The sequence below is a fragment of the Streptosporangium sp. NPDC002524 genome (assembly GCF_040295985.1).
In the GTDB taxonomy this organism is placed as follows: Bacteria; Actinomycetota; Actinomycetes; order Streptosporangiales; family Streptosporangiaceae; genus Streptosporangium.
In genome coordinates, this window is record NZ_JBEOWK010000026.1 from 1 (window position 1) to 54,892 (window position 54,892).

Sequence of the window (54,892 nt, forward strand, 5' to 3'; positions counted from 1 at the left end):
GGCTGGTGGGGGGGGTTTTTTTGCAACCGCCGCGGCCCGGCTGGGTGGTTTATCCGGCCGCGTAGGGCCGGACATCACGAAGGGGCGACCGCCGTACGGCGGTCGCCCCTTCGTGATGTGTGCGGCAGGTCAGAGCCAGCGGAGGACGGAGCGCAGGAGAAGCAGGCCGGTGGTTGCACCGGCGATGGCGTAGGCGAGGAAGACGATCACGAGGGACTGCACGGGGGTCTCCGTTCGGTAGGTGGTCAGCCGGGGTGGTAGGTGGTCAGCCGGCCGTGGGTGACGAGCAGCTCGTAGGTGGCCTTCGCCTTGTCCAGCAGTACCGCCCCGCTGGTCTCGGTGATCTTTGAGCTGTCGTGGTGCGATCGCCGTTCAGCGCCGCCGCCGAGCCTGATGTGGGTGTCCAGCGCGTCGACGCGGGCGTCGTAGTCGTCGCGGTCGGCCGCCTGGGCGAGCCAGTCGGCCAGCACCTTGATGTCAGCGGGTAGGGCCGCTTCCTTGGAGCCGTAGTGCTGGTCCCGGTTCACGGCGGCCAGGGTGAGGTTGCGCAGGGCGAGGTTGAGCGCTTGGCGGTTGACGGTCAGCGCGTCGGGGACGGGCCGGATCGGACGCGGCCGGACGGCCGAGGCGAGGGCGGAGGCGGGCCTGCGGGAGCGGAGCATGGCGGGAATCCTTCCGTGGGGTCAGCGCGAGGCGCCGGCGAACATGTCGGCCAGCGCGTCGGTTTCGGCGCTGGGGGGAGCGGTCAGCGCGATGGTGCCAGCGCCAGGATCGGCGCTCGGCGGGGCGCCAGGGTCGGCGCTGGCGCCGACGCCAGCGCCGACCCTGGCGGCGGCGTACTGGCGCCGGTTTCGGAACTGGCGCGGCAGCGTCGGCCGCTCGTCAGCGCTGGCGCTGGCTTCCTCGGCGCCGGGGTCGGCGGTGCCGGCGCTCGGGGGAGCGTCGTGGGGCCGAACGACGGCGACCGCTGACTCCTGCAGCTCGGTGATCCACTCAGCGCGCCAGCCGCGGGCGGTGGAGTCGCCAGCGCCGGTGTGCTGCACAAGTTCAGCGGTCTCGGGCGGCGGGCCGCCTGCGGCCATCCGCGCGTCCCACAGCTCACGGCCGAGCGCCTTCTTGCCGCCCTTACCTGTGGCGTCGGCCTTGGGCGCGGGCTTCGGCCTCGGCGCCGGGACCGGCGCGGGGGCCGGGAAGGGGGACGGGGGAGCGGGCGCCGGGTCCAGCGCTGGCGTCTCCTCGGCGCCCGCGCTGGGGTCCGTACCGGCGGGCGGCGCTGGGGTCGGGTCAGCGCCACGCAACGCGGCGATCACCTTGTCCGCCTCAGCGTCAGCGGCAGCGTCATCGGCAGCGTCATCGGCAGCGCGAGCGGCCGACTCAGCGCGGGCGCGCTGGAAGTCGTCGTAGATCTCAGCGGCCCGAGCCAGCGCCAACTCCAGCGTCGCGGGGGCGGCGTCGTCGAGCATCCACACCAAGTCAGCGTCAGCGACCGAGCGCCAGGCCGGGCCGAGCGCCACCTCCAGCTGCTTGCGCGCCGCCATGATCCGCTGCTGCATACCCAGCGCCACCCGGTAGGAGGGGATCTCCCACTTGACCATGAACCGGCGCAGCTCCCGCGACTCAGCGTGGTGGTGCCAGCGGCGAGCGAACGGGATCGGGTCCCGCACCCGGTGCTTGCTCAACAACACATGCCGGACCGACTCCACGATCGCCAAGATGACCAGCGGCGCCGGGAGGAAGACCAACATGGCGCGCACGTCGGGCCAGCCAGCGGCGGCGTTGATCACCACGGACAAGATGGTCAGCGTGCGGGCGACCCACCGCAGCACCGGCGCGTGCCAGCTGCACCAGGTGAACACGATGTCCCACACCACGATGACCAGCAGCGAGATCTCGCCGGTCAGCGCTACCCGCCACGGCTCCTCCACGCCGACCCGGGTGGCGAGCTTCACCAGCGCGTCGTAGGAGGCGATGACGCTGTTGTAGAGCAGGTAGCCACCAGCAGCGAGCGCGAGGATCACGGCCAGGGCGTGGCCCTCGTGCAGCTTGCGCTTGACGGGCGTCTCTTCCATCAGGGGCTTCATCACTTTCGGTCACCTTCAAGCGGGCGGCGGATCGTCAGGGTGGTGCGGTGCGGCGCCCTCCCCCGGGGGAGGAGCCCCGGCAGGGGGGTGCCAGGGGGGCGGGACGGGGACCGGGGATGGTGTGGTGGGGTCCCCCACCTCCCCCACGGAGAGACGTTTGTGCTGGTCACGGCTGTTGTTCGCCTCCCCCGGGGGACACGTTGGGGGAGGAGGTCTCCCCCGGGGGAGGGTGGGGGAGGTCATCCGGGGGGGTCGTGGGGGAGGCAGCGCCGACCAGGACGAGCGTGTCGCCACCACTCCGGCGGTAACGGTCTGCAGCCGCCTGGAGGGTGGAGCGGGCGTAGCCGCGCAGGTCCTCGCCGTTGCGGACGAACTTGTTGGGCAGGGTCGTCACGCTGTATGGGCGCAGCGCGGCGGCGAGCTCCTGCTGGGTGGTGTGCAGGGCGGCGGCCAGGGTCTTGGAGTGGATCCGGTCGTCGCCGAGCTGGTCGAAGACGGCCAGCGCGCGGGCGATGACCTCCGGGACGGCGGCGGGTGCGAGCGGGGTCCGGGCATCGGCGGACGGGGAGGACGCGGCGGCCTGGGCGGCGATGTCGCGCGGGTCTCCCCAGTCGGCGGTGGCAGAGCCGCCGCCCGCGATGAGGGTGAAGGGGCGCCGAGGCAGAGCGCCGGCCACCGACGCGGCCGGCAGGGCGGGCACGTCGTCGACGTCGTCGTCGTCGAGGTCGGCGAAGTCGACGCGCATCCGGTCGAACCGGTCATCGAACGCAGTGCCGGTTACGGCGCGGGCAACGGCGACGGCGCGCGGGTCGAAGCCGGTACGACGCCCGGAGATGACGGCACCGACCTGACCGATCTGCAGCGGCTTGAGGAAACCGACCTTGAAGGGGCGGGGGCGGCCCTTGTCGAACTGGACGAATCCGCAGCCGACCCCGTCGAGGTCTTCCACGCTGATCCCCTTGTTCCAGCCGAACAGGTACGACAGCTCCTCCTCGTCCTGGACGAACATGCCGACGCGGAATGCGGCCTGCTTCTTGACGTTGGGGGAGACGACGTCGGAGGTGGCGCGCAGGCCGGAGAAGATGACGTTGACGGCCTCGTTGCGGCCGATGCGCTGGATCTCCTCCAGGTTCTCGCGCAGCTGGGCGACGCGCGGGTCCCTGCTGGTCGGGCTCATCGCCTCCGCGGACTCGTCCACCATGATCAGGTAGTACGGCAGGTCGGCCGAGACCGGCAGCAGGGTCGCGTTGGCCTTCTTCTTGACCCGGCGGGTGGACTTCTTACGGTCCTTGGCGATCGCGAGCATGACCTCGCTCAGCAGCAGCGCCTCGTCGAGGTTGGAGGCGGCCCAGCCGAGCGGCGGCCGGTTGATCTCCCCCTCGAGCCAGGCGTCCAGCCACGGCTGGGACATGCCGCCGCCGTTGAGGTCGATGTGCAACACCACGGTGTCGGTGCACAAACCGACCCCGGCGGTGATGCCGTGCAGCAGCGACGTCTTGCCTGATCCGCGCTGGCCGATGATGAGGCCGGCGAGCTCGCGCAGCGGCACGCTGGCCGCCTTGGAGTCGCGGTACCCGCCGAGGTAGACCGGCTCGTTGATGGAGCGGGGCGCGTAGTCGCTGGGGTAGTCGATGGTCTCGCTGAGCAGGTTGATGGTGGAGACGTGCAGCCACGCCGATCCGCGGTGCCGGCCCCGGTCGACCTCGACGCCGCACCCCTCGCGCAGCCTGGCGTCGGAGGCCAGGCCCTGCTCGAAGGCGGCGAGCCGGGCCCGGGTGGCGCCGCCCCACGGCAGTTCGGCCAGGAGGCTGTAGCCGGCGCCGTTCGCCCAGCGCTCCACCTCCTGGATCTGCACCCGCATGGAGGCGACGCGCTGGATGCGGGCCTCCCAGTTGCGGGCGAGGTCGGAGTTGCTGCGCAGCACCAGGGCGCCGCTCTCGGTGGCGGCGCGGATGCGTCGGTCGTCGCGGTGGGCGAAGGGGGCCAGGACGGCGGCGGCGAGCGCGCCGACGCCGAGGGCGGCCCAGGTGTTGAGCCGCCAGGGGGTGTCGTGCAGGGCGTAGGTGAGCCATCCGCCGGCGCCGCACCAGCAGCCGAGCCGGTACATCAGGGCGGGCGCGCTGGCGTGGCGGGCGTCGGACACGACGCCACCGACGCCACCGACGAGGGCGCCGGTGATGGCCCAGTAGGCGGGCAGGTCGACCATGTCGCCGACCGTGGCGGCGGCGGCCACGGCCAGGGTCGCCTGGGCGGTCGCGCCGAGCACGTCGCGCGGCGCGGCCGCGGTGCCGCGGTCGCGCTGCCGGGTGCCGGTGGCCACAGTGGTGCTCCTTCGTTCCTGGTGCGGGGTGCGCTGGGGTGGGGCTGGTTACGCCCCCGGGTGGTTCCACTTGCGCTCGCCGCGGCGGGGCTTCTCGCGGCGCAGAATCTCGGCCCTGTGGACGTTGCTGAATAGGGTGCTGACCCCTTCGGCCTTGGTGATCAGCTTGGACTGGTCGGTGTAGAGGTCCCGGAGCGCTTCGAGCACGAGGCGGTCGATCGGGTAGTCGTCGTACAGCCGGTCGGTGAGGATGCCCAGGGCTGTGGCGGTGTTGAACGGCACCTCGTGGAGGGCCTTCAGGTGGGCTGCGGCGATCATCATGTCCTCGGTGCCCCACCCGGCAGCGGCCGGGATGAGTTCGGCGGAGGCGACGACGAGCGGGTTAGTGCTCATGGGGGCGGTGCTCCTTGGGGTGATGCGGATGCCGGAGGTGGTGGTCGGCCGAGGAGGCTCAGGGGGTGTGCTCTCGGCAGCGGGGGCAGCCTCGGGCCCCGCGTCGCTCTCGGTCTTGGCCTCCTCCTTGGTCTGGTCCTTGGCCTCCTCCTCGTTCTCGGCGGCCGCCGGAGCCTCGGGGGCGAGGCCGAGCCAGCGGAGGACCTTGGCGACCAGGGCGCGCAGGCCGGACGTCATCTCGGCGTCCCACGCGCTGAACCGCTCGCGCACGGCCAGGCGGGGCCGGGCGGCCCATATCTGGCTGATGCGGTGAGCGGTGCGGGTGTTGGCCTGCTTGCCCTGCTTGCCCTTCTTGCGGTCGGCGCGGTCGAAGGCCTTGCGTACGGCGCGGTCGAATGCCCGGGTCTTGGCCTTCGGGGTCTTGCCGCCGCCGAAGGGTGAGCGGCCGGAACGCCCGGAACGCCCGGAGCCGCCGGAGTTACCGGAGAAGAGGCCGCGGCGCCGCCCGCCTCCTCCGCCGCCCCGCCCGCCGAGGGAACGCAAGGCAGAGCCCACGCTGCCCGCGCTCTTGCCGAGTTTGGTTCGCCGGCCGCCGGAGGTGCTCGGACTGGCCGTCGTGCTTCGGTCAGCACCACGGCGGCCGGAGTGGTCCCGGCCGCGGGGACGGCGATACCGGTAGGCGACGTAGGAGGCTCCGCCGGCGGTGACGGCCGCCCCGCCGGCGATGAGGCCGGGGATCCCGGCGACCTGGTGGAGACCGGCGATGGTGATGCCCGCGACGGACAGGCCGCCGACGAGCGTTTCGCGGGTGACGCCGCGCTGCTGGCGGGCGGCCGACGTGGGACGGTCCGAGCGGTCGGTGGTGTCGGTGTCGGCAGGGGGCTCGGCGGGCGGCTCGGCGATGACCGGCTCGTCGAGGTCTTCCCGCTCGAGGGCGTCGTCCTGTTCTGGCGGGTCGACCTTGGTGTAAGTCATCACGCTCCCCCTCTTGGCGGCTTACACCCGACAAGTTAACTTGATGGGTGTAAGCGATGCAAGGGGAGAAGTTGACGTTGGAAGCGCTGATCGATATCCCGTTGACCCGCTGTGCTGGCACTCTTGGTGTCGCGCACGACGCGCGACGAGTTCAGGGAGTGATGGGTGGGATGGTCGCAGGGGAGCACGAGTGGGAGAGAATCGCCCGCGATCTCCTGGGCAAAATCCAGAGGGGCGTCTACGAGCCTGGCGCCCAGCTCCCCACGGAGAGCGAGCTCAGGGTTGAGTACGGGGTGGCGCGCAATACGGCGCAGCGGGCGCTGACCTGGCTGGTCGGCAAGGGATACGTCGCCCCGCGGTCAACGCGGGGCGTGTTCGTCCGCAGCTATGACCGTCAGCTCGTGAGCGCGGGGTTGAGCGCGGAGAGCCGGGAGGCCGACGCTCGCGTGGAGGTAGGGGTCGTCGAACCTCCGGCCGAGGTCGCGGCGCGGATGCCTGGCCTGACCGAGGTATGGCGGCGGCGCGCGGTCCGGCCGGGGCATCTGGTCGACGCCTACATCGCCCCGGAGCTCGCCGAGCGGGTCCCGGAGTTACGCGGGCCGAAGGCGCTGGGAGATCCGCACGCGGTGTGGTTGCAGCGGGCCGGGCTCGAGGTTGAGCACCAGGCGGTGTTCGTCGCCCGGATGCCGACCATTGAGGAGGAACAGCTGCTCGAGCTGCTGCCGGCGACCCCGCTTCTGGAGCAGACGTCCACCGTCGCCGACGCGGCCGGGCGAGTCCTGGTCGTCCGGGTCGATCTGTACGCCGGTGATCGGACCGCGTTGCGCGCGAACCTCGCCCCCTGATGCCCATGACGATGGGCCCGCCCCGGCTGGGGCGGGCCCTCCTGGTGTACGGCTACCGCAGGCTGGCGGCGAACTCCTCTGCGGTCACCAGGTCCGGGAGCTCGCCCGCCTCTTCTTCCATGCCGGCCAGAGCCTGGATGCTCAGGCGCCCGGCCCAGCCGATCAGCCACCCCGTCAGGACGCGGCCGAGGGGTCCGTCCTGCCCGTCTCGGTAGGTGATGGGGCCCTCGTCCCAGCCCTTGGTGACCAGGACGACCGGGCTGGTGGGCTGGATCCGGGTACGGCCGCGCGCCCCGATCACCACTTCCAGTTCTGCCTGGACCCACCAGGGCAGGTTCCCGCTCCAGCACCAGGCGGTGACGATGATGTGTCCCGTCTGCGGGGTGGTGACGTCCATGACGACCTGCCCGTCCGCGCTGGCCGTCATCTCCTGGAGCGCCTGGAGAAGCCGCTGGGCTACGGTCCAGCCGCGCCCGGAGCTGGCGTCAACCAGCCGTTGGACCAGTTCCCAGCCCCGGTATTCGTAGTGGGCCTGAGAAAGCCGGATGGGCTCCCACACTTCCGTCAGGTCCACCGTGCCGCCGCGCGGGACATCCTCCAGGACCTGCCACTGCGCGTGCAGCGGGGTCTTCTGCGCTGGGACGTCCTGCGGGTCGATGGGGATTCCCTGGAGCGTCTTCTCCCAGTCGGCGAGCTCGGCGGGCTGTGCCTCGTGCATGTCCCCTCCTCGGGGTCGTCGATCGGCCGGCCCGGGTGGGTCGGCCGTGCCCCTCGCAGGGGGATGAGATTTTCCTGCTCTCACTTACTACTGATGGACGAAGCCGCAGACGGCCCGGTCAGCCGGTGGTGGGAGGCTTCGGCTCCGGCGGGAATCCGGTGACATGGTGGACCGGCCCGAAGGCAAGCCCCTCGCGCTGCAGCCGCTTCTTGACGTGCCGCTCAGGCGGGATGTCGGTGACGGTGACGCGCTGGTTGGGGCTGGCGATGAGGGCCCACGTGGTGATGGTGGTCTCGGTGAGCGCCTCCACCGTCGTGGTAGCCGCTGGCCCTTCCTTGGCGTCGCCTACGCGTATGCCGAAGCCGTAGGGCAGGATCCGTTCCCGCTCGTAGTTGAGGACGCCCCGCAGCCCGAGGTAGTTGCGGGCGGTCTCCTGGGTGAACTGGCCGGAGTTGACGAACGACTCGGCGGTGGCCACCGCGTCGGTCCACCAGGCCGTCCACACTCCGGTCTCCTGCCGCTCCCAGCTGCACGCGATGACGGGCACGCCGCTCGTCGAGGCGGACACGTCGCGCGACCAGAGCATGAGGCCGGTGGGGGAGGGCACCATGTCCGGAGTCAGCGCGTGGAATCCGCCGGCCAGGGGGCCGGAGCCGGTGACCACGTCGGTGACCTCGTCGCCGATGTAGTACAGCTCGGCGGAGGCGACCCGCTCGTACTCGGCGCGGGCGAGGAACGCGGCGCGCTCCCGGTTGGACTTGTCGATCACTTCGTCGGGCAGCAGGTACTCGATGCCGCGGTCGAGGTAGAGCTGCCACTCGGGGGCCGCGTTGTGGCGGAGGAACAGGGCGGTTTGCCACCGCACCTCGTGGAGGTTGGCGGGCTTGATCGCGTGCGTCATGGGGTGCTTCCTTCTAGTCGGTGAAGGCTCGGTGCAGGGCCCGCTCGGTGGCCTTGTCCTCCTCGGCCTGCAGCTCGGCCACGAGGTCGGGGTGCTCGGCGTCGAACGCCTCAAGGGCCTCCTCCGCGGCCGTCGCCGCGCCCTCGGCGGCCGTGACCGGCCCCCACGGTGCCTCGTTGTCCTGAACGTCAGCGCGGGCGCTGCTCGCCTGGTCGTAGGCCGCCTGCACCGCGGCGGCGAGCTCGGCCCGCTGGCTGCGAGGCGTGGGGGCGGCCGCCTGCCGCTCGACGTCGAGCACGGCCTGGAGCTGGGCGGCCTCGGCGTCGGTGAGCAGCAGCACCTTGCCGGTGCCGATCGCCTTGACGACCTCGCCCGGCTTCCCGTCCGGCTTGGGGCGGTGGTGGATGTTGCCGCTGGTGTACGGCGTGCCGTCGATGGAGACGTCCCAGGAGATGGCGATCGTGTCGTGCGGCTGGGGCGTGTGGCGGGTGATGGTGGCGGTCCGGCCGTCGCTGAGGGTCTTGGTGAGCGGGTTCACGGCGTTGGTCCTTCCTGGAGCGTGGGGGAGGGGGTGCGTGTGGTGGGTCGGCCGCGGGGCCGCTGGACCTTCGCCCACCAGGGGTCGCACAGGCTGGGCAGGTAGCGCGGGTGCGGCTCGCCGGGGTTGACCGGCGGGGGCGGGTCGGGAAGGGCGGGGTCGTTCTCGGCCCGCTTCCAGGCACGGGTGACCGCGCTGCGGTTGACGTCCCAGCGGCGGGCCAGTTCGGCTTTGGTCAGCGGCCAGTCTTCGGCCTCGGCCATGGTGCTCTCTTTCGATACCGGGGGGCGGCGACGCGCCGCCCCCCGGGGGGCAGGGGTGGTTCTCGCTGGTCAGGCGAACGACAACATGTAGTCCTCCTCCTCGTTGCAGCGGTCGCACACCCGGCCCTGGATGCCGGAGGAGTCGTTGCGGGTGTGGCGGGCGGCGCGCTGGTGGCATTCCTCGCACGTCCCGCCGCTGGTGTCGTCCAGCAGGCGGGGGGTGGGCGTCCACTTCAAGGCCTTGTAGGTGGCGGACGCGATCGGCTTGTCGAGGGTTTCGATGACCGTCTGGTCGGGGACGGGGTCGTAGTCCTCGCCGTTGTAGCCGGAGTCGTTGACGACGGTGACCACGGCCCACCGGGTGGTGGTCGTGCCGTCCGACAGCTCGTCGGCGTGCTCCAGCAGCCGCCCCCGCACCCCGCCGCCGAGATTTTTACTCCACAGCTCGGTCGTCGTGCGCTTGGTCACCGTCAGGCCGGCAACCCGGGCGGTCTCTTCGGCCACCGCCGCGCGCCGGTTCTGCTCGCGCTTGATACGGCGCGCCTCGTTGGTGGCCTCGCGCTGGCGCTTCTTCTCGGCCCCGCGCTGCTGGGCGGCGCGGGCCTCCTGCAGTGCCGCCAGCTGCTCCTCGTAGGAGGGCAGAACTCTCTGGGTGCAGTTCAGGTGCGGGCGGTGGCGGGTCTCCCAGCGGATCGGCCACTCCCGTACGAGGTACTCCTGGGCCTGGTCCTGGGCGACGGTGACTCCGCACAGGGTGCATGGGGCGCCGGCCTCGGCGGTGCGCGTCGGGCAGTCCTGCCAGTGCTCGACCTCGGTGTCGTCGCCGTGGCCGCGCAGGTGGCCGTTGTGGGCGGAGACGTTGCGGCCACACCACCGGCAGTTTCCGGCTTTGCGGTTCGGCCGGCGGGCCTCCTCGATGATCTCGAAGACCCCCGGCTGCTCCGGGTACTTCTCCAGGAGGGCGGTGAGCTTCTTGAGGGTGGTGGCGCCCAGGGCGCTGGCGGCCTTCTTGAAGTGGCGGGTCCACAGCTCGGTGAGGGTGTCGTCCGACGCCAGGTAGACGGTGACGGTGGCGTCCTGCACCGGGTAGGGCTTGCCGGTCCGGAAGTGGTAGTCCCAGCCGGTGGTGAACTTGTCCACCGCCAGGATCAGCGCACCGGGCGGCACCGCGACGACGTCGCCGGCCTCCAGCCGCGTGCCGTTGAGGGCCTCGAGGCCGTGCAGATCGACGACCACGCTCGTGACGAGCCTTCGCCAGCCGCTGATCTTGGGGTCGTTGGGGAGGGTGGGGACCTTGATGGGCATGGGGACCTCGGTGGGGTGGGGTGCCTTCGACGTCTCTCACCCTGCCATAAAATCGCAACGCGTGTTGCGTTTTTTGGGGAATGGAAAACCGGCCCGGACGGAGCTGTCGAAGGCACCCGCCGGACCGGTGCCTCAATCCTCGCATTCGACCGCGAAGCGCTCACTGCCGGGGTACTCTGGACCCTCGTCCCCGCACACGCGGGGGTGAACCGGAGTCATGGATCATCTCCACCCGATCCAAGGCGCCCTCCCCGCACCCGCGGGGGTGAACCAGGCTTATAGATCAGCTCCATTCGATCTTGATCACTATTCCCGCACCTGCGGGGATAGGAGACCCCGTCGTTCGGCCGAGCGGCGGGGTTTCGCCTTTCCCGGCCCGCCCCTGCTCACCCCGGTACGGCCGGCACCTGCACCTCGCCGCTGTCGAGGTGCCATCGCGCCTCCAGGTCGATCAGCGGCTCCTCGTACGACGCGGTGAACGTACGGAGCCGCCACCCGCACAGGCACTCGAAGAACGTCAGGACGCGGCCGTGCCGTCTCCAGGTGTTGGCGATGACCGCGTGGTTGCCGGCGACCCAGCTCTTGCTGATCGGGGGGAGCCCGCCGAGCGCGGGGTGGGGGAGGTTCATCCGGCCTCCTTGGCGGGCGCCGGGCTGCCGGGCAGCAGCGTGACCCTGGCCACGCGCAGGTCGGTCGGCTCCTCGCGGCTCCAGCGTTGCGAGGTCCACCACTTCAGGTCGGCCTTCGCGCGCTCCAGGTCGGTCTGCGCGGCGGGGGAGACCCACCGGGTTCCGTCGTTGACGGTGGCGATGTCGACGACGACGTACCCGGCCGGGGGGCCGAGGGGCTCGCGCTCGATGGACCAGCGCCGGTCACACCGGCCGCACGTCACGCCGACGAGGTCCCCGTCGACGCGGGAGGTGACGTAGTCGTAGTCGTGGCCGTCCTCGGCGCATTCGGCCTGGTTGATCAGGGCTCGGGCTTCGAGGAGGGTGTAGCGGGGGGCGTGTGAGCCCGCGCGGCGCACGTCGTCGACCTCGGTGTAGGGGTAGACCCATTCGCCGCCGCCCTGCACGCCCAAGACGAACGTCCAGGTGCTAAGGGCCTTGAGGATGCCCTCGGTGGGGCCTTCCGCCGGCGGGCGCAGGTCGAGGACGACGGGGGAGCCGACCAGTTGGGCGTAGCGGGCGGTGAGGGTGTCGTTCATCGCGGGGCGTCCGTTCGGGGAGCGTGGGCCGGGCCGGTGACGGGGGAGCGGCTGCCGGGCACGGGCAGCGGCACCTCGGCGAGCTCGCGGGTGGCCAGCATGGGCCCCCAGCGGTCGAGCCAGTTCTTCCAGGTCTGTCGCTGCTTGGCGTAGCGGGCGACCCACCAGCAGCAGATCAGCAGGTCCTCGCGGCCGATGCGGTACTGCAGGTAGAGCGTCGCGGGGGTGGCGCCGCCGATGTAGGCGGCGATGACGTCGGCGACGCTCGCGCCGCCGGGCAGGGTGGGGCGGCCGTCGTTGACGGCCGGGTCGACGACGATGTGCGGCCGGGACACGGTGCTCATCCGGTGGCCCCCGTCGTGGGGGCGGGGGCGGCCTGCTCGGAGGTCTCTTCCGTCTGCGCGGGGGGGTTCATGAAGTCCGCGACGCGGACGCTGTGGGTGTTGACCAGGATCAGCTCCTCGTTATCGGCCCCGCGGCACAGCGATCCCGGCTCGGCGTGGCACTGGCGGCACGTGATCCCCAGAGCGCCCTGTAGGCGTTTCTGCCGGGCTGAGGGCTTGGGGGTGCCCAGGGATGCCCGAAGATCGGCGATCGAGGCGTCAGCACCACTACCGGACGTCCTGGAGGGTTTCGGCGCGTCCTGCTCCGGCAGGTCGGGCACCAGGGTGAGGCGGGTGTGCTTCTCCTGGACCTCGGCGTACGGGGCGGCGGTCGGCGTCGGCGCCCCCGTGGGCGGGGTCTGGCGCGGCGCGGGCACTGCGTACGCCGCAGGCGCCGGGGCGGTGCCCGCGCGGCGCGGCCCGCGACCGGAGCAGACCGGGCACGTATCGCCGGACTCGAGGTCGATGCCGTCCTCGCACCGCGCGTTGGCGCAGTGACGCGCCTCGACCAGGGTGATCGCGGCGGCCACCGCGTCGTTGACCCGCTCGCCCTTGGAGGTCCACCAGGCCCACCGGCGCTCGATCCGCTCGCCGAGCTCGCCGGGGGTCCGGCTGGACAGGGCGCGCTGGATCGTGGCCAGCACGCGGCCCTTGGCGCCGTCGCTGATCCGGCGGGCCAGGTCGGCGGGCAGCAGCGCGAACACGACCTCGGCCGGGTGCGGCGCGGCCGCCGTGCGCTCCTCCTGCGGCCATGACTCGTCGTTCGCTCCGGCCGGAACGGCCGCCGACCCCGACTCCCTACGGTGCTGTAGGCCGCCTACGGCGGGAGGAGAGGCATTTTCGGAGTCTCTTTTAAAGGAGTTACTACCTAGGGAGTTGGGGGATTCAGAGTCCCCTCTGGCGTCTTTCTCAATCCCCCCTGACTGGGATTGAGAATCCCCCCTGGGCTCCTCGGGCAGGGGGGACTGCGAGTCCCCCCTGCCTTCCGAGTCCTGGTCTGGGTTCGTCTTCTCTTCGGGGCGCGGGCCGAGCGACTTGGGGCGGCGCTGCGGAGCGGGCTTGCCCTTGTCGCTGCGGGGAGCGCGGGGCGGCGGGGGGCCAAGGTCGGGCCGGTCCGCCGGGGCGAGGGGCTTCAAGCCCCTGGTGGCGCGGTCCAGGTTGACCTGGGCCATCTGGGCGGCGCTGTACCACGAGTAGGGGATTTGCAGGTCGTAGACGTGCGGCCGGTACCGCCCATCGATGTAGGCCGCGGCGGACTGGTCGCCGGAGGCGATGAGCCCGCGCTTCTTCATGTCCGACAGCGCCCGCTGGGCGGTCTTCGGGTCGCACATGGCGGCCTGGGCGAGCGTCTTCTTGGACTTGAAGCCGTTGCATCCGTCGTCAGAGGTGCGGTGAGCGAGCGCGACCAAGACCAGCTTCTCGGCCGGGGACGCCACGGGCGCGTAGTACATCGCCCAGTCTTCGGAGAGGTTGCTCACTGAACACCCCCGTCCGAAACGGGGCGGACCGGGGCCAGCATGGCGCGCAGGCCGGGCTTACTGGCGACGAGCGCGGCGAGCTCGGCGAGGGTGTAGCGCTGGCCGGGCTGCAGAGCGGCGACCAGGCCCTCGGCGTCGCTCCCCTGCTCGATCCGGAGAACGTGGCTCGCGCCGGGGATCGGCGCGGGCGTCGCGAAGGGCGTGACTAGTGGCTTCCGGGCAGCGTTGGGTACGCTCACGAAGGCCTCCTCATTCTGCTGAACGGGCAATGAGTTGAGGCAGCCGGTGCGGGTGCTGCTAACACCCCTCCGGACGCGACGGCGGTTCCCTCGGGAGCCGCCGTTGTTGTTGCGGTGATCGCAACCTAGCCCGGAGGTGCAGGTCATCGCCACTTCCGACACCGGGGCCAGGCGCCCGAGCCTCGTCCACCGGCGCCACCGGCGCCACCGGCGAACCGCCCCGACCCGCGCGGCGGGCGTCCGCTTGATCACAGGTCACCCCTGTACGGGTGCGCGCCAGCGGTACGGGGGCGCGCCGGGGCCGGGGCCGGGGCGGGCTGCGGGTCGGAGTCGGCGATCGACGTCACCCAGTCCGACAGGTCGGCGTCCGAGGGCGGTGTCAGCCCATCGGTGGCCGCGGGGGCGCTATGACGAGAGCCGCGGCGGGCGAAGCGGCGCGTAAACAGTTCCACTGCAGGGGGGTCCTTCTCTCAGGGCACGGGGGCACTCGGGCCAGGGATCGGATCACAAAGAAGAGTTAACGTCCAACCAGCTTGATCAAATACTGTTTATGCTGGTCAGGGCGCATACGAGGCGCAGGATGCTGGACAGCTCTTTTTCACCCGGCGTTGACCGGCGCACCCTCGCGCGGCTCCTCCTCGCTCACCGGCAGCGGCGCCGGGGCCAGCACCGCGCCGAGCAGCGCCGCCAGGTGCCCGCGCTCGTGCGCCTGGCGCAGGATCTCCTCGGCGTCCGGCGCGGCTGTGAACATCGGCACCAGGTCGCCGAGCGCCACCTCTACGCCGGGGACGTCGACCAGCTCCCCTGTCCGGGGGTGAACCATCTGGAGCTGTCCCCGCGCGGCACCTGAGGACTCCGCCGCCTTCTTCAACTTCTCCAGGAAGGCCGGCCGGACCCGCTGCTTGGTCTCCACCTCGCCGCCGTACCCGGAGGCGATCGCCCACGCGGCGAACTTGTCGGGGTCGACCACCTTGAAGCTCAGGCGGCGGCGCGGCATGACCATCTCGCCGAACCTCGCCCCGCCGACGTAGGCGCCCTCGTGGTCGCCCTCCCCCATGACCGGCCGCCCGTCCGCGCGCTGGCCGACCAGCGCGGCCTTGCCCGCCCGGTCGTACCGGGAGATCGGGCCCTCCTTGCTCACAAGCCAGCGCACGAACCCCAACTGGTCCACCACCGCAGAACGGTCCACGGCGGCGGGCACCTGGCCCGCCGCCGTGGACGTCTCCCCCCGAGGCGCCATCGCTACGACCCGTCGTGCTTGAGCGCCACCAGCCGCTCACCGGCCGCGTCCCACCGGATCGTGCGCAGCGTCCTCACCCGCTTGACGGGGTCGTTGTGCTCGATCACCGCTTCCGTGATGCGGTGCACCAGCCGCTCCAGTTCGGCCAGCGCCTCCTGGCGGGTCTCGCCGAGCCCTTCCAGGAGGGTCACGCGCCGATCCGGGTCACCCGCCCACAGGGTCTCGATGAACACCCCGTCGAGCTTGAGCGCCAGCACCTTGCAGGAGAGCCGGGCCCGCCAGAAGCTGCCTCGCTTCTTCCTCAGCCCGATCACCTCGGATACGACCAGTTCCGCGAACCCCTCCAGCGCCTCATCGGTCGCCGCCGTGATCGCCTCGATGCTGCTCACGCGTCCTCGCCCTCACCGTCGTTGTGGGAGCCGGAGGAGTCGCCCTCCGGCTCGGGGGTGCGCTCGGCCTCCTGCAGCGCGGCCATCCGCTCCTCATACAGCGGGTGCAGCCACTCCTTGCCCTCGCGGTCGCGGATCTCGATCGAGATCCGCTGGCCCACCGCCGCCAGCGCGGCCACCGTCGGGGCCTCCTCGATGTCGATCTGGAAGCGGGCACGCTGCAGCACCTGCCACAGGCGCCGCTGGTCGGCCAGGCCGACGTTGCCCGCCCCGATGTGCGTCCGGATCAGCCTCTCGGTCCGGTCGATGTCGTCGGTGGTCGTCGACCCCTCGATGGACGCCTCCAGCGCCTCGATCGCGTCGGGGTCGCTGACCGTGCGCTCCTTGCCGAGACGGATGATCATCTCGCCGAGCGGCTCGGGCTTGCGGAACTCGTTCGTCACGCTCTGCGCGCGTAGCGGCTTGGCCTCCTGATACAGCTCCGCCAGCCGGTCGCGGCCCGTCGCGGGGTCCAGCGTCTCCTCGCGGATCTGCTCGATGCTGCGGTCGGGCCGCAACGGCGTCCCCGAGGCCACCGCCGCCCGCTCGGGGGCGAAGCCGAGCGTGTCAAACAGCAGCGTCTCCAGAGACCAGTCCGCGTCCAGCGTGAGCGGCTGTCCGGCGTGCGCGCCGAGGACGGGCGCCCCGCCGGTCGGCCGGTAGCCGATCACGGCCGGGGCGGCGTCGCGCACCAGCCGCACCCACACGCTCGCCGCCGACCCCAGGCCCTTCTGGGTCTCGGGGATGTAGCCGTGCCCGGCCGCCTGCCCGGCGTGCTCGTCAGGCACGACGACCCGGCCCCCGCCGAGCATGATCACGATGGCGGGGATGCGCCGCAGCGCGGCCACCAGCTCGTTGTGCCGGTCGGTCGCGTCGTTCCAGTAATGGTGGGTGGTTTCGATGTCGGCGTCGGAGTCGGCGGCGACCTTCGCCCGGTTCGGGGCCGTGCGGCGGGCACGCTCACGCGCCCACTTGCTCAGCGTCTTCCACACCGCGACCATGTCCACGGTGATCAGCGCCGGGCGGCCGATGATGGCCAGCGCCTGCTCGGCGGCCTGGCGCAGCAGCTCCACCTTGGCCATCAGGTCGTGCCAGGTGCCGTCCACCTCGACGACGTTGTAGTCCGCGCCCTCGACGAGGCCGTACTGGTCGGCCGTGCCGTCGCCGGTCACGTCCACCCAGAAGGCGTAACTGATCTTCTTGCTGCCGGTGAAGGCCGCGCACGTCACCTTCTTGCCGGTCTTGGGCTCCCCGTCCAGCAGGACCAGCGGCCACGTGGCCAGCGCGGTTGGCCTGCGCGTACGCAGGCCTTCCGGCAGCCATGCCGGTCCGGCGTCCGGGGAGGTCGTGCTCGTCATAGGTCGGTGCTCCGTTTCCTGGGGCGAATCCGGCGGCGGAGAGATCGCACCCTCATCCGCTCCGGAGATGCGTGCCGAGGGGGGCGAGGCGCGGGCAGCCTAGAAAACCCCCGGGTTAACCTCTCAGCAGGCATATGGTCCTTACGAATGCAACAGTAGCCTGGTTGCCTGCCGGGGGCAAATAGTTGCGGTCCTATTCACCGCACGAAACCAGCCGAATACCGAGCTTGGGGTTATCAGCCAGACGAAAGATCTCTAGTGTTGTGCTGTCAGAAAGCACACCCATTTAGCTTCTGTCGAGCCTTTAACCCAGACGCCACCGATGCCGCCCTGCTGGCACGACACCACCCCGCCGCGCCACGAGGAGACCACTCGAATGTCGAGCCCCAACGACCCGCAGTACGACTTAGGTCCCGGACAGCTCACCGGCGCCCAGGCCGCCCGGATCGGCACCAGCCATGCCCTCGCCGTGGGAGTGGTGGACCGGCTCCTGTCGTGCATCTCCACCACCGACGACCGCCGGCGCGGCCCGGCCGATCTCACCCGCGCTGTCAGCGCCGCCCGCAGAGGCATCAACGAGGCGCTCCAGCGCGCCATCACCGCGGATCTCCTGCGCGGCGCCACCTGGGGCGAGATCGCCGCCGCCCTCGAAACCGGCCACGACGGCGAATCCGCCTACTTCGCCTTCCGGCACCTGGATTGGGCCCACCTCGCCGACGCCCCGCAGGCCGTTTGGGAGGAGCTGCACGCGAGCTGCCCCGCCGAGGTACACGACGTCTGCGCCCACGACCCCCGCGCGACCGCCCGCCAGCTCGACGCCTGGGCCGCCCGCCACGCCGACCCCCGCGAAGTCGTCCCCAACCCGCAGCCCGTCACCGCACGCCTGTAACCCCCCAGGCGCCCACAGGTGTTGAACTCCGTAAGGCTGATAGGCTATTTTAGGTGTTACCGGAGGGAGCGGTCCTTCGGTAACGCCCCCAGGAGCCAGCCATGACGACCTACACGATCACGCTCACGCAGATCGCCCTGATGCTCGACCGAGCCGACCTCATCGGCAAGGTCATCGTCCACGACGACGCCCGCACCAGCGACGGCCACCCCTACCTCAAGGTCACCTTCCCCGGCGGCAACGCCGACCTCCGCCCCTTCATGGGCGCGGCCTTCGCCTTCCTCGGCTACGACGCCGCCCACGCCATGACCTTCGCCCCTCTCCGCAACACCCCGCAGGGCGCCGTCGCCGACATCAAGGTCTTGCGCATCACGGACAGCCTCACCCCGACCGATGACGACCTCACCCGGGACTTCGGCGGCGACGGCGCCCTCCAGGTGCACCCCGACAGCGACGGAATCTTCGTCGAGCTCGGCGACTGGGGTTTGGCGCTCGACGCCCCCCAGACACACCACCTGCGCCGCGCCATCGGCAAGGCCGCGGGGTGGGGCGTCAAGGACACCGTCACCATCGACACCACCATGAGCGTCGTCATCACCCCCGCCGGAGACGGCGCGGTCTCCCTGGACCTGCACGACAACGGCGCCCCCTGCGGAGCCAGCGTGACCATCCCCTTCGACGACGCCACCGAGGTGCCCGAGGCCCTCCTCCTGGCGCTCGTCGGCAAGCACATCGTCGCGCCCAAGGCCCCGGCCACCGTCTGACCGACTGCACAACGACGAAGGGCCCTCCCGAACCTCGGGAGGGCCCTTCGTCGTTTCACCGTCTGGTGTGCGCGGATACCTCAGATTATCGAGGGGGGCTGCTCCCGAAGGAACACACCTGCGATCCCTCTACCAAGGCGATCCGCGCACTCACCCGTCGCCCCAGGAAGAAGCTCAGGAGTGTGCGGCCATCATAAGCGGCACTCAGGCCGAACCGGAACCGCCGCTCGCGCCGGCGCCCGCCGTCGACAGCGGCCGGGCCAGGTTGTACAGACCCGAGATCACCGCCGCCAGCGCCGCCTGAACAGCCAGGAACCCCATGGTCTTCAGGTCACCGCCGCCCGCGACCGCGCCGCCGGCCGCGAAGACCGCACCCGCCACCAGGTTCTGCGCCAGGGTCCGGCCCGCCCTCAGGCGCACCTCGCCCACGACACCCGAACCGGCGGGCTTGACCTGGTTGTGCACGTACGCCAGCACCGCCGCCAGCGCGGCCTGGCCGCCGACCATGGCGAACGTGCCCGGGTCCGCGGCCGGGCCCGCGGTCACGACGGCCGCGCCACCGGCGGTAACCGCGACGCTCAGGACGTTCTGCAGAAGGGAGCGCGCGGCCCGCAGCCACGCCTCCGGAATGCCAGGAATGCGGTGAACCATCAAGGTCCCCTCCAGATGTTCGGACTACCGGAGGCGCATGATGCCGACCAGGCGGGTTAACGTCGCGCCGCCCAGCTCACGCCCCGACACCTAGCAGCTTCATCACGAACCCCAGCACCAGGCCCGCCGCGCCGATCCCCAGAGAAATCCCCGTCGCCTTCCTCTTGGACCACTCGACCACCCCGGCCACCTTCGCCCGCTCCAACTCCCCACCCTGGACCCGCTTCTCCAACTCGTCCAGCCGCTCGTTGAACGTGCCCCGCATGTCGGCGACCACCTTGACGAGCTCTTCGTGGCGGCGCTCCCCATGCTCGGCACGCTGCAGCACCAACGCCAGCTGCCCACGAAGATCGGTCAACCCCACCTCAAGGATCCGCCGGACCTCGGCGATCTGCACCGCCAACCCCACCGGCTGCTCCTGCTCGGCCATCCCGCCCCCCACGTCCTACACGGCCATATCAGGGGCGCATCGTGGCCGGTCGGAGCGCTAACGTCCACGCAGCTCCCCGAATCTACGACGTAAAGGCCGCCGCACTGCACAGCCTTTCCACACCACCGAAGATCACCGGTGCCAAGCGCCGACCAGGGCAACGGTGGCCGATCCGGACGGCACCCGCGCCTGCACGTCCACGACTTTCCTCGATCCGAACTCCCACGCCGGCGGCAGGAAGCCGGTCAGTGTCACCGTGCCCGAGGTGGTGACGGTGGCCACGCCGATCTGTGTCCCGTCCGCGCGCAGCTGCACATCGCAGGAGGCGCCCGACAGGGTCACCGACACGTCCACCGTCAGCGTGCTGCCCGAGCGCGGCAGACTGGACCACGCCATCCGCGCGTACGTCGTCCCGGACGCGCTGGTGGTGTCCGTGACGAACGTGACCGCTCGCACGCCGATCTGCAGCTCCAGCGACTTCACCCGGGCCTGCAGATCCCGTACGAGCGTCGCCAGGTGCGCCCTGCTCAGATCACCCGCGTTGTTCTTCGCCACCTCGTCCTCCTAGTCCACGGCCACGGTGTGCTCGCCGGTCGTCACCGTGACCAGCTCGCCCTCGTCGCTGTCGGGCTCCACCCGCAGCGCCACGATCTTCATCGCCCGGTCCAGGCCCGCGGTGCCGTCCGGCAGCGCCGGGTACAGGTGGTCGGTGATGACCACCTGGGCGTGGCCGCCGAGTTCCCATTCCCACCAGCGCACGTCCGGGGAGATGGCGAGGGTGAAGTCGAACAGCTGCTTGGGGCCGGCGCTCGCGGCGCTGGCCCGCTGCGTTTCGGCGGTCAATGCCGCCTGCGAGGTGAGGTTGTCGAACTGCCAGGCGTCCTCACACAACGGCCACCCGTCCGCGTGCAGGTCGGTGCGGGTGACCGATGAGAGCATCACGCCGCCGTCCGGCCGGCGCAGCTGCCCCCACGTTTTCGTCGCCAGGCCGCGCCGCGTGCTGCGCTGATATTGGCGGACGTTGCCGGGAAATTCCAGCGTCAGCCCGGTGTCGGGCGGGGTGTCGCGATCCACGCGGCGCAGCTCGAAGCGGGGCCGGTCGGCGACGTTGTCCCACGCGGGTTTGATCCACCACAGGAATCCGCCCGGCGCGGCCGCGGTCTCGGCGACGGTGTCGAGGATCCGGGTGAAGTCCTCGCTGCGGTATTCGCGGTCCACGGGGATGGTGCCGGCCACGCCGGAGGAGGTCAGCCACCGCCGGTCGGCCTCTGAGGAGGAGTGCTCCAGCAGCCACGTCACCTCGGTGTGCGCGAGCGTCGCCGGCCGGGGCCCGGTGTAGGAGATGAACCTGCGGGCGTAGATGCCGATGACCTCCTCGGCGGTGACGCGCAGCACCCCGGTTTCGCTGTCGTAGTCCTGGGGGTCGATGAGCCGTCCGCCCCAGACCAGGCGCTCCCCGCGGTAGACCAGCAGCATGGTGCGCTCGGGGCGGGTGGCGGCCGCGATCCGGCCGACCGTGTAGGCCGCGTCGTACAGCGGGATGTCGGCGGTGAGCTGGCCGCCGCCCTCCAGCGTGATCTCAAAAGACACGTTCTGCAGCGGCAAGCTGTCCAGCGGCAGGTGGGAAGCCCAGTCGTACAGGACGTACTCATACGGTGGTGCGGCGCCGGAGAGGTCTTCCAGGGTGGTGGCCTGGATCATCTGGCGGGTCGAGCGGTTGCCGAGCTCGTCGGCCGAGTCGACGCCGAGGTTGTACGTCACCCCGGGCGTCAAGCCCGTGTACGTGAAAACCCTCGAGGGAATTTCGGCGACCTGCAGAGAGCCGAGGTAGAGGCCGTAGCCGGTGACGCCGACGTTGTCGTCGGTGCTCGCGGTCCAGGTGAGCGTCACCGACGTCTTGGAGGCGGTCACCAGCGACAGGGCTCCCGGCGCGGTCGGCGCCGTGGTGTCGGTCTGGGCCTTGACCGTCTTGGTCCCCTTGAGGGAGCGGTTGCCGAGCAGGTCCAGGGCATCGACGCTTACCGTGTAGACCGCGCCCGGCGTGAGGGTCGTCCACGTCTTCGTCTGAGCCGTCTGGTCGGCGCCCTGCTTCACCCCGTTGAGGTAGATGCCGTACGCGACCACGGCCGTCTGGTCGTACGGCTTGTCCCACGCCACCGTGATTCGCCCCGGGCCCAGGTCGGTCACCCGCACCACCGGCGTGGCCGGAGGTGTGGTGTCATCAATGGGCGTGACCGTCAGCTCGGTCTTCTCCGACCGGTTGCCGTTGCCGTCGACGGCGTCGACGGAGACGTTGTACGTCACCCCGGAGGTGAGGCTGCCGAACGTGCGGGTCAGGCCGCTGATCTCGCCCAGCTTGATGTCGTTGAGGTAGACGCCGTACCCGGCGATGCCCGAGGCGTCGTAGGCGGGATCCCAGGCCACCGTCACCGACGTCGGCGTCATCCCCGTCAGGCGCAAGTCAGTGGGCGCGGACGGCGGCGTCTCGTCCAGGACGCCGCCCCAGACGCCGCCGGCCCACGCGTACTCCTTGCTGTTCATGCTGATCAGGCGTTGAGAGACGCTCACCGACCCCGACACCGAGGTGTTGGACGCGGTGTTGGCGAACACCTGCTTGGCCAACCCGCCGTCAACCCAGTTCTTGAACGTGACGCTGCCGCCGGAGAACCCGCCCGGCCACGAGAAGCCGGCGTTGTCGGAGCCGTTGACGTACTGGCTGACGCCCAGCAGCGCGACGCTGCCCGGCGGCAGACCGCCCACCGACAAGAACGCCGAACCGGTCGTCGTCCCGGAGGCCGACCCGTAGTACTCGGGGGCGTCCAGCAGCTCATACATCCGGATGAAGATCCGGTCGGTGGGGTCGGCTGTTCCGACTCCGAAGGTGGTCTCACCGCCGAACGACAACCGCGAGTACAGGCGGATGCCCAGCGTGTGGGCGCTGTGCTCGTGCTGGGTGTAGCCGCTCGAGGTGCCGGAGACGCCGGCGTAGGAGTGGACAAAGATCACGATCCGGCTGCCCGGCAGGACCGCGTTGAAGCTGATCGTGTGCCCCCCCGACACCGACCCCGCGGTGTAGGTCCTCTCCTGTCGAATGCTGCCCATGATTCGGCCCCCCGGCTCCCGTCAAAGCAGCCGGATCATGGCGAATCGCCCGGTTAACGTCTCAGAGGGCCGGTCGGCGGCGGGTCACACCCAGGCGTCGTAGGCCTCGATCGCGATGCGCGGCGTGCCCGGCTGACCGGGCACCGGGTCCCCCGACAGGGTGAGGGTGTTCTGTCCGGGCAGGAGCATGAACCACGCTGGCAGATGGGCCAGCGCGGCGCGGCCGGGCCGGGGATCTGGCCAGATCTCCGGCGGCACGTACGCCCACACCATCCGGGTGGCCAGGTCCAGGCCGAGGCTGTAGCCGGGGTTGGCCTGCAAGATCGTGCCGGGCATGGCCCGCATCAGCGTCCCGGACTCCTCGTGGGCGAGGGAGAAGTCCTTGACGGGGCCGTACAGGCGGATCCTCGCCGGGATCGCCGGGTAGTTCCCGGCCATGGTGAGGGTCAGCGTCGTCTCGCCGGGCAGCGACGCGATGACGGCCGCCGCGGTGGTCGGTGTGGTGGCATACCTGCGCGGGTCGGCCGCCGACAGGGTGAGCGTCCAGGAGAACGCCCGGTCGCCCTGGTCGACGATGCCGATCTGGCCCACCAGGCGGACCCGCGCCTGGCGGGTGTAGCGGGCGTCCTCCACCCGGAAGGTGGCGAGCTGGCGCGGGTGCAGGACGGCGGCCAGGCGCTGCTTGGCCGCGAGCATCCCGGCCCGGCTCGTGGCGATCGCCACCCCCTCCAAGGTGATGACGCGTTTGCCGTAGCGGCCCGCCCCCGGATGCGCGCCGTCGACCCCGCCCAGGGGCGCCGCCACCGGCGACACCGGCGGGGTGGAGGACCAGCCTTTCTCGTCTTCGACGATCCAGTCGACGCCGTGCGCGTCGCGGGCGTTGCCGGTCCAGGCGCCCAGCCGGTAGATCGGCGAGTCCAGCGGGAAGAACGGCGTCGGGGTGGTCACCACCTCGGCGGTGTTGTCGGCCGACTCCTGGCCGATGGTGTCCACCGCGACGACCCGGACGTCGTAGGGGGTGCCGGGCGCCAGCGTGGTCACGGTGCGCCGCCGTACGACGGGCCCGTCCACCGTGTAGTCGGTGCCCGGGGTCGACCACACCGTCTCCCCGTCCACCCGCACGTCGTAGTGGGTCACGGAGAAGTCGTCGCCGGAGGGCTCCCACGCCACCGTGATCGTCTCCTCGCCCGCGGAGGTGGTGAACTGCGGCGGGGTGGGCGGCGTGTCGTTCAGGGTCGAGAGCGTCAGCTCCGCCGGAAGGGTGGAGCGCTGCCCGATCGAGTCGACCGTCCAGACCCGCACCGTGTGCGAGGTGTTCTCCACCAGCCCCGGAAACGACGAGGTCAGGGCGGCCTGGTCGGTGGCCACCGATTCGTCGTCGAACATCACGTCGTAGCCCGTCACCATGACGTCGTCGACGGCGGGGTTCCAGGCCACGCTGATGCTCGTGTACGTCACGGCGGTGGCGTGCAGGTCGGTCGGCGCCTGCGGCGGCACGTCCGGCGGCGTTTCGATGGTCAGCGAGGCCTTGGCCGAGCGGTTGGAACTGCTGTCCACCGCGTCGATCTGCACCAGGTATTCGGTCGCCGGTGTCAGTTCCTCCAGCGGGTACCACAGCAGCGGCGTATCAGCGATCTTGTCCCCGTCGACGTAGACGCCGTACAGCGCGACGGCCACGTCATCGCTGGAGGCACCCCAGGAGGCGGTGAAGCTGTAGGGGGTGACGTCGTCGGCGGTCACATCGGTCGGGGCCGTGGGGGCGACCGTGTCCGGGGTGGCCTGCACGACCAGCTGCGCCTTGGGCGAGCGGTTGCCGGCGCCGTCCTTGGCGTCGACCTCGATGGTGTACGTCTGTCCCGGCACCAGGCCCGGCAGCGTCGCCGCCAGGACCGCCACGTCGCCGCCCTGTTTGAAGGTGTCGAGGTAGATGCCGTACCCGGCCACCCCGGTCAGCGCGTCGGTGGAGGCGTCCCACGCCACCGCGATCGAGGTGTGGGCGATCGCCGTGGTGCGTAAGTTGCCCGGTACGGTCGGCGGCGTCGCGTCGGTCGAGACGACCAGCGAGGCCTTCGGCGACCGGTTCCCCGCAGCATCTCGGGCGTCGACCTCCAGCGTGTAGGAGGTGCCGACCGTCAACCCGGCGAAGGAGTAGCTCAGCCCGACCTGGTCGCCGCCCTGCTTGACGCCGTCCTTGTAGATGCCGTACCCGGTGACGCCGATCGCGTCCGTCGAGGCGGTCCACGCGACGTTGATCTGCGTGCCCGTCACCGCGGTGGTGTGCAGGCCGCCCGGGACGGTCGGCGCGGTCGTGTCGGTCGAGCCGTACCCGACCACAGCCAACACCGAGTTGTTCGACGACGCGGTCAACCCGGAGACGTTGTAGGAGCGAGATCCCGCAGCCGGAAGCGCACCCTGGGCGAACCCCGAGTTGCTGCTGGTCCCGGTCGGGGAGAAGTGCCGGGTCAAGCCCTGATTCCAGGTAGTGGAGGCGGCCGACCCGCCGGGAGAGTTGACAACGCCAACGACCCAGCCCGTCGCGGCCGGCACCGTCAGGTTGCCCGTCGCCGCCGCGCTCGTCGTCGATATGCCCGACCCGTTGAACAGCATGGTCTGGCAGTCGTCACGCTCGTACACCACCGCGTGCAGCCGCTCATCGCTGTTGTTCGTGTTGATCGTGACCGATGTCTCCGCCCCCGTGGCGAGCTTGGAGAACACGTAGACGGCGTTGTATCCGCTCGCCATGACGTCTTGGGTGTAGCCCGTGGGCGTGTTGACCAAGTGCCACGAGGACACGGCCACGATCAGCCGCGCTCCTGGGGCGGGCGCGGTGAACGTCACCACATGATTCGTCGTCGATAAGCCACCGCTGTAGGTCGCCGCGATCCGATTCATCCCCGATGCCCCCGCCCCGGGGCCCCCGCCCCGGGGCGGCATCCTGCCGATTGGGGCGGTTAACGTCCTGGCGGCCTCACACCCAGGAGTCGGTGGCCTCGACGACCATGCGCGGGCTGCCGACTTGTCCTGGCGCGACCTCGCCGGACAGGGTGAGCGTGTTGGGCCCCGGCTGCAGGGCGAAGCGGGCGGGCAGCGCGGCGAGCAGCGTGCGGCCCGGCCGCGGCTCCGGCCATACCTCCGGCGGCACGTACGCCAGCACCAGCCGGGTGGCCAGGTCGATCTCCACGCTGTAGCGGGCATCGGCCGGCAGCACCGTGCCGGCCTTCGATCGGATCACCAGGCCCGACTCCTGGTGAGTGATCGCGAAGTTCTTGATCGGCCCCCACACGCGCAGCCGGGCCGGGATGCTCGGGTAGTCGCCGGACATCTCGATCACCGTCGAGGCGCCGCCCGGCAGTGACGGCACCGACACCTCCCGGTAGATGCCCCGCACCGCTTTTCGGCGCGGGTCACCCGCCGAGACCGTCAGCACCCACTCGAAGACCATCGAGGTGCGGTCGGTGATCTCCACCTGGTCGGTCAGCCGCACCCGGGCCTGGCGGGTCAGGTGCGCCTCCACCACCCGCAGCGTCGCCGCCTCCCGCGGATGCAACACCCCCGTCAGGCGTTCCTGGGCCGCGAGCATCGCCACCCGCGACGGGGCGATCGCCGTCCCCTGCAGCACGATGATCCGCTGCCCGTACGTGCCGGGCCCGGAGAAGCCGCCGTCGCCGGCGTCCAGGTCGGCCTCCAGCGGGATCGTCTCCGGTGTGGAGGACCAGCCCTGTTCGTCGGTGACGATCCACTCGACGCCGTGCGCGTCGCGGGCGTTGCCGACCCAGGAGGCGCCCAGCCGGTAGAGCGGCGACTGGATCGGCGTCCACGGTGCCGTCTCGGTGGAGACCTGCAGTACCGAGGCCGGGCCGCGGCCGCCGCCGTCGTCGACCGCCTGGACGGCGATCTCGTAGGTGGTGCCCGGCTCCAGCTCCTCGATCACGTGCCCGAGCGTGAGCGCGCTCGTGGCGGTGATCACTTCCTCGTCCAGCAGCACCTCATAGCGGGCGATGCCCAGGTCATCGGTGGAGGCGCCCCACGCCAGGGTGATGTCGTGTTGCCCGGCCGTGGCCGTCAGGTTGGGCGGCTCGGACGGTAGCGTGTCGGCGAGCGTGCTGAACTCCAGCTCCACGACGGGCGAGCGGTGCCCGGCGGTGTCGACCGCGTCGACGCCTACGGTGTGCGTCGACCCTCGGGCCAGGCCGGTCAGGGTCCGCTCCAGCGCCGTCTGGTCGCCGCCCGCCTTGGCCCCATCCAGGTAGAAGCCGTATCCGGCCAAGGCGATGTCGTCGCTCGCGCCGTCCCATGCCAGCGTCGCCGAGGTGTGCGCCACCTCCACCAGCCGCAGGTTTCCCGGGCTGGTGGGCGGCGTTGTGTCGGTGACCGCCAGCACGTTGATGGACGTGCGCGCCGAGCGGTTGCCCACGGCGTCGCGGGCGTCGACCTCGATCAGGTACCACTGCCCGGACGTCAGCCCCGACAGGGTGCGGGTCAGGCCCGGCTGGTCGGTGCCCTGCTTGATGCCGTCCAGGTAGATGCCGTACCCGGTGACGGCCGTGTCGTCGGTCGCCGGGTCCCACGCGAGCGCCACCGCCGCCCCGGTGACCGACGTGGTCCGCAGGTTGCCCGGCGTGGACGGCGCGACCACGTCCGTGGTGCCGTACGCGGCCACCAGGAGCACGTTGCTTTGCGCCCCGGTCAGAGCCGACCCCGACACCGTGTAGGTGCGCGAGCCCGCCGCCGGTAGCGCCCCGGTCGCGAAGTAGGAGTTGGAACCGCCCTCCTGCTCGCTGTAGTGCTCGGTCTGCCCCTGGTTGTAGGTGAGTGATCCCAGGCTCCCGTTGGGGGAGTTGAGCACGACGAAGACCCGCCCGGCTCCCAGCCCCGCCGGTACGGTGACCGCAGCCGACACCGGGGAAGTCGCTGACGTCCCCACCCCGGTGAACTGGGGTGCGGCGCAGTCGTCGCGCTCGTGCAGGACCGCGTGCACCCGAGTGTCGGAGGAGACCGTCACGGTGACCGACGTCTCGGTCCCGTCAGCGATCCGGGAGAAGGCGTAGCAGTTGTTCCATCCGCCCGCGACGTGGTCTTGCACCCACCCGGCGGGCGGGGTCGCGCCGTTGTAGGAGGACACGAGCAGGATCAGCCGGCTGCCCGGGGTCGCCGGGGTGAAGGTGATCGTGTGATCGGGCTGCGAGATGGAGGAGCCGCTGTAGGTCGCCGCTATCCGGTTTGTCATGAGGGCCCCGTCACCGCACCAGGTCGGCGAGGCGGCGCCCGGCCGAGTCGCCGATCTGGTGCTCGTCCTGGCCGGGCTGCGGGTTCACGATCAGCGTCACCGTCTTGGAGTCGCGCTTGGAGTCGCGGCCGTTGTCGCTCGGTCGCGCGGTTGCCCGCGCCGAGCTCCGCGCCCCCCGGTACAGGCCTGCGGCGCCGTGGTCGTTGAGGGCCTGCACGGCGCGCGGCCCGCCGAGGGCGGCGACCGCGTCCGGGGTGAGCACCCACTCGTCGCGGCCGGTGGCGTTGCGGACGACCGTGCGGCCGGGCGGCAGCGGCCCGCCGCGGTCGCGTTTGACCTCCTTCTCCTTCTTCTCCGGCGGCAGCTGGCCGTTGCCGGCGCCAAACCATCGGATGACGCCGTCGATCAGCACTCCGGGCAGGCGGCCGACCGCTTGGCGCCACAGGCTGCCGGTGCCGGCCCCGGCCACCGCTTTCGCCTTCAGCGGGCCCAGCACCTTGGAGATGAAGGCGGTGGCGCCCTGCTTGAGCAGGTCGGTCCAAGAAGAGCTGGCGGGCTTGCCTCCGGCCTGGCCCTTGGCGGTCGTGCTGCCGCCGCCTGGAACGGTGCCCGCGACGACGCCGCCCTTGGCGAAGGCGGGCAGGCCGCCCCGGCGGGCGGCGGAGTTCACGCCGTCGATCCAGCCTCGGCCGAGCCAGCGGGCCGCCTCCGGCCGTAGCCACGCCTCGCCCGGGGAGACGGCCGCGAGCATCGAGTCGCGGCCGGGGGAGTAGCCGGGCAGCACCCCGTAGTTGCCAGGGCCGACGATGCCGCCGCGGGCGAACCCGGTGATGGGCTTGAGCTGGGGGAGGTTGACCTTTTCGGCGATCCAGTTCCAGGCTGGCAGCAGCCCCTTGTTGTACACCGTGTTAACAACGAAGCTGACCGGGTCCTTGGCGACCTTCTCCAGGCCCTTCCAGATCTTGGCCACTGCGGCGACGCCGGTGGTGAAACCGTTTGGGAGGGTTTTGGTAATAAAGTTCCAGAAGTCCGTTAATGGCGGCTTAATGATCTTGTTCCAGGCGTCGGAAAGGATCTTGCCGATGCCGTCCCACGCGGGCTTGATGATGTTGTGCCACAGCCACGTGATCTTCGGGGCCAGGTCGTTGCCCAGGAAGTTCATGAAGCCCCGCAGCGCGGGCTGGATGACCTTCGTCCAGGCCTCGGAGATGCCCTTCGAGATGAAGTCCCAGGTCGGCTTCACGACGTTCGCCCACAGCCACGCGATCTTGGGTGCGAGCTGGGTGACCAGGAAACTCACCAGCTGGGTGAGAGCCGGTTTGATCACCGAGTTCCACGCCCAGGTGAAGGCCCCGCTGATGGCCTTCCACGCGGTGTCGACGCCCTTGCGGAACCACTCGACGTTGTTGTAGGCGTAGACCACCCCCGCCACCAGCCCGGCGATCGCGAGAACGATCAGCGAGATGGGGTTGGCGTTGAGAGCGGCGTTGAGCAGCCACTGCACGGCCGTCCACGCGACCGTCGCCACCCGGATCACGCCCGTGGCCACCGCCATCACGGTCTGCTTGGTCGCCGCGAGACCGGCCTGCAGCGCGACCTTGCCGTACGACAGGGCCAAGGTGCCGGCCTGGGCCGCCCCCTTGGCCGCCAGCCCGCTCGCCGCGCCGATCGCCTTCCCGGCGTTGGACAGGCCGGTCACCACGGCCGACCCGCCGGCCTTGGCCAGCGCCACGCTGAACTTCCCGAGCTCGACCACGCCGGTCTTGGCCGCGCCGACGACCCGCGAGATGATGCCGCCCGCGCCGCCGCCACCGCCGCCTGCGCCGCCCTTCGGTGCGCTCGCCCTCGGCGCGGAGGCCTTCGGCGCGGGGGTCTTGCGGTGCCGTCCCTTGCCGCGCTCGGGCGCGTCCGCGTCCGCGTCATCGCCGCCAGAGCTCGGCGCGGCCCTACGACCGCGCTTACGCCGCTGCGGCCGGTCGTCGTCGCCGTCGCCGGTCGGGCTCGACCCGCCCTGGCCGCCGCCCTGGCTGCTTCGCGGCCGGCCCTTCCCGCCGCCCCCGCCCTCGCAGTCGCAGCCGCACCCGCCGCCGCTGGTCTTCGTGCGAGAGGTCTTCTTCTCGCTCGAGCAGTCGCAATCACCCGACCCGCCCGAGCCGCCCCCCTTGCTCCTGTTCCTGCTCTTGTCCTTGTCCTGCTCCTTGCTGTCGTCCCCGCCTCCGCCGCCCTTGCCCAACAGCTTCGACAGCCCGGTGATCTTCGCGATCCCGGCGGCGAGCGCCCCCAGCGGCTTGAGCAGCAGCGAGATCGGCTTGACCAGCGCCATGATCATCTTGCGCATGAACTTGAACCGCTTGCCCAAGACGCCGACGATCATCGCCAGGGCGCCGAGGATCAGCAGCCACCGCAGGATCGTGCCGATGACCGGGGTATCGGACCACCCGGTCAGGGTCTGCACGATCGACCGCAGCACCCCGAGCAGCCACTCCAGCTCCCCCGACTGCAGCACCGACTCGGTGAGAGTGCCCAGGAACGTCGCGACGTCCAGGAGCAGGCGCCCGGCCAGGCGCATGACCGGCACCAGGTCGTCGAAGAACTTCTGCAGCCGCTCCTGAACCGCCGGATCGTTGGCCCACCGATTGAACCGCTCGGCGGCCTGGGCCAGGTCCTCCATCAGCGTGTTACCGCTCCCGGAGGAGGCTTCGCCGAGGCCGAGCAGCCCGCCGGCGACGTTCTTGACGATCCGCCAGACCTTGGAGGCGGCCGACCACGCGCGCTCGAAAAAGTCCTCCAAGGAGCCGTCGCGCCTGGCCGCGTCGGTCCAGTCCTCGAAGGTTTGCGCGCCCTCCTCGATCTTCTTGCTGAACCGCACGACGAACTGCGTCGAGACGCGAACGACGTTGCGGACCCCCGACAGAATCGAGATCGCCCCTCGGCCGAATCGGCCGGTCGCCTCGGCGTTGCCGTCCATGATGTTGGAAATGTCGATCTTGAACTGTTCGTCCGAGACCAGCGAACCAAGATCTTTCCTGAAGACGTCGCCGATCGCCTTGCCGGTCTTGCCCATGCCGCGCTCGACGACCTTGAGCAGGCCGAGGGACTTCTCCAGCCCGGCCTGCACGCCGGGCAGCATCGCCTCCTGCACGGCGTCCTTGATCGCTTTACCGGCCGGCTTCAGCGTGTCGTGAACAAATTTCGCGAACCGCTGCCCGGCGGCGGTCAGCTTGTCGTACTCCTTCGTCGCGCTCGCCGCCCCGGCGGCCTGCTGCTTGCCCGCATCCTTCGCATCGCGCTGGGCCCGCCGCAGCTCGATCTCGGCATCGCGCAGCCGCTCAACGGCCCGCTCGGCGTCGCGCCGGGCCGCCAGCACCCCGCGCTCAGCCTCCTTGACGTCCTGAGCTGCGGCGATCTGCGATTTGGCCGCCTCAACGGCGGCCCGTGCCGCTTCCTCGCGTGCCTCACCGAGGGCGTACTCGGCATCCCGGCTGGCCTGCTGTGCCTGCTGGATCCGCTCCAAGGCCGCCTTGACCTCGTCCGACCCCTCGACCCCCTTGGCGTCCGCGTCGGCCTTCTCCTGGGCCAAGTCGCCGTTTCTCTCCTTGACCTCCTCCAGGCGCTGCAGGGCTTGGCGGTAGGCCAGGTCCGCCTCGTCCTTGTCCAGGTCGGAGGCGAACGGGTCGGTCTTGGTCTTGTCGAGGTTCTCCTTGGCCCGCCGGATGGCCAGCTGCGCGGACTCCTCGTCCAGCGCCGAACCCTTCGCGGCCAGCGCGAGATCTTCCAGTCGCTCCTTGGCAGCCTTGCGGGCGTCGTTCAGCGATTCCAGGGCCCGCTGCTCAGCGCGGTAGGAATCGGACACGCGGCGCTCGGCCACCTCGACCGACCGGGCCGCGTCCCGCATCCGCTCGGCACTCGCCGCGGCGACCTCGGCCACCCGGGCGCGCGCCGCCGCGACGCGGGCCTGTGCCGCGATCACCCCCTCATCAGCCGCGACCGAGGCCTCGGCCGCGTCCCGGATGGCCCGCCGGGCGGCCTTGATCCGGTCGGCCGCCGCCTCCTGGGCCGCCGCGTACGCCTTCGCCGAGGCGCCCCCGGCGCTCTGGGCCTGGCCGAGCTCGCCCACGGCCGCGCCGATACCGGCGAATCCCAGCACGAGCGCACCCAACCCCTGGGCGGCCAACACCGCCGCGCCGGGCACCAACCCCAGAATGTTGACCGCCTGGGCCGCGCTGGTAGCCAGGGCGATCAATCCGCCCGCCGCCGCCCCGGCGGCCGCACCCAGCAGCCCGACCCCGCCCACCGCGGCGGCGGCCTTGCCCAGGGCGGCCAGGACGGTGAAGGCCGTCCGGGACCCGGCAGGGTCGACCTTGACGCCGATGGTGACCGGCCGCCGTTCGATCTCCTCGCGCAGCGCGGCGAGCTCGGCCTGCAGCGCCGCGATCTCCGCCCGCGCCGAATCGGCGTCGGCATCGACGTGAACGTCGACGGACGCGTTGGCATCGCGGGCCGCCGCGTCGACCTCCGCCCTCAGGCGGCCCGCATCGACCTCGGGGGTGACCTCGACCCGCACGTCACCGGCCGAAGCCTGCACCCCCCGCAGAACGCCCGCCAGGTCGCGCTTGAGGGAGCCGCCGTCGATGGCCGCACGCAGCCGTACCTCGGCGACCTTCTCCGCCAGCTCGGCCGCCGCCTCGGCCTCGGCGGTGACGCGCCGGGTGTCGATCTCCGCGACGATCCGGGCCCTGACCCCTTCAACGCGCTTGTCGATTTGCCGTTGTAGTTTTCGCCGCTCGATCTTCGACAGGTCGGCGACGACGGCCATGTCGATCTGGCCGCCGTCGAGCCCCCCGCCACCTTCCGGATCCATACCTCGCCCCACCCCCGATCCGGGGGAGGATGCCGGGAATGCGGGCTAACGTCCCCGCAGGGACGTAAACCGGCCCAGCTGGCACCATTCGCCGCTGTGAACGCCGCGATACGAGACCTGGTCATCGAGCAGGGGGCCACCTACGAGGACCCGCTGTGTATCAGTGACGAGGGCGGCCCGGTCGACCTGACCGGCTACAGCGCCCACATGCAGATCCGGCCCACTCCGGACTCGGCGACCCTGCTGCACGACATGAGCACCACCAACGGCGGGATCCTCATCGACGGGCCCGCCAGCATGGTCACCCTGTTCATCGACGCCGCGGTGACCGCCACCTTCACCTGGCAGCGCGGTGTCTATGACTTGGAGCTCACCGAGCCGTCCGCGAAGATCCGCCGCCTGTTCAAAGGCACCGTCCTGGTCGATCCGCAGGTGACCCGCCCATGAACGCCCCCATCGTCCACGTGCAAACCCGGCCCACGATCGTTCAGGTCGGCGTACGAGGGTTCCAGGGCCCGGCCGGACCTGCCGGTACCCCGGGCACTCCCGGCTCGCCGGGTGCTCCTGGCTCGCCTGGACCGCCGGGCCCCGAGGGCGGCGCCTACCAGCAGGACATCACCATCGCGACCGCCTCCACCGTGTGGCAGGTCACCCACACCCTCGCCCGTGACCCGCGTGTCACGTGCTTCGACTCAGTCGGCGACGTCGTCCAGGGCGACGTCACCTATCCGACCGCCACCACCGTCCGCGTGACGTGGTGGTTTCCCATCTCCGGCGTCCTGCGCCTCAACTGATCTCGGGGGATCACTGTGAAGTTCAACTCTCAGGTGGATTTTCTGCGGATTCCCGCCAAGGGGCTCGTTCCCGAGCACGTCGCCGGGGACCCGGTCAGCCCGGCGGACTTCCAGCTCTGGGCCAACACCATCAGCGGCAAGCTCCGGTGGAAGGTGCCGGGCGGCAGCGCGCTCAACGTCGACGACGTCGCCGACGCGGCGATCACCAACGCCAAGATTGCCGCCGGCGCCGCCATCGACCTGTCGAAGCTGGCGGTGGACCCGCTGGCCAGGGGCAACCACACCGGCACCCAGGTAGCCAGCACCATCAGCAATCTGGCCACCACGGTTAAGGCCTACCGGCTGGACGAGTTCGCCACCCCCACCGCGGCGCTCAACGCGGGCGGGCAGCGCTGGACGAACGGCGCCACCCCCACCAGCGACACCGACCTCGTCATCAAGTCCTACGTGGACGCGGCCGTCGCGAACGCCCGTGCGGGCATCGCCGGCGTCAAGGACCCCGTCCGCGTCGCATCCTTGGCCAACATCAACCTCGCGAGCCCCGGCGCGACCGTCGACGGCGTCACCATGGTCTCCGGGGACCGCTTCCTCGCCACCGCCCAGACCACCACCACCCAAAACGGTGTCTACACCTGGAGCGGCGCGTCCGTCGCGGCGACCCGCGCCACCGACGCCGACGCGGCCGGTGAGGTCCTCGACGGCACGATCGTCTCCGTCGCCGAGGGCACCAGCGCCGGGAGCCAGTTCCTGCAGCAGGCCACCCCGTCCGGCGCGCCGGGCGCCTGGGCCCAGCAGTGGACCGTCTACTCCACCGGCGGCACCTCCTACATCGCCGGTGACGGCCTCCAGCTCACCGGCAACTCCTTCGCCGTGGACGCCGGGGACGCCTCCATCGTCGTTGACGGGTCGGGCGTCAAGGTGGGCCTGGCCGCCGTCGCCCAGGGCGGCACCGGCGCCACCACCGCCGCCGGGGCCCGCGCCAACCTCGGCGTGTCCGGAAAGTTCGCCGCGAACGTGCCCGCCCTGTCGGCGGGGGTGTGGACCAGCATCACCCACAGCCTCGGCACCGAGGACATCGTGGTCGGCGTCCGGGAGACGGCGACCGACGAGGGCGTGCTCATCGCGTGGAAGCCACTGGATAACGACACCGTCCAGGTGCGCGCGGACCTGGCGGTGGCCGCGGACGCGCTGCGGATCGTGGTCGTTGGCTGATGCGCAAGTTCTCGGCCGACCTGAACTCGGACGGCACCGCGTGGATCCGCGCCGTGCCCCTGTACTCCGGGGCGGGCACCCTCACCGCGCGGACTGGTACGCATCGGGTCTACAACGACAGCGGGGCGGCCCTTCGGATCGTCAACGCTCGCGCCTCGGTGGGCACCGCCCCCGCCGGGGCGTCCATCGTGGTGGACATCCGCGTGGACGGAACGTCGATCTACGGCACACCCTCCAACCGGCCGACCATCGCGGCCGCGGGGAACACCTCAGGCAAGAACGTCGGCATGTCCACGACGGCGTGGCCTGACGGCTCCTACGTAACCGTGGACATCGTCTCCGTGGGATCCTCCACCCCGGGCTCCGACCTGACCGTGCAGCTCGCGGTGGCCTGACGTGCCGACGCTGAACAACAGCCTCGAAGGCGGGGCGGACGGCGCCACGATCACCACCGGCAACTCCGGAGGTGCGAGCGGGGACGCGTTCGGCGCCGCCACCGTCGACGCCGGCGCCAGCCTCATCTACACCACCGCGCACGCCGCGCACGGCAGCGTGGGCGCCCAGGTGTCCACCGGCGTCGGATCCGGCTCCGCCTACGTCGCCTGGACCTCCGGCCTGCCCGCCACCAGTCCCACCGTGTGGGCCCGCGCCTACTACAGGTTCGCCGCGAACCCGGCCGCCACCGTCAACGTCCTGAGGATCCTCAGCGGCAGCAACGGCATCATGGGCACGATCCGTGTCAACGCGGCCGGGACGATCGGCATGCTGTACGGGTCCGGGACGCTCGCCGGCACCTCCGCCGCCGCCCTCACCGCGGGTTCATGGTTCCGCGTGGAGACGTCGGTCACCGCCGGGTCCACCACCGGCGCCATGAGCTGCCGGATCTTCTGGTCTTCGGACTCCGAGACGCCGGACCAGACGCTGTCGATCGCCAACGTCAACGCGGGCGCGGTCAACCCGAGCAGGCTCCGCGTCGGCGTCGTCAGCAACTTGGCAGGCGTCTCCCCGTTCCAGTTCGACGACCTGTCCCTGAGCGACGTCACCTGGCCGGGCCCGGCCGGCGCCGCACCGCCACCGCCCCTGTTTCACGGGTGGGGCGTTCCCATCTGAGCCATACGAAAAGCGGGCCCGGGGACAGCTCTCAAGCTGTCCCCGGGCCCGCTTTCAGCTGATCACCCTTGTCGAGGCCTCCAGCACGGAGAACGCCCGGTCCATGCCGGTCTTGCCCTCGGACGGAGCACGCACCCATTCCGGCCGCTTCACCGTACGAGGCTTCTTCCTGCGGTGGTCGGCGGCCAGCACCGAGACCTCTTCGATCAGCTCGGCCAGCAGCTCGTCCTTGGTGTCCCACGGGCGGGCCTGCTGCTCAGGCGTGGTGTTGACCAGCGCGTCGCCGGGCAGCCGCTCGACCAGCGCTAGGAAACGGCGAGCTCCGAGGAAGCCGGGCTCTCCGGGGCGTCGCCAGAGGCCTCGGAGATCACGCCCGGGATAACAGCGGGAGAAGTCGGCGTCGAGGTCGTCCCACCGCTCGAGGTGACGGAGGACGACAGGGATTCCCCCAGGCGCAGCCGGTACAGACCCAGCAGCCCCTTCACCAGCTCGGCCACGTCCATCACGGACGGGCGAGCGGCCAGGAACGCCTCATACCCGGCGTCGCCGAGCAGCCGGCGGCCCATCTCCCGCACCGCGGCCATCACCTCATCGGGCAGGTCCTTGTTGATGACGAGCACGTCGACGAGCCCGTCGAGGACGGACATGGTCGCCCGGTCCTCGTCCTGGGACTTGAAGGCGTCGATCGCCGTACGGAAGATCAGCGCGACATCCACGTTGATCGCCGTCAGCGGCTCCAGAACGTCCACCGGCAGCTCCGGCGGCAGTTCGCAGATGATGGTTCCGCCGAACATCAGCGGTTCGGGCCCGCGCTCGGCGGTGCGTGCGGCGCGTGCGGCGTCAAGGTTGAGCATCCCCGTGATCCCCCAAGATCGAGCTGAAGAGTGCGCGGCGGACGGTAGACGGTCTGGCCGCTTACGTCGCGGCGGCGGCCCCCGGGAACGCCACAGGGGCGCGAGCTCGTACAGCTCGCGCCCCTGCTCGTCCCTCGCCCCGGGGGCCTCCCGCCTCGGTCAGGCCGGCGGCTCGAACGCCGCCCAGGTCGAGGCGATGAGGTCGTAGTAGGGGGCGCCCACGTCGCCGCCCAGGACCGACAGGCGCAGCGGCAGCGTGGAGTTCGAGGCGCGCTCGAACGACTGCTCGACGCCCTCGGCCTGCTCGGCGCGCGGGATCATACGCCGCATCCTGCGCGGGCCGTCTCCCAGCTCCAGGCACACCGCGACTTCCTGCCTGGAACCGATCGCGGGCGGGGTGAACTTGAAGTAGCTCGGAGGGGCGGGGGAACCGGACGGGGTGATCTCCTCGATCGTGCCACCGCCGTACACCGCCCGGAACGACTCCAGTGTCCACTCCATGAGGTCCACTTCCAGCGTCGCGGAGTCCTCGGTCTGCCAGCGCCTGACCGCGTAGTTGGACTGGTGCGCCCTCGCCTCTTCAAACTGCGGGTCGGTCGCCCAGTTCAGGCTGTCAGGGGTGAACAGCCCGACATCCTTCCAGCCCGTGGGCATGGTGACGGTGGGGCCGTCCGGGGCGACCGTGCCAACCGGGCCGAGCCACAGCTTGGCCACCTGAGGGACAAAAACATTCTCGGCACCCAATGCGGGTCCCCTCCCAGCCATTCAGCACCCCGCCCGCGAACGGGACTGGGGTGTGTCGGGTGGGGACCCGGGCCGAACAGTAGGGATTCGGGGCGCTTACGTCGCTCTGACCTGCGAAAGGACGTAAACCCGGTTTTGGGCTACATGTGCGGTCATGACCACGCAGACTCTGAAACCCGCTCCCTCGGCCCGCGCCGTACGGCGCCGCCACCGCCTGGTGACGCACCGGAGGACGCGGTGAAGGCCCTCGCGGCGCTGGTGGCCGTCGCCGCTCTCGTAGGCGTCGCGCTCGGGGCGCTGGTGTGGGCGGTGCCGATGGTCTTGGCGTGGGTGCTGCCCGCGGCCGCCGTCGCCTGGCTCGCCTACCTGGCCGGGAAGAAGACCGGCGCCGCCCGCGAGGCGGCGGAGACGGCGCGGCTGGCGGCGCGGCTAGAGACCTTCACCCGGATCCTTGCGCCGCTGCCCGAGACCATGCGGCGCGGTGCGGTCTGGTGCGACATCCCCCAGGAGGACCTGGCGACGCTGGCCCTGCTGGTCGCTCACCCCGATGACGTCGGGGAAACGCTCGTCGACCTGGAGGCCCGCCTCAATGACCCCCGTCCGAACCCCTGACTAGACACCAAAGTAAGGAGGATATACCTTTATGTGTGTCGGGACGGGGTGCGATCCGGACCGGCGAACCGCCCCAGGACGAAAGGGACCACCATGGCCTTCGACAACCTCCCCTACGCCGGATACCTCGCCGCCGAGCTGACCCTCGGCTACGGCTTCGCCCCCGGCGTCCGCAACATCGGCGACCTCGGCGACGCCGCCGCCAACCTGGTCGTCACCTACCGCCGCAAGCACGTCGAGGTCGAGGTCAACGAGGACACCGCCGACGTGACCCTGCGCATCTACGCCGAGTGGGACACCACCTACGAGCACGGCTCGGACCCGGTGACCTTCGGCCACAACATCGCCCCGCAGCTCATCCTCGCCTCCGTCGCCGCCGCCACGACCACCAGCGTCCACGACGCCCACGAGGCCCGCGCCGCCTCCCTGGCCTCGTACTCCTCGCACCGGAAGCTCTACGCCGCCGCCGTCTGACCTCAAGCCGGACACCCCGCCCCCACCAGGGCGGGGGTCCCCTCCTCCCATGGAGCTTCTCGTGGACTGGTTCACCCTCCTTGGCCAGAACGTCTACTGGTCCTACGGCGACCGGCAGACCTCCATCGCCGAGATGACGCCGCGCGACGCCCGCAACCTGCTGGTCGCCCTCGACCGCCAGGGCCAGGCCATCATGGACGTCATCGGCTGGCAGGCCGTCTACCACGCCAGCGGCCCGTACCCGGACTGGATCCCGGCCAACGAACTGGCCGCCAAGGACGCCACGCGCAACCCGCGCCGTTGGCTCGCCCTCACCCCGCTCGTCCAGGCCCTCGCCGAGCACGCCGCCCCCGCCATCGCCACGGGCGTGCGCGCCGTCCCCCGCACCTCACCCCTCGGAGTCGTCGCGTCATGAGCAAGCCCACCGTCTTCTACTCCGTCGACGTCCGCCCCGCAGGCGGCAAGACCCTCGGCAAGGACGAGGTCGGCGAGCTCCTCGTCATCGCCCGCGTCCACCTCGACATCCCCGTCGACACCATCTACCGCGAGACCGTCCTGGGCCCCGGCTCGCGCGTCGGCCCGGTCCTCCCCGAAGACTTCGGCGCTTTGGACCCCGGCCAGGTCGTCGACGACGCCGTCTATCTCGTCTGGGAGGCGGCCACCGGCAGTGACACCGTCCCTGACCCCCTGCAGGAGCTGCGGCTCCTCCTGAACGCCTACGCCGAGGCCCGCACCCAGGGCGCCGACCCGCCGTTCTCCGGCGAGCGCCCCCCGTACGACGAGATCGGCCACCAGGTCGCCGAGTACGTGGAGAAGCTCCTCGGCTCCCCCCGCCCGAGCCTGCCCGGCAGCGAAGACCAGGAGGCGCCCACGATCTGACCCCGCTCCCACAAGGCGGCCCCCCGACGCTCCCGGGGGGCCGCCTTCGCCGTGTCCAGACCCCGCCCGACCACGCGAAAGGTACGCCAAGCCCCACCCGCCGTGCGACCATATGCCCATGAGAGCCGACGCACCCATCACCCTGCCGCCCGGCGTCTCTGACGTGAGCCGCTGGTCACTGGCGTGTGCGACCGGCCACCACGGCGAGTGCACCGGAACCCGGATGAACCCCGACCCGGACGCGCCCGTCGACAAGATCAACCTGCCCTGCGAGTGCAGCGTCGACCCGCACCCGTTGCTGCGGCGCAACCAGCAGCACCCGGCGCCGCCGACCAGCGCCTGAGGCGCCGGCGCGACGTTAACCGGCCCATCTGATACTCCTCCCGGCGTGACAGACACGCCGCTCTTCGACGAGCTCGCGGCCAAAGCCGCCGCCGCCCGCATCGCCCCCCGGCCCGGGTGGTTCACCACCACCCCGGACCCGCCCGGCCTGCCCGGTCCGCCCGCGGGCCTTCACCGCGCCCCCGAGGCCGCCGCGGCGGTGAGCGCATGAGCGATCAGGGATGCGCCGCCCTCGTCGGCCAGGTGATCCGCGTGGCCACCATCGCCGCCCTCGTCTGGGCTGCTGCCACCTCCGCGATCTCCTGGCTCGTGGCTGTGGCGTGGATCGTCGCCTCCGTCCACGTCCTGGAGATCGTCCTGTCCGCTGTCCTGCGGGCCGAGAACAGCGCGAAACCGACGCCGAGGCCGTCGCCGCGTCCCGTGACCCCGTGGCACGGTTACCGCAGGTCATAGCCCCAGACCGGCCCGCCGAGACGCTAACTCGCGTTTATGCCACACTCCGCCCGTTTGAACGTTCCGCCCCCGACGAACAGGACCCCCAGGTGTTCACCACCCTGCGCCACCCGCACCTGGCACGACCTCGCCCCGCTGCTGCCTGCCTGACCTTCGGAAGGACCCCCACCTCATGAGCGCTATCGCCACCCTCGCCACCTCGCACCGCGACCTGTTCGCCGACGCCCTGGACGAGATGGCCGACATGGTCCGCGGCGGCGCGAAGCTCCTGGACCCCGACCAGACCGTCCTGCAGAGCGCTGCCCTGGCCCCGGCCGCCGAGCAGGCCGCCACCGAGCAGGCGCCGGCGGCCCCCGAGCTCGGCGCGCGCCAGCAGGCCGAGCTGGTCCGCGCCCAGATGTACGCCCTCCTGGTCGAGGCCGGCACCGCGGGGCTGCTCTCGGCCGACTTCCACCTCATCCCCGGCAACGTCTTCCGCGCCCACCAGCACCTGCGGCTCCTCGTCAAGGAGAACCGCGTGTTCGCCATCGGCGCGGGCAACTTCCGGTGGTTCGCCGCCTGCCACCGCGCCGACCTCATCGCCGACCGGCTCGCCAGCCTGCCCGACCGGCCCCTGCAGATGGACGAGGTGGCCACCGCCCTCAGCATCGGCTATACCAGCGTGCGCCGCCTCATCGAGGACGGAGAGCTGCCCAGCCACCGCTTCGGCAACACCGTGACGGTGCCGCGCGACGCCGTCGCCGCCCGCATCAAGAAGTTCGGCGCGGTGAGCTGATGGTCGACGGCGAACAGCCCAACAAAGGGGGCCGCCCGACCAAGCTCACCCCGGAGCTCGCCGAATCGCTGTGCGAGATCCGCAAGCAGGGCCAGAGCATCACCGGGGCGGCCGCGCTGTGCGGCATCGGCGAGTCCACGCTGCGGCGCTGGCTCGCCGAGGGCAAACCCGACGACGCCCCCGAGCACCTGCGCGACTTCCACGACAAGTTCATCGCAGCCGGGCAGACGGCGGTCGGCCAGGTCATCGACGCCGCCTTCAAGGCCGTGCTGGGCGGCTACGTCATCAAGACCTCCAGGCGGGAGATGCCGGACGGCTCCAGCGTGGAAGAGGAGCAGGTGCAGCCACCGGACTGGCGCGGCGCCCTGGAGATCGCCTCCCGCCTCGACCGCGACAACTGGGCGGGCGTCAAGCCGATGGAGCTGACCATCACCGGGCCCGGCGGCGGACCGGTCGAAATTCAGCAGGCCAGCGTGGTGAACAACATCGTCGCCCGCGTCAAGGCCGCCAAGGAGAAGAAGGCCGCCGCGGCGGCGGCCGCGGCCAGCGGCGAGCCCGTCCCCGTAGCGGTGGGAGAACACAGTGAGTAGACACGCCCGCCCAGGGGCGTCCACCTCCGGCACGCTTCACCACCTGCCCGGCCGGGCCGGAGTCGAGGCCCCCTGGCTCGACCCGCCCCCACCTCCGCCCCGCGGCCACCAGGGCGCCGGGGGCGCGCTGCGGCTGGTGCCCGCCGCCCCCGTCCCCGGTCTGTACGTCACCGATATGGCCGATGCCCGCGTCGAGGCGATCGCCACGGCGTTCCCCGAGTGGCCGGCCGTACTCGCCGCTGTCCACCGGCGGTCCCCGCTCGTGTGGGTGATGCTGTTTGCCCAGTGCTGCGCCGTGGTGATCGGCGACGGGGCCGCCCGGCTGACGTTTCGCCGCGAGGACGTCGCCGAGACGTTCGCCTCGCGCGGCTACGCCGACCTCGTCGGCGAGGTCCTCGGAGAGGTCCTGGGCGGCCGGTATCGCGTGTCCGCCGTGGGAAGGCTCGCGCAGCTCGGCACCGCCGAACCCGCCGAGCCGCCGGTCGACGAGCGGCTACGGCGGGCGCTGCTCGAGGGACGCTTTTCCACGGATCAGGCCCGGTGGTCGGAGATCTCCGAGGAGCTCGCCGCCGTGCTGCGCCGTCACCTGCCGGGGTTGTTCCCGCCGCTCGAGGAGGAGCGCTCGGCGTACCTATAGACCACATAGACCCACACAGGCCACTGTGTGTGCATACAGAAAGGGCCGGAACCCGGGGAGGGGGTTCCGGCCCTTTCTGCGCGGTCAGCGGCGCGGTAGCAGCGGCACCTGGAAACCCGCCTGCCGCTCGGCGTCGGCCTCCTCGGTGGTGACGCGCGAGATGCAGGGCCTGGTGGTCTGCGTCCGGGCGGTGATGCCCGCCTGCTCCAGCAAAAGCGGCACCACGGCCTGCGCCTGCTGCTGTGCGTGGGTGCGGTCCCCGCGCACCCCGCGCTGCCTCTCGATGCGGCATGCCACTGTGATCTTGCTCTTGCCGTCGCTGTCGACCCGGCACCCGATCGTGCGCGCCGCGCTGTCCAGTGCCCTGAGCTCTGCGGGGCTCCACTGGGCGCCCATCTCGCGCTGCACGCTCATGCGCGCCTCCCACGCGTAGAAGCCACTGGCGGGAGGCTCAGTCGCCCTGTAGATCTCAGGGCCCTCGACCAGGCCCAGCCTGATCGCCGCCTGCTCACAGGGGCGGCACTGCGGCAGGTCGTAGACCAGCGCGCGCTGCTGGGCCCAAAGGTCGCGGCCGTAGTGCTTGATCCGGCGGCCACACAGGGTCTTGTCGATCCCATGAGGGGCCGCGATGTGCCTGGTGGGTGCATCGGTCCGGCAGTAGACCCGGGTGCCGGGGGCGCTGACGGGCTGCTTGGTCATGATCTGCTCCTGCGCAGTCGGTGCAAGGTCGCTTCCTGGGGCCGTCGTATCTGTAGACCACACAGAACCACACCCTTCACTAACGCACTTAAAGGTATATCATCCTTACAAAAATGGCAAGTTGTGGAGTGCTGGGGGGTGGACGCTCACCGCGCCTCGACCTGGCGTGGTCGGGCGAATCCGGGACATGCCATCACCCCCCGGGCACGTCCACGGGGAGCCACTGCAGGGGCACTACGCCTCGTACGGGGTGGCCCGCATCTCGTCGGGGTTGACCCGCAGCTCGTCCAGGTCGAGGGCGTTCATCACCAGTCGGGCGAACTTCCCGGCCGCGATCGCCCGCAACGACGAGCCCGCCCGCCGGATCACGCCCGGGGCCTGCGACGCCTCGGCCATGCCGGGCAGCCGGATCATGGCCGCCGCCGCGCGCTCGAGCTCGGCGTGCGCCGCTTCGCGGATGTCGGCCACCACCACGGCTTGGGCGAGGACCCGCGCGGCGTACCCGCCCGCGAGCTGGGCGATCAGGTGCTCATCGAGATGGCCGAGAAGCGCGATCGCGAGCTCCTCGCCGGACTTCTCGCTCGTTAGGCGCCGCTCCGCGCGGGTCGCCTCGTCGGCGGCCTCCAGCAGGTCGTTGAGCTCTCCGGCCAGGATCACGTCACGGTCGCGGTCCTCACGCGCCGCTGCGACCAGGTCGCCGATGCCGTCCATCTCCACCAGCAGCTGCTTGTAGAGCTCCAGCAGCGTCGCCCGGTCGGCGCGCGGCGGAAGCCGGACGTCCGACAGGGAGGTGAGCATCCGGCGGAAGTCGGCGGGCGTCCACCGGGAGGACACCACGGCGGCTTCCTCGCGGCGCTGAGCAACGCGGACCTCGGCGAGCTTCAGGGCGTCGGCGTGGCGGCGGGCGGCGGCCGACCAGAGCTGTGGCTGCTCCAGGTCGAAGCGGTCGTCGTGGTTGTCGTGGTCGGCGGGCAGGGCGGGCACCAGTGCGACGGTCATGAGAGGGGCGGTCCTTCCTTGCGAGGGTGAGGGGGCGGGCAGGGGGCGGGGGTGGCCCGCCCCCTGGGGTCGGCTACTGGTGGGGGCGCAGGCGCTGGGCCTGCTCGTAGGCGTGGGGGATGGCGTCGGTGATCTGGGCCCAGTGGTAGCGGTCGGCGTGCGGGTCACCCGGCTGGTGGGCGGTGGCCATGACGTGCACCCACCGGTCGAGCGTGTGGGGCGGTACTCCCCGGTCGTAGATGGATCCGCCGGGAAGGCCGCTTCCGGGCCATACGAGCCGCCACTGGCCGGGGCAGCAGGTCTCCAGGCGCAGGAGGTAGGCGGGGGAGCGGAGCGGGTCGGCGTTGATTTCGATCACTGCGGGCGGGACGGCGGTGGGGTCCTGGGGTGTGGACATCGGGGGCCTTCCTGGGGTTCCTGGGGCGTTGGGAGGGGGATCGCACCCCCCTTCCTGGCAGGGGGAGGGGTGCCCCCCGGTCTGGCTGACCGGGGGGCGGGGAGGGTTACGCCTTCGCGTTCGTCTCGCGGCTCTTGCGGTACAGGAGGTAGCCGCCTCCCAGACCGATGAGGCCGAGGAAGAACCCGGAGGTCGCCGCTACGGCCAGCAGGGGTGAACCCGCATCGGAGCCGTCACTGACGACCCGGTAGGCGAGCACCGGCTGCTGAGCAGCAGGGGCGGGGGCTGCCACCACCGGCGTAGCCGGGGGGAACTCCGGGGTGTCGGTCTCCAGCGCGGCGGGGGTCGGACCCGCCGGGGGCTGGACGAACCCCTGCGCCGCCGCGCTCGGGGTCACGTACACGGTCGCCGGGGTGACCGGCTTCGTGGGCGTGGCCTTCGGCCTGGCGGTGCTGCTCGCCGTCTTCGTCGGCTTGGGCGTCGGCGTCTTCGTCGGCTTCGGCGTCGGGGTCACCGTCACCGTGACAGTCGGCGTCGGCGTCGGCGTCGCGGTCGGCGTGGCGCTCTGCGCCGGGGTCACGGTCACCGTGACGGTCGGCGTCGCGGTCGGCGCTGGGCTGGTCGCCCGGAACGTCACCTGCGAGATCTCGCCATCCTTCGGGCTGGTGAGGATGGCGGTGTAGGTGCCCGCCGCCTGTGGGGTGTAGGCGCCGCCGAGGCTGGTCACGCCGCACAGGGGGTCGGCCCCTGCGGTTGCGACCGGCACCTTCTCACCGTCAGGGGTGGCGACGATGAGCCGGGCGTCACAGACGTCCGAGGTGCTGGCGGAGAGCTTGACCGGCTCCCCGACCGGCGCGGTGGCGCCGGGGGTGGGGCTGGTGATCGAACCGTCAGCCGCCGCAGCGTGCGCGGCGGGGGCGAACAGCGCCGTGAGGGCGACGAACGCGAGGGCGACGAACGCCCTGAAAACGGAACCCATGGGGCCCCTTCCTGGGTAAGTGCGGGGGATCGCTCCCCCCGCTCCAACACATCCAAAGGTATAGCATCCTTACAAAGATGGCAAATCGAGGGGAGGGGGGCGAGTCTCCGCACGTGAGACGCCTCCTCGCGCCCTGAGAATCAGCCGGCGACCCGCCACCCCGCCCCACACTGGCGCCCGGCCTGCGTCGAACTGGAGCACCCGGCCGATCCACCCCTCCCCCCGACTTGCTCTAAGCGTAAGGAGGATATACCTTTAGATGTGTGAGCGAGGGGGGAGCGATCCCCTCGCCCCGACCGTCCAGGAGGACACGATGATCAGCACCGCCACCGCGCCCCCGGCCCCCCGGTTCGGCCGCGCCGCCCTGCGCGCCGCCCGCCCGGTCCTGGCTGGCCTCGGCTACGTCGAGGCCCCCACCACCGCGCGCCGGGACCTGCGGCTGCTCATCGTCGAGGCCCTCGGCGCCGGGGACGTCGCGCTCTGCGAGCGCTGCCACGCCCGGATCAGCGCGGACCTGCACCGCGCCACCTCCGGCGAGTCCTTCGCCCTCTGCGGCGCCTGCGCCTGACCCGCTGGGCGGGCGGCACTGCGAGCCGCCCGCCCCGCCTCCTCCCCGACGCCCCAGGAACCTCGGAAAGGCCCCCGATGACCCGCACCGCCACCACCGCCCCGGCCCGCACCTTCACCCCGCACATCGACCCGGCGTGCCCGGCCTGCGGCAGCACCGACCCCGGCCTTGACGTGCTCGGTGGCATGGTCGGCGACGTCGACACTCTCGACGTCGAGGGCGACCGGATCGTCACCCGGTGCTGCGGCGAGAACCCGATCGCCTTCATCTGCTACGAGACCGTCACCCGGCAGCGCCGATACACGCTCCCCAACAGCTCGACGCTCACCTACGACTGGCCGGAGCGCTGCGGCGAGACCGTCTACCGCTCGCCCGAGGACACCGCCCCCGACTTCTGCCCGCACTGCGGCCAGTAGCCCACCACGGCGGGCGGCACCCACGCCGCCCGCCCCTCCCCCCGACGAGGAGCCATGACGAGCATCCGCCCGGCCGCGCCGGTCATCCCCGCCCCGAACGACTGCGCCGCCTGCAACACCCCCAAGTAGAACCACCCCGACATCTGGAGGCCGATGGTCGGCTGGCACCAGTGGATCGAGCCCACCGACGCCCAGCGCCTCATCCGGATGCGCGCCCGCCGCGCCGCCCGCCAGAGCTCGCCCACCACCTAGGAGCCCCGTGGACACCAACCGCCGCACGTGCGTCCCCCGCGTCGTCCCGGTCAACGCCCCCGCCCTCCAGGGCGGACGGCACGGCCACCTGATCATCACCGGCGACCACTACGCCAAGGTCCAGGAGGTCGAGCACCTCGAGGGCGGGGTAACCCGCGTCCGCTGGATCGCGATCAGCGACGTCGCCCCCGACCAGCCCGACCGGGGCACTTTCGAGGTTGAGGCTGGCGACACCGTGCTGTGCGTCCGCCGGGCCGCGCTGCCGGTCCTGCTCGGCGCCCCCGGGCCGAACGCCTAGGCCGCCCGCCCACGGCCGCCGGGATCGCACACCCCCGGCGGCCGTCTCGCGTCCACCCACCCCGCCCCCCGATTTGCCATTTCAGTAAGGTAGGTATACCTTTAGAAGTGCAAGCAAGGGGGAGCGGTCCCCTTGCCCCACACCCCAGGAGAACCCATGCTCGACAGCGACATCGAGGCCCTCGCCATCGGCACCACCGTCAAGTCCAAGACCGGCAAGCTCTACAAGCTGACCGAGCTGATCCCCGCCGTCCCCGGCGCCCACCTGGCGATGTGGTGGGCCGCCCCCGTGGCCGGAGGCCGCCGGTGCCGTCTTGGCGCGTCCGACTTCCAGCCGGGCCGCTGGACCGTCGTCGACCAGGAGCAGACCGACACCCCGCCCGCCGAGCCGGTCACGCCGATCGTGATCGAATACGTGCTCACCTCCACGCTCGACAACAGGCACGTCCGCCACCCTGACCACCCGGCCACCACCCTGTGCGGAAAGAACGTCAGTTGCTCCGTCAGGTCCGCCGTGGCAGCTGCAAAGGGGTGGCACGCCCGCGAGGGCATGCACGACTGCGACACCTGCACGCGCCGAGCGGCCAAGCGCGGCATGGCCGAGCCGCCCCCCGCGCCGGGGGAGACCGCGCCGGAGCCCTCGGCCGAGACCGAGCAGGCGCCCGCCCCCGCCACGTACGCCGAGGGCGACGCGGTCGAGCTCCTCGACAGCGACCAGCCGGGTTTCTGGATCGTCACCGACCCCGAAGCGTCGCGCATCGCGCGGGACCCGAGCAAGGCGGGCACGGTCCTCGCGCAGAGGATCTACACCGGCGCTGGCCCCAACGGCCTGGCCATCGAGCTCGACCTCACCACGATCCGCCCCGCCATCAGCCAGCCGCCGCCGTTCCCCGAGGGCGCGCTGGCCGTGCAGCTGACCGCCCGCAACGGCGTCCTGACCGTCCCGCTCCCCCTCACCGACACGTCCCCTGCGCTCATCGTGGAGACCGTCAGGACGCTCCAGAAGCGGCACGGGCTGCCGGTCGACGCCAAGCTCGTCGAGTTCGTCGACGGCGACTGGTGGCCCGCCCCGGTCGCCGAGGAGCCCGCCCCCGCGGTTGAGCACGTCGGCCCGCGCGAGGTCCGGGCCGGGGACGTGCTGGAGATGTTCGGCCTTCGCGCCGAGGTCGCCGCCGTGGCGTGGGACGACTGCCTGCCCGCGCACGGCTGCCCGCCGGGAAACCGGTGGCTCGCCTCCCTGCGCCCGGTCGGCGACCGCCCGGCCCGCGACGACGACGGCGCCAAGCCGTGGGGGATGTCCCTGTGCGTGCGATATGTGCAGGAGAACCCAGACCAGCGTCTGCGCCGCGTCAGTGCCGCGCTCAAGCCCCTCGCGCCGGTGACCCGCACCGAGTACGCCGTGCGATACACCGCCGTCCGAGGCGGCGGTCTGCGGACCGTGCTGGAGAGCACCCCCGGCCGGGTGTACGACCGCGCGTGGAACGAGGAGGCCGTCGCCGACGTCCGCAGGTTCCAGGCGGCGGGAAACGGCCTGGTTGACGCCGAGCTGGTCTCTCGCACGGTGGGGGCCGCCGGGCCGTGGGACGTCGCCGAGGAGACCGGGCAGGCGCCCATCCCGGCGGTCGAGGGTGCCGCCCCGGGGGAGGAGTCCTACGCCAAGGTCATCCATTGGGCATTCACCCTCGCTGACCGGCTCGACCGGGTGGACCCCGAGACCGTGGCCATAGTCGAGAAGATCATGCACGGGCAGAAGCGGGGGCTGAACCGTGTGAGCCGTGATGTCGAGGCATTGAAGGTCCTGGCCGAAGTCGAGAAGCTTCACGCGGCGGGTCTCCTGGCCCAGTATGCCCGCGTGCAGGGCCTCGCCCTGCCTGAGTGGGCCAAGACCGTGTAGAGCCTCCGGTGGGGGGCCGGCGCACCGACCGGACCCCCACCCCCAACACCCCCGATTTGCCTTTTGGGTAAGGGTCATATACCTTTAGGAGTGCAAGCAAGGGGGAGCGATCCTCTTGCCCAACGTCCCCAGGAGAACAACATGGCCCCTCGGCAGAAGATGATCGCCACGGACATCGCGGAGCTTTTCGCCCACGCGAAGCTCCACCACGAGCGCGCCCTGGCGCTCATGGAGAAGTACGCCGACCCCGCCTACTACTGGGTCATCGCCTCCGAGATCAACGCCGCCCGGACGAGCTACCTCGCCGCGCTCGTCGCCACCGGCAAGGAAAACCCGGTGCCCGCCGACCTGATGGAGATCACCCTGCTGGGCCGCGCCGAGCGGGCCTGGCTGGACAACCTCAGCGACGAGGCGATCGTCGCCCTGGCCTGCGGCAAGGGCTTCCCTCCCCACCTCACGCTCATGGTGAGTAAGGAGTCCCTGCGCTGGTGGTTGCAGGTGACGTACGGCGACGACCCCCGGCAGGCCCCCGTGCTGCGCGCCGCCGAGCGCCACTACGCCGAGAAGTACCCCGACCTCGTGTTCGGCGAGGACGAGCCGCACACCGTCGTGATCGTCGCCACCCTCCGCTGACCCGCCCGCCCCGCCCCCGGCCGCACCCGGGGGCGGGGCCACCCGGAAGGACCACCATGAGCACCGCCGACATCGACTGGGATCTCGTCCTCCGCGCCACCAGCGCGCACAGCAAGGCCCGCGCCGCCGAAGCCCGGAAGGAAGCCCTCCACCAGCAGGCCAGGGACGGGCTGCGCGCCCTCGACTACTACGCCGACAACCTCGACGCCACCCGCTCCCCGGACGGCCTGCGCAACATGCCCGAGTCCCTCTACCGGGCCACCGCCGCGCGCCTGCTGTTCGCCGACCTGTGCGCGCTGCTCACCACCTCCGGCCAGGACCCGGCCGAGGTCCTGGCCGACCAGCTCGCCGCCATCAGCACCAACACCCAGACCTGAACACCCCCGAACACCCCCGAACACTCCTGAACGCCCCGCCCCCGGCCGCACCGGGGGCGGGGCCCCTGGAAGGAACCCCGTGAGCTACCACTTCCGACTCACCGGCGAGCTCGCCATCAACCCGCCCATCCCCCTCGCCGACATCCCCCCGACCAGCACGAACCTGTTCCACAACCAGGCTTTCTACGTCGAGCGCTACAACATGCCCCTGGCCCACCTCGCCTACGAGATCGAGAAGATCGACGGCGCCGACGTCGCTACCTCCCTGCGCCCCGTCATGAAGTTCCCCTACAAGCTCGTCGCCCTCACTCGGGAGCTGGAGGAGATCCTCGCCGCGCACGGCACCGGCCGGACCTTCACCGGTGAGCTTGAGCAGTTGGGCGAGGAGCCCGGCCACGTCATCACGATCACGGTCATGGACGGCCAGGTGGTCGAAGAGGAGGAAGAGGCGGACGACGACCAGGAGGGCGCCGAGGAGGGGGAGGACAAGTGATCGACTTCGCCGAAGTGAACGTCGGTGACGAGCTGCGGTTCATCACCCCCGACAAGGGCGGCCCCTCGAGCCGGACCGGGATCGTCACGGACAAGAGCCGGATCACCCTCACCGTGCAGATCACCTCTGGAAGCGTCTCGCGCGGCACCAACCTGACGGCCCGCCTCATGGCCCGCACCTGGGACACCCGCGCCGTGACCCTGGTCCGCCGCGCCGGAACTGCTGCCCCCGAGACCGGCAAGCCCACCGAGCAGCCCGCCCCCGCCCCCGTGGCGGCCGAGCCCCCGCAGGAGGAGGCCGAGCCCGCCGAGGTGGCCATCGACGTCACCTTCGAGGTCACGGAGGAGACCGACCACACCGTGACCATGACCGTCTACGTCCCCGAGAACATCGCGGACGACCCCGCCGCCGTCGAGGACTACATCACGGAGTTCCCGGAGACCTGGCTCGACGAGTTCGACCCGCTGGAGTGCGTCACCGTCAACGAGCGCAGCATCGGCAACCTCAAGATCACGAGCAACTACCGCACCCCCGCCCCGGCGCCCGCCGAAGCCGATCAGGTCCTCGCCCCGCCGTTCTGACCCACCCCAACCGCGCCCCACGCGGTCGCCCGGACCACCTGGTCGCCCGGACCACCTGACCACGCCCCCGAGGCGGCGCCGCACGGCGCCGCCTCCACTTCCCGGAGGGAGGGAACCCCCGTGATCTGCGACGAGGAAAAGGACCTGCACTTCTACCTCGGCACCCACCGCCCCAGTTGGATCCGCACCGCACCGGCCGGGGTGAGCCTGTTCCTCTCCCACCGGATCCTCGCCGCGTACAAGACCCTCCCCACCTTCGAGTGGCCCGTCCACCGGCACATCGCGATCGACTCCGGCGCGTTCACCGAGCTGTCCCTCTACCACGAGTTCGTCACCTCCCCCGAGGAGTACGTCGCCGCGCTGGCCCGCTACGACAACGAGATCACCGACCTGGACTGGGCTGCCCCGCAGGACTGGATGTGTGAGCCGTGGATGCTCGCCAAGACCGGCCTCACCGTCGCCGAGCACCAGCGCCGCACCGTCGAGAACTTCCTGCGCCTGGTCGAGCTGTGGCCGCAGTACAGCGACGCCCCCGAATGCCCCGTCATGCCCGTGATCCAGGGCTGGACCGTTGACGAGTACCTCGCCTGCGTCGCCCTGTACGCCGAGCACGGCGTCCGCCTCGCTGAGGACTACCCGATCGTCGGGGTCGGCTCCGTCTGCCGCCGCCAGGCCACCGCCGAGATCGGCGACATCTTCCGCACCCTCGCCCAGCTCGACCTGCCCCTGCACGGCTTCGGCGTCAAGCTCGCCGGTATCCGCCGCTACGGCCGCTACCTCGTCACCGCCGACTCCATGGCCTGGTCCTACGGGGGCCGCCGCACCCCCACGCAGTGCGGCTCCACCACCCACAAGTCCGAAGCGAACTGCCAGACGTTCGCCCTGGCCTGGCGCGAGCGCGTCGAGGCCGCCGCCACCGAAGCCAAGCGCGAGATCCCCCAGTCCGACCACCTCCTCGCCGCCTGATCCGAAAGAGAGTTCCCATGATCGACACCCGCCCTGTGGTCCTGACCGACGCTCAGTGGAGCGCCCTCGAGAAGAACGCCGACGACTGCGTCATCCGGGACTTCAACGACATTGAGGCAGTGCTCGTATCAGCGCAGGAGACCCTTGGCCACCTCGCCGACGACAACCCGCTCTACTGCCCTGCCCTCGCGGAGCTGGCCGTCTGGGACTCCGGCCCCGAAGACAACGCCGACCTGATGATGACCCTGAACATCCCCGGCCTCAGGCTGGCCACGGAGATGATCCAGATCCGCGATTTCCGGGTGGCCAACAGCACCCCCGGCGCCCCCGTCGTGCGCGTCGTCATCGGCGAGCTTCTCACCTACCGCAACCGGCTCCTGCACGACCTGGTGGTGCTCGCCTGCACCCATCCCAACCTCGGCAGCCTCGCCACCTACGCCGAGCACCTCGGCCTCTCTGCGGCAGACCTGGCCGAGCACGTGCGCGAGAGCGCCAGCAGGACCGCCGCCAAGATCAACGACGCCGGTCTCCGCGAGCAGGTCGCCCACCTGGTCCGCAACTACCGGCACGCCAACGTCCGGTACCTCATCGACCAGCACGTGGCCGCAGCCCGCACCGCAGCCAGCGACCCGACCACCCCGGCCTGACCGACCACCCGCCCCAGGGGCGGCGCCCACCGCGCCGCCCCGCTTCAAGGAGCAGCATGACCAACTCCTGGTTCGGGCTCGTCGACCAGGCCGACATCTGGATCGACCGCGAAGGCGTCGCCCACACCATCGCCACCATGGACGTCGACTACTGCCGGCGCCTCCTCGTCTGGCTCTGGGACCGCGCCGCCTTCATCGTCACGGAGATGAACTCCGCCGCCCTCCCCGACACCGACACCCTCGCCTACGACTCCATCGTCTTCAACGGAGGCGAGGAAGACGAGATGCTCCACGACCCCCACGCCTGGCTCGTCGACTCCCCGCTCATCACCGCGCTCCGCATCCGCGCCGGCTGGCTCCCGCCCACCGCACTCGACCACGCTCGACCCTGAGAAAGGCTCCCAATGACCGTGATCCGCTACCTCCGGACCTTGGTCCGCAACCGCAGGGCCTGGCACCGCGCCCGCCGCGACTACCGTGCTCTCTCCTCGGAAGGCCGAGGCGCGACACTCCTGTTCAGCGTCGGCATTCACCCTGATGACCCCGAGTGGGCCGGTATCGACGGGGTCACTGCTCTCAAGACCACCGTGCCGCTCACGCCCCGCGGCAAGCGGTACATGGCCGGTGTCATTCTCGGCATCGAGACGGCGTGCATCCGGGCAGTCCTGGCCGCCAACGCAGAGCAGGGCAAGAAGATCGTGGACCTGCCCGCCCCGACGAGCTCGCCGCCTTCCGAGGGGGTGTAGTCGTGTTCGTGTTCGGGCCCCGCATCATCACGAGGGACTCGTGACCCGATCAGCCTGCGGCCTCGAGGGGCGCCTGCCGTACGTACGGCGGGCGCCCCTTCGCCGTTCCCCGAGGCGACGTTAACCCCTGATCCCGGCATTCTCCCCACCTGTGCCTATCGGGGGCTCGAGGACGGGGGAGCGGCCATGGTGGAGATCGTTACCAGGCGGGAATGGGGAGCGCGCCAGCCGCGGGACCCTCTGACCCCGCTGCCCAGCGCGCGGGGCGTGAAGATCCATTACGTCGGGTCCTACGTCAACCCGGCCCTGGTCGACAACTGCGACCGCTGCTTCCAGCTGGTCCGCTCGATCCAGATCCAGCACCAGGACAACAACGACTGGGACGACATCGCCTACAACGTGCTGGTCTGCCCGCACCGCAAGATGTTCATCGGCCGCGGTCCCGGCATGCTGTCCGCGGCCAACGGGAAAGGCCTCAACACCGGGCACTACGCGATCAACGCGCTGCTCGGCTCCCGGGGCCTGGTGCAGCCCACCGCGGGGATGCTGCTCGGGATCCGCGACGCGATCACCTACCTCCGCGAGCACGGCGCCGGCAAGGAGATCCGTGGGCACCGCGACGGGTACGCCACCTCGTGCCCGGGGGACATCCTGTACGGCTGGGTGGAGCGCGGCTGCCCGGCCCCGGCCGTCGTCGGCGGGAACCCGAAGCCGCCCGCGAAGCCGGCCACGCCGGGCAAGGGCAACCCCGGCCCGGCGTGGCCGGGCCGGGTCCTGTCCTACACGCCCGGCCGTCCCCTGATGCAGGGCGGCGACGTCGAGACGTGGCAGAAGCTGATGCGGGCCCACAAGTTCACCATCGCCGTCGACGGCCAGTTCGGGCCGATGACCCGGGCGACCACCGTGGTGTTCCAGCGCTCCGAGGGCCTGGACCAGGACGGCCTGGTCGGCCGCCTCACGTGGGCGGCGGCCACCCGGGGTTAGAGCATCAGCGCGAGCGTCACCCAGGTCGCACCCCCGCCGGCGATCGCCCCGGCGGTCACCTGAGCGGGGGTGTGGTCCCGGATGACGACTCGGGACCAGCCGATCGCGGCAACCAGGAGCACGCCGACGACGTACACCGGGACGGCCGACAGGAGGTGGGCGAGCATCACCACCGACCCGGCGGCGACGGCGGTGTGAAACGAGATCTTCCACGCCAGGGTGATCGGGCCGACCACGGCGAGGGTGACCAGCATGATGGTCACGCACGCGACCATCACCCACGGAGCTCCCAGCGCGGCGAGCAGCGCGAGGGCGGCGAGGACCAGGGCGACGATGACGCCGACCAGCCACGGTCGTTGCGACCGCTCGGTGACGTGCCGGTTGTTGAACCGGCCCGACTTCACCCCGGTGGCGATCACCATGGCGGGGATGCCCCCGCACAGGACGGCGGCGAGCGCCCCCCACCCCAGCCCCGACCACCCGGACGTCACCGCGCCGACCGCCAGGGGCAGGCCGATCACGAAGTGCGCGGGCGCGAACAGCTCGGTCAGGACACGCGCGCCCCGCTCGCCGCGCCGCGCTTCTTGTACGCCGCCGCCACCTGTCGCAACCATTGCAGCTCCTTGCTCATCTCGTCGTCGGCCTGGCCGTCGTTGTTGTCGCCTCGCGAGGCCGGTCCCGGGATCGTCCCGTACGGCTGACTCGACCCGCCGCCGGCCGCCGCCGTCTCCAGCGCGTCAGCCACCCACGCCGCAACCCGGTCGGGGTCGCCGTCCGTGGGCGGCGGGATCACGGCGGTCAGCAGCAGCATGCCGTCGCCGATCTCGACCGCCCGCCGATACAGCCGCGTCTGCACCGACCCGGTCATGCCGAGCGCGACGGCCGGATACCG

64 protein-coding genes (1 of these 64 cut by a window edge) are annotated in these 54,892 nt (G+C 71.3%); 31 read left to right on the forward strand and 33 right to left on the reverse strand.

The window, feature by feature from the left end; translation table 11 throughout:
• Positions 1-245: 245 nt before the first annotated feature.
• From ABT053_RS33965 to ABT053_RS33980, 4 genes are all read right to left on the reverse strand, one after another.
• Positions 246-662 carry a hypothetical protein gene (locus tag ABT053_RS33965; protein ID WP_350974747.1) on the reverse strand — a complete coding sequence of 139 codons (417 nt, stop codon included), beginning with the start codon at positions 660-662 and terminating at the stop codon, positions 246-248.
• A gap of 21 nt (positions 663-683) precedes the next feature.
• Positions 684-2,084, reverse strand: coding sequence for a hypothetical protein (locus ABT053_RS33970; protein ID WP_350974749.1), 1,401 nt, complete (start codon positions 2,082-2,084; stop codon positions 684-686).
• A 163-nt stretch (positions 2,085-2,247) separates the two neighbouring features.
• Positions 2,248-4,401, reverse strand: coding sequence for a hypothetical protein (locus ABT053_RS33975; protein WP_350974750.1), 2,154 nt, complete (start codon positions 4,399-4,401; stop codon positions 2,248-2,250).
• A gap of 48 nt (positions 4,402-4,449) precedes the next feature.
• Positions 4,450-5,769 carry a hypothetical protein gene (locus ABT053_RS33980; protein ID WP_350974752.1) on the reverse strand — a complete coding sequence of 440 codons (1,320 nt, stop codon included), beginning with the start codon at positions 5,767-5,769 and terminating at the stop codon, positions 4,450-4,452.
• A 170-nt stretch (positions 5,770-5,939) separates the two neighbouring features.
• Between ABT053_RS33980 and ABT053_RS33985 the strand changes: the two genes are divergently transcribed.
• Positions 5,940-6,614 carry a GntR family transcriptional regulator gene (locus tag ABT053_RS33985; RefSeq protein WP_350974754.1) on the forward strand — a complete coding sequence of 225 codons (675 nt, stop codon included), beginning with the start codon at positions 5,940-5,942 and terminating at the stop codon, positions 6,612-6,614.
• A gap of 52 nt (positions 6,615-6,666) precedes the next feature.
• On the opposite strand, the gene ABT053_RS33990 is transcribed toward ABT053_RS33985, so the two are convergent.
• The 13 genes from ABT053_RS33990 to ABT053_RS34050 all read right to left on the reverse strand — a co-directional run bounded on the left by ABT053_RS33990 (position 6,667) and on the right by ABT053_RS34050 (position 16,672).
• The gene (locus tag ABT053_RS33990; protein ID WP_350974756.1) at positions 6,667-7,332 is read right to left on the reverse strand and encodes a hypothetical protein; all 666 of its coding nucleotides are present in this window, start codon (positions 7,330-7,332) and stop codon (positions 6,667-6,669) included.
• A 118-nt stretch (positions 7,333-7,450) separates the two neighbouring features.
• Complete coding sequence (locus ABT053_RS33995; protein WP_350974758.1) at positions 7,451-8,233, reverse strand: hypothetical protein; 783 nt, start codon at positions 8,231-8,233, stop codon at positions 7,451-7,453.
• 13 nt (positions 8,234-8,246) lie between these two features.
• Positions 8,247-8,771, reverse strand: coding sequence for a hypothetical protein (locus ABT053_RS34000; RefSeq protein WP_350974759.1), 525 nt, complete (start codon positions 8,769-8,771; stop codon positions 8,247-8,249).
• The gene (locus ABT053_RS34005) at positions 8,768-9,034 is read right to left on the reverse strand and encodes a hypothetical protein (protein WP_350974761.1); all 267 of its coding nucleotides are present in this window, start codon (positions 9,032-9,034) and stop codon (positions 8,768-8,770) included. The genes ABT053_RS34000 and ABT053_RS34005 overlap by 4 nt, the downstream gene beginning before the upstream one ends.
• 69 nt (positions 9,035-9,103) lie before the next feature.
• Positions 9,104-10,339 (reverse strand): hypothetical protein, encoded by a 1,236-nt coding sequence (locus tag ABT053_RS34010; RefSeq protein ID WP_350974763.1) that lies wholly within the window; start codon positions 10,337-10,339, stop codon positions 9,104-9,106.
• A gap of 386 nt (positions 10,340-10,725) precedes the next feature.
• Positions 10,726-10,968: a hypothetical protein gene (locus ABT053_RS34015; protein WP_350974764.1), complete on the reverse strand. Its 243-nt coding sequence runs from the start codon at positions 10,966-10,968 to the stop codon at positions 10,726-10,728.
• On the reverse strand, positions 10,965-11,546 hold the full coding sequence (locus ABT053_RS34020; RefSeq protein ID WP_350974765.1) for a hypothetical protein: 582 nt from the start codon (positions 11,544-11,546) through the stop codon (positions 10,965-10,967). The genes ABT053_RS34015 and ABT053_RS34020 overlap by 4 nt, the downstream gene beginning before the upstream one ends.
• Positions 11,543-11,890, reverse strand: a complete 348-nt coding sequence (locus ABT053_RS34025) for a DUF433 domain-containing protein (RefSeq protein WP_350974766.1) — start codon at positions 11,888-11,890, stop codon at positions 11,543-11,545. The genes ABT053_RS34020 and ABT053_RS34025 overlap by 4 nt, the downstream gene beginning before the upstream one ends.
• A complete protein-coding gene (locus tag ABT053_RS34030; protein ID WP_350974768.1) occupies positions 11,887-13,407 on the reverse strand; it encodes a zinc finger domain-containing protein in 1,521 nt (506 codons plus the stop codon). Before ABT053_RS34030 ends, ABT053_RS34025 begins: the two co-directional genes overlap by 4 nt.
• Positions 13,404-13,646 (reverse strand): hypothetical protein, encoded by a 243-nt coding sequence (locus ABT053_RS34035; protein WP_350974769.1) that lies wholly within the window; start codon positions 13,644-13,646, stop codon positions 13,404-13,406. The genes ABT053_RS34030 and ABT053_RS34035 overlap by 4 nt, the downstream gene beginning before the upstream one ends.
• Before the next feature lie 598 nt (positions 13,647-14,244).
• Complete coding sequence (locus tag ABT053_RS34040; protein WP_350974771.1) at positions 14,245-14,820, reverse strand: hypothetical protein; 576 nt, start codon at positions 14,818-14,820, stop codon at positions 14,245-14,247.
• A gap of 68 nt (positions 14,821-14,888) precedes the next feature.
• Positions 14,889-15,275: a hypothetical protein gene (locus ABT053_RS34045; protein WP_350974772.1), complete on the reverse strand. Its 387-nt coding sequence runs from the start codon at positions 15,273-15,275 to the stop codon at positions 14,889-14,891.
• Complete coding sequence (locus ABT053_RS34050) at positions 15,272-16,672, reverse strand: hypothetical protein (protein ID WP_350974774.1); 1,401 nt, start codon at positions 16,670-16,672, stop codon at positions 15,272-15,274. The genes ABT053_RS34045 and ABT053_RS34050 overlap by 4 nt, the downstream gene beginning before the upstream one ends.
• A 376-nt stretch (positions 16,673-17,048) precedes the next feature.
• Between ABT053_RS34050 and ABT053_RS34055 the strand changes: the two genes are divergently transcribed.
• Positions 17,049-17,561 carry a hypothetical protein gene (locus ABT053_RS34055; protein ID WP_350974775.1) on the forward strand — a complete coding sequence of 171 codons (513 nt, stop codon included), beginning with the start codon at positions 17,049-17,051 and terminating at the stop codon, positions 17,559-17,561.
• A 101-nt stretch (positions 17,562-17,662) separates the two neighbouring features.
• Positions 17,663-18,325: a hypothetical protein gene (locus ABT053_RS34060; RefSeq protein ID WP_350974778.1), complete on the forward strand. Its 663-nt coding sequence runs from the start codon at positions 17,663-17,665 to the stop codon at positions 18,323-18,325.
• Between the two features lie 204 nt (positions 18,326-18,529).
• On the opposite strand, the gene ABT053_RS34065 is transcribed toward ABT053_RS34060, so the two are convergent.
• The 7 genes from ABT053_RS34065 to ABT053_RS34095 all read right to left on the reverse strand — a co-directional run bounded on the left by ABT053_RS34065 (position 18,530) and on the right by ABT053_RS34095 (position 32,596).
• Positions 18,530-18,976: a hypothetical protein gene (locus tag ABT053_RS34065; RefSeq protein WP_350974780.1), complete on the reverse strand. Its 447-nt coding sequence runs from the start codon at positions 18,974-18,976 to the stop codon at positions 18,530-18,532.
• 76 nt (positions 18,977-19,052) lie between these two features.
• On the reverse strand, positions 19,053-19,418 hold the full coding sequence (locus tag ABT053_RS34070) for a hypothetical protein (RefSeq protein ID WP_350974781.1): 366 nt from the start codon (positions 19,416-19,418) through the stop codon (positions 19,053-19,055).
• A 120-nt stretch (positions 19,419-19,538) separates the two neighbouring features.
• Positions 19,539-19,961 carry a hypothetical protein gene (locus ABT053_RS34075; RefSeq protein WP_350974784.1) on the reverse strand — a complete coding sequence of 141 codons (423 nt, stop codon included), beginning with the start codon at positions 19,959-19,961 and terminating at the stop codon, positions 19,539-19,541.
• Positions 19,962-19,970: 9 nt separating this feature from the next.
• Positions 19,971-22,508, reverse strand: a complete 2,538-nt coding sequence (locus ABT053_RS34080) for a fibronectin type III domain-containing protein (protein WP_350974786.1) — start codon at positions 22,506-22,508, stop codon at positions 19,971-19,973.
• 84 nt (positions 22,509-22,592) lie between these two features.
• Positions 22,593-25,346 (reverse strand): fibronectin type III domain-containing protein, encoded by a 2,754-nt coding sequence (locus ABT053_RS34085; RefSeq protein ID WP_350974788.1) that lies wholly within the window; start codon positions 25,344-25,346, stop codon positions 22,593-22,595.
• A gap of 130 nt (positions 25,347-25,476) precedes the next feature.
• Positions 25,477-27,735, reverse strand: a complete 2,259-nt coding sequence (locus ABT053_RS34090) for a fibronectin type III domain-containing protein (protein ID WP_350974790.1) — start codon at positions 27,733-27,735, stop codon at positions 25,477-25,479.
• Between the two features lie 10 nt (positions 27,736-27,745).
• Positions 27,746-32,596 carry a phage tail protein gene (locus ABT053_RS34095; RefSeq protein ID WP_350974792.1) on the reverse strand — a complete coding sequence of 1,617 codons (4,851 nt, stop codon included), beginning with the start codon at positions 32,594-32,596 and terminating at the stop codon, positions 27,746-27,748.
• Positions 32,597-32,692: 96 nt separating this feature from the next.
• Here ABT053_RS34095 and ABT053_RS34100 point away from each other — a divergent pair, with 96 nt between their 5' ends.
• The 5 genes from ABT053_RS34100 to ABT053_RS34120 are packed head-to-tail and all read left to right on the forward strand — an operon-like array spanning position 32,693 to position 35,712.
• The gene (locus ABT053_RS34100; protein WP_350974794.1) at positions 32,693-33,043 is read left to right on the forward strand and encodes a hypothetical protein; all 351 of its coding nucleotides are present in this window, start codon (positions 32,693-32,695) and stop codon (positions 33,041-33,043) included.
• Entirely contained in the window at positions 33,040-33,390 is a 351-nt protein-coding gene (locus tag ABT053_RS34105; RefSeq protein WP_350974796.1) for a hypothetical protein, read from the forward strand. Before ABT053_RS34100 ends, ABT053_RS34105 begins: the two co-directional genes overlap by 4 nt.
• A gap of 15 nt (positions 33,391-33,405) precedes the next feature.
• The gene (locus ABT053_RS34110) at positions 33,406-34,602 is read left to right on the forward strand and encodes a hypothetical protein (RefSeq protein WP_350974797.1); all 1,197 of its coding nucleotides are present in this window, start codon (positions 33,406-33,408) and stop codon (positions 34,600-34,602) included.
• Positions 34,602-34,997, forward strand: a complete 396-nt coding sequence (locus ABT053_RS34115; RefSeq protein ID WP_350974799.1) for a hypothetical protein — start codon at positions 34,602-34,604, stop codon at positions 34,995-34,997. The genes ABT053_RS34110 and ABT053_RS34115 overlap by 1 nt, the downstream gene beginning before the upstream one ends.
• Before the next feature lies 1 nt (position 34,998).
• Entirely contained in the window at positions 34,999-35,712 is a 714-nt protein-coding gene (locus ABT053_RS34120) for a hypothetical protein (RefSeq protein WP_350974801.1), read from the forward strand.
• Positions 35,713-35,766: 54 nt separating this feature from the next.
• On the opposite strand, the gene ABT053_RS34125 is transcribed toward ABT053_RS34120, so the two are convergent.
• The 3 genes from ABT053_RS34125 to ABT053_RS34135 form a co-directional block, all read right to left on the reverse strand.
• On the reverse strand, positions 35,767-35,904 hold the full coding sequence (locus ABT053_RS34125) for a hypothetical protein (RefSeq protein WP_350974802.1): 138 nt from the start codon (positions 35,902-35,904) through the stop codon (positions 35,767-35,769).
• Positions 35,905-36,017: 113 nt separating this feature from the next.
• Positions 36,018-36,566: a hypothetical protein gene (locus ABT053_RS34130; RefSeq protein ID WP_350974804.1), complete on the reverse strand. Its 549-nt coding sequence runs from the start codon at positions 36,564-36,566 to the stop codon at positions 36,018-36,020.
• A 159-nt stretch (positions 36,567-36,725) separates the two neighbouring features.
• Positions 36,726-37,331, reverse strand: a complete 606-nt coding sequence (locus ABT053_RS34135) for a phage tail tube protein (protein WP_502991936.1) — start codon at positions 37,329-37,331, stop codon at positions 36,726-36,728.
• Positions 37,332-37,547: 216 nt separating this feature from the next.
• Here ABT053_RS34135 and ABT053_RS34140 point away from each other — a divergent pair, with 216 nt between their 5' ends.
• From ABT053_RS34140 to ABT053_RS34185, 10 genes are all read left to right on the forward strand, one after another.
• Positions 37,548-37,922, forward strand: coding sequence for a hypothetical protein (locus tag ABT053_RS34140; RefSeq protein ID WP_350974808.1), 375 nt, complete (start codon positions 37,548-37,550; stop codon positions 37,920-37,922).
• 93 nt (positions 37,923-38,015) lie between these two features.
• Positions 38,016-38,396: a hypothetical protein gene (locus ABT053_RS34145; protein WP_350974809.1), complete on the forward strand. Its 381-nt coding sequence runs from the start codon at positions 38,016-38,018 to the stop codon at positions 38,394-38,396.
• Between the two features lie 49 nt (positions 38,397-38,445).
• Positions 38,446-38,811: a hypothetical protein gene (locus tag ABT053_RS34150; protein ID WP_350974810.1), complete on the forward strand. Its 366-nt coding sequence runs from the start codon at positions 38,446-38,448 to the stop codon at positions 38,809-38,811.
• Positions 38,808-39,275 (forward strand): hypothetical protein, encoded by a 468-nt coding sequence (locus ABT053_RS34155; RefSeq protein WP_350974812.1) that lies wholly within the window; start codon positions 38,808-38,810, stop codon positions 39,273-39,275. Before ABT053_RS34150 ends, ABT053_RS34155 begins: the two co-directional genes overlap by 4 nt.
• Before the next feature lie 118 nt (positions 39,276-39,393).
• A complete protein-coding gene (locus ABT053_RS34160) occupies positions 39,394-39,618 on the forward strand; it encodes a hypothetical protein (protein WP_350974814.1) in 225 nt (74 codons plus the stop codon).
• Positions 39,619-39,663: 45 nt separating this feature from the next.
• Positions 39,664-39,828, forward strand: coding sequence for a hypothetical protein (locus ABT053_RS34165; RefSeq protein ID WP_350974815.1), 165 nt, complete (start codon positions 39,664-39,666; stop codon positions 39,826-39,828).
• Positions 39,825-40,070: a hypothetical protein gene (locus ABT053_RS34170; RefSeq protein WP_350974817.1), complete on the forward strand. Its 246-nt coding sequence runs from the start codon at positions 39,825-39,827 to the stop codon at positions 40,068-40,070. The genes ABT053_RS34165 and ABT053_RS34170 overlap by 4 nt, the downstream gene beginning before the upstream one ends.
• A 172-nt stretch (positions 40,071-40,242) precedes the next feature.
• Complete coding sequence (locus ABT053_RS34175; protein WP_350974819.1) at positions 40,243-40,845, forward strand: excisionase family DNA-binding protein; 603 nt, start codon at positions 40,243-40,245, stop codon at positions 40,843-40,845.
• Positions 40,845-41,435, forward strand: a complete 591-nt coding sequence (locus ABT053_RS34180; protein WP_350974821.1) for a hypothetical protein — start codon at positions 40,845-40,847, stop codon at positions 41,433-41,435. Before ABT053_RS34175 ends, ABT053_RS34180 begins: the two co-directional genes overlap by 1 nt.
• On the forward strand, positions 41,428-42,072 hold the full coding sequence (locus ABT053_RS34185; protein ID WP_350974823.1) for a hypothetical protein: 645 nt from the start codon (positions 41,428-41,430) through the stop codon (positions 42,070-42,072). Before ABT053_RS34180 ends, ABT053_RS34185 begins: the two co-directional genes overlap by 8 nt.
• A gap of 84 nt (positions 42,073-42,156) precedes the next feature.
• Here ABT053_RS34185 and ABT053_RS34190 read toward each other — a convergent pair whose 3' ends face one another.
• The 4 genes from ABT053_RS34190 to ABT053_RS34205 form a co-directional block, all read right to left on the reverse strand.
• Positions 42,157-42,834 carry a hypothetical protein gene (locus ABT053_RS34190; RefSeq protein ID WP_350974824.1) on the reverse strand — a complete coding sequence of 226 codons (678 nt, stop codon included), beginning with the start codon at positions 42,832-42,834 and terminating at the stop codon, positions 42,157-42,159.
• A gap of 171 nt (positions 42,835-43,005) precedes the next feature.
• Complete coding sequence (locus tag ABT053_RS34195) at positions 43,006-43,770, reverse strand: hypothetical protein (protein WP_350974825.1); 765 nt, start codon at positions 43,768-43,770, stop codon at positions 43,006-43,008.
• Between the two features lie 73 nt (positions 43,771-43,843).
• Positions 43,844-44,167, reverse strand: coding sequence for a hypothetical protein (locus ABT053_RS34200; protein WP_350974827.1), 324 nt, complete (start codon positions 44,165-44,167; stop codon positions 43,844-43,846).
• A 106-nt stretch (positions 44,168-44,273) separates the two neighbouring features.
• Complete coding sequence (locus ABT053_RS34205; protein ID WP_350974828.1) at positions 44,274-45,146, reverse strand: hypothetical protein; 873 nt, start codon at positions 45,144-45,146, stop codon at positions 44,274-44,276.
• 259 nt (positions 45,147-45,405) lie between these two features.
• Between ABT053_RS34205 and ABT053_RS34210 the strand changes: the two genes are divergently transcribed.
• The 13 genes from ABT053_RS34210 to ABT053_RS34270 all read left to right on the forward strand — a co-directional run bounded on the left by ABT053_RS34210 (position 45,406) and on the right by ABT053_RS34270 (position 54,000).
• Entirely contained in the window at positions 45,406-45,714 is a 309-nt protein-coding gene (locus ABT053_RS34210; protein WP_350974829.1) for a hypothetical protein, read from the forward strand.
• A 77-nt stretch (positions 45,715-45,791) separates the two neighbouring features.
• A complete protein-coding gene (locus tag ABT053_RS34215; protein WP_350974831.1) occupies positions 45,792-46,130 on the forward strand; it encodes a hypothetical protein in 339 nt (112 codons plus the stop codon).
• Positions 46,131-46,389: 259 nt separating this feature from the next.
• Positions 46,390-46,680, forward strand: a complete 291-nt coding sequence (locus ABT053_RS34220) for a hypothetical protein (protein WP_350974832.1) — start codon at positions 46,390-46,392, stop codon at positions 46,678-46,680.
• 156 nt (positions 46,681-46,836) lie between these two features.
• Entirely contained in the window at positions 46,837-48,573 is a 1,737-nt protein-coding gene (locus ABT053_RS34225) for a hypothetical protein (RefSeq protein WP_350974833.1), read from the forward strand.
• A gap of 141 nt (positions 48,574-48,714) precedes the next feature.
• Entirely contained in the window at positions 48,715-49,206 is a 492-nt protein-coding gene (locus ABT053_RS34230) for a hypothetical protein (protein WP_350974835.1), read from the forward strand.
• 56 nt (positions 49,207-49,262) lie between these two features.
• Positions 49,263-49,583 carry a hypothetical protein gene (locus ABT053_RS34235; protein WP_350974837.1) on the forward strand — a complete coding sequence of 107 codons (321 nt, stop codon included), beginning with the start codon at positions 49,263-49,265 and terminating at the stop codon, positions 49,581-49,583.
• A gap of 79 nt (positions 49,584-49,662) precedes the next feature.
• Entirely contained in the window at positions 49,663-50,076 is a 414-nt protein-coding gene (locus ABT053_RS34240; RefSeq protein WP_350974839.1) for a DUF6205 family protein, read from the forward strand.
• On the forward strand, positions 50,073-50,657 hold the full coding sequence (locus ABT053_RS34245; protein WP_350974840.1) for a hypothetical protein: 585 nt from the start codon (positions 50,073-50,075) through the stop codon (positions 50,655-50,657). Before ABT053_RS34240 ends, ABT053_RS34245 begins: the two co-directional genes overlap by 4 nt.
• 120 nt (positions 50,658-50,777) lie before the next feature.
• On the forward strand, positions 50,778-51,623 hold the full coding sequence (locus tag ABT053_RS34250) for a deazapurine DNA modification protein DpdA family protein (protein WP_350974842.1): 846 nt from the start codon (positions 50,778-50,780) through the stop codon (positions 51,621-51,623).
• 17 nt (positions 51,624-51,640) lie between these two features.
• Positions 51,641-52,270 carry a hypothetical protein gene (locus tag ABT053_RS34255; protein ID WP_350974843.1) on the forward strand — a complete coding sequence of 210 codons (630 nt, stop codon included), beginning with the start codon at positions 51,641-51,643 and terminating at the stop codon, positions 52,268-52,270.
• Positions 52,271-52,326: 56 nt separating this feature from the next.
• Complete coding sequence (locus ABT053_RS34260) at positions 52,327-52,662, forward strand: hypothetical protein (RefSeq protein ID WP_350974845.1); 336 nt, start codon at positions 52,327-52,329, stop codon at positions 52,660-52,662.
• A 12-nt stretch (positions 52,663-52,674) separates the two neighbouring features.
• Positions 52,675-53,016 carry a hypothetical protein gene (locus ABT053_RS34265; protein WP_350974847.1) on the forward strand — a complete coding sequence of 114 codons (342 nt, stop codon included), beginning with the start codon at positions 52,675-52,677 and terminating at the stop codon, positions 53,014-53,016.
• 186 nt (positions 53,017-53,202) lie between these two features.
• Positions 53,203-54,000, forward strand: coding sequence for a peptidoglycan recognition protein family protein (locus ABT053_RS34270; RefSeq protein WP_350974849.1), 798 nt, complete (start codon positions 53,203-53,205; stop codon positions 53,998-54,000).
• Here the strand turns inward: ABT053_RS34270 and ABT053_RS34275 are convergent.
• Positions 53,997-54,614 (reverse strand): phosphatase PAP2 family protein, encoded by a 618-nt coding sequence (locus ABT053_RS34275; RefSeq protein ID WP_350974850.1) that lies wholly within the window; start codon positions 54,612-54,614, stop codon positions 53,997-53,999. The genes ABT053_RS34270 and ABT053_RS34275 overlap by 4 nt on opposite strands.
• A protein-coding gene (locus ABT053_RS34280) for an MAB_1171c family putative transporter (RefSeq protein ID WP_350974851.1) crosses the window boundary here: on the reverse strand, positions 54,548-54,892 show its final stretch. The gene runs 759 nt beyond the window's last position; only the last 345 of its 1,104 coding nucleotides appear in the window; its start codon lies off the right edge, out of view; the stop codon is at positions 54,548-54,550. Before ABT053_RS34280 ends, ABT053_RS34275 begins: the two co-directional genes overlap by 67 nt.

Excerpts from the sequence above, each read along its gene's own strand:
- ABT053_RS34065 (WP_350974780.1), bottom strand. The coding sequence starts at position 18,976 with ATGGTTCACCGCATTCCTGGCATTCCGGAGGCGTGGCTGCGGGCCGCG.
- ABT053_RS33995 (WP_350974758.1), bottom strand. The coding sequence starts at position 8,233 with ATGACGCACGCGATCAAGCCCGCCAACCTCCACGAGGTGCGGTGGCAA.
- ABT053_RS34205 (WP_350974828.1), bottom strand. The coding sequence starts at position 45,146 with ATGGGTTCCGTTTTCAGGGCGTTCGTCGCCCTCGCGTTCGTCGCCCTC.
- ABT053_RS34235 (WP_350974837.1), top strand. The coding sequence starts at position 49,263 with ATGAGCACCGCCGACATCGACTGGGATCTCGTCCTCCGCGCCACCAGC.
- ABT053_RS34195 (WP_350974825.1), bottom strand. The coding sequence starts at position 43,770 with ATGACCGTCGCACTGGTGCCCGCCCTGCCCGCCGACCACGACAACCAC.
- ABT053_RS34265 (WP_350974847.1), top strand. The coding sequence starts at position 52,675 with ATGACCGTGATCCGCTACCTCCGGACCTTGGTCCGCAACCGCAGGGCC.
- ABT053_RS34260 (WP_350974845.1), top strand. The coding sequence starts at position 52,327 with ATGACCAACTCCTGGTTCGGGCTCGTCGACCAGGCCGACATCTGGATC.
- ABT053_RS33990 (WP_350974756.1), bottom strand. The coding sequence starts at position 7,332 with ATGCACGAGGCACAGCCCGCCGAGCTCGCCGACTGGGAGAAGACGCTC.
- ABT053_RS34225 (WP_350974833.1), top strand. The coding sequence starts at position 46,837 with ATGCTCGACAGCGACATCGAGGCCCTCGCCATCGGCACCACCGTCAAG.
- ABT053_RS34270 (WP_350974849.1), top strand. The coding sequence starts at position 53,203 with ATGGTGGAGATCGTTACCAGGCGGGAATGGGGAGCGCGCCAGCCGCGG.
- ABT053_RS34130 (WP_350974804.1), bottom strand. The coding sequence starts at position 36,566 with ATGCTCAACCTTGACGCCGCACGCGCCGCACGCACCGCCGAGCGCGGG.
- ABT053_RS34080 (WP_350974786.1), bottom strand. The coding sequence starts at position 22,508 with ATGGGCAGCATTCGACAGGAGAGGACCTACACCGCGGGGTCGGTGTCG.
- ABT053_RS34210 (WP_350974829.1), top strand. The coding sequence starts at position 45,406 with ATGTGTGAGCGAGGGGGGAGCGATCCCCTCGCCCCGACCGTCCAGGAG.
- ABT053_RS34020 (WP_350974765.1), bottom strand. The coding sequence starts at position 11,546 with ATGAACGACACCCTCACCGCCCGCTACGCCCAACTGGTCGGCTCCCCC.
- ABT053_RS34155 (WP_350974812.1), top strand. The coding sequence starts at position 38,808 with ATGAGCAAGCCCACCGTCTTCTACTCCGTCGACGTCCGCCCCGCAGGC.
- ABT053_RS34015 (WP_350974764.1), bottom strand. The coding sequence starts at position 10,968 with ATGAACCTCCCCCACCCCGCGCTCGGCGGGCTCCCCCCGATCAGCAAG.
- ABT053_RS34005 (WP_350974761.1), bottom strand. The coding sequence starts at position 9,034 with ATGGCCGAGGCCGAAGACTGGCCGCTGACCAAAGCCGAACTGGCCCGC.
- ABT053_RS34055 (WP_350974775.1), top strand. The coding sequence starts at position 17,049 with ATGTCGAGCCCCAACGACCCGCAGTACGACTTAGGTCCCGGACAGCTC.
- ABT053_RS34010 (WP_350974763.1), bottom strand. The coding sequence starts at position 10,339 with ATGCCCATCAAGGTCCCCACCCTCCCCAACGACCCCAAGATCAGCGGC.
- ABT053_RS34215 (WP_350974831.1), top strand. The coding sequence starts at position 45,792 with ATGACCCGCACCGCCACCACCGCCCCGGCCCGCACCTTCACCCCGCAC.
- ABT053_RS34050 (WP_350974774.1), bottom strand. The coding sequence starts at position 16,672 with ATGACGAGCACGACCTCCCCGGACGCCGGACCGGCATGGCTGCCGGAA.
- ABT053_RS34160 (WP_350974814.1), top strand. The coding sequence starts at position 39,394 with ATGAGAGCCGACGCACCCATCACCCTGCCGCCCGGCGTCTCTGACGTG.
- ABT053_RS34275 (WP_350974850.1), bottom strand. The coding sequence starts at position 54,614 with ATGGTTGCGACAGGTGGCGGCGGCGTACAAGAAGCGCGGCGCGGCGAG.
- ABT053_RS34170 (WP_350974817.1), top strand. The coding sequence starts at position 39,825 with ATGAGCGATCAGGGATGCGCCGCCCTCGTCGGCCAGGTGATCCGCGTG.
- ABT053_RS34145 (WP_350974809.1), top strand. The coding sequence starts at position 38,016 with ATGGCCTTCGACAACCTCCCCTACGCCGGATACCTCGCCGCCGAGCTG.
- ABT053_RS34090 (WP_350974790.1), bottom strand. The coding sequence starts at position 27,735 with ATGACAAACCGGATAGCGGCGACCTACAGCGGCTCCTCCATCTCGCAG.
- ABT053_RS34095 (WP_350974792.1), bottom strand. The coding sequence starts at position 32,596 with ATGGATCCGGAAGGTGGCGGGGGGCTCGACGGCGGCCAGATCGACATG.
- ABT053_RS34180 (WP_350974821.1), top strand. The coding sequence starts at position 40,845 with ATGGTCGACGGCGAACAGCCCAACAAAGGGGGCCGCCCGACCAAGCTC.
- ABT053_RS34255 (WP_350974843.1), top strand. The coding sequence starts at position 51,641 with ATGATCGACACCCGCCCTGTGGTCCTGACCGACGCTCAGTGGAGCGCC.
- ABT053_RS34230 (WP_350974835.1), top strand. The coding sequence starts at position 48,715 with ATGGCCCCTCGGCAGAAGATGATCGCCACGGACATCGCGGAGCTTTTC.
- ABT053_RS34105 (WP_350974796.1), top strand. The coding sequence starts at position 33,040 with ATGAACGCCCCCATCGTCCACGTGCAAACCCGGCCCACGATCGTTCAG.
- ABT053_RS34135 (WP_502991936.1), bottom strand. The coding sequence starts at position 37,331 with ATGGCTGGGAGGGGACCCGCATTGGGTGCCGAGAATGTTTTTGTCCCT.
- ABT053_RS33965 (WP_350974747.1), bottom strand. The coding sequence starts at position 662 with ATGCTCCGCTCCCGCAGGCCCGCCTCCGCCCTCGCCTCGGCCGTCCGG.
- ABT053_RS34025 (WP_350974766.1), bottom strand. The coding sequence starts at position 11,890 with ATGAGCACCGTGTCCCGGCCGCACATCGTCGTCGACCCGGCCGTCAAC.
- ABT053_RS34150 (WP_350974810.1), top strand. The coding sequence starts at position 38,446 with ATGGAGCTTCTCGTGGACTGGTTCACCCTCCTTGGCCAGAACGTCTAC.
- ABT053_RS34060 (WP_350974778.1), top strand. The coding sequence starts at position 17,663 with ATGACGACCTACACGATCACGCTCACGCAGATCGCCCTGATGCTCGAC.
- ABT053_RS33980 (WP_350974752.1), bottom strand. The coding sequence starts at position 5,769 with ATGACTTACACCAAGGTCGACCCGCCAGAACAGGACGACGCCCTCGAG.
- ABT053_RS34115 (WP_350974799.1), top strand. The coding sequence starts at position 34,602 with ATGCGCAAGTTCTCGGCCGACCTGAACTCGGACGGCACCGCGTGGATC.
- ABT053_RS34175 (WP_350974819.1), top strand. The coding sequence starts at position 40,243 with ATGAGCGCTATCGCCACCCTCGCCACCTCGCACCGCGACCTGTTCGCC.
- ABT053_RS33985 (WP_350974754.1), top strand. The coding sequence starts at position 5,940 with ATGGTCGCAGGGGAGCACGAGTGGGAGAGAATCGCCCGCGATCTCCTG.
- ABT053_RS34200 (WP_350974827.1), bottom strand. The coding sequence starts at position 44,167 with ATGTCCACACCCCAGGACCCCACCGCCGTCCCGCCCGCAGTGATCGAA.